53 protein-coding genes, 2 tRNA genes, 2 rRNA genes and 1 riboswitch (1 of these 58 cut by a window edge) are annotated in these 55,054 nt (G+C 68.2%); of the genes, 26 read left to right on the top strand and 31 right to left on the bottom strand.

The window, feature by feature from the left end:
• Together H531_RS0109375 and H531_RS0109370 are read right to left on the bottom strand one after the other, a co-directional pair.
• Window positions 1–557 carry the 5' portion of a carbohydrate ABC transporter permease gene (locus tag H531_RS0109375; protein ID WP_022799090.1) on the bottom strand. It extends 283 nt beyond the left edge of the window, so only the first 557 of its 840 coding nucleotides appear in the window; the start codon lies at window positions 555–557; the stop codon falls past the left edge of the window.
• 3 nt (window positions 558–560) lie between these two features.
• The gene (locus H531_RS0109370) at window positions 561–1,052 is read right to left on the bottom strand and encodes a hypothetical protein (RefSeq protein ID WP_022799089.1); all 492 of its coding nucleotides are present in this window, start codon (window positions 1,050–1,052) and stop codon (window positions 561–563) included.
• A 32-nt stretch (window positions 1,053–1,084) separates the two neighbouring features.
• Here H531_RS0109370 and H531_RS0109365 point away from each other — a divergent pair, with 32 nt between their 5' ends.
• Both H531_RS0109365 and H531_RS0109360 read left to right on the top strand, forming a co-directional pair.
• Window positions 1,085–1,804: a DEAD/DEAH box helicase family protein gene (locus H531_RS0109365; protein ID WP_022799088.1), complete on the top strand. Its 720-nt coding sequence runs from the start codon at window positions 1,085–1,087 to the stop codon at window positions 1,802–1,804.
• Window positions 1,805–1,809: 5 nt separating this feature from the next.
• On the top strand, window positions 1,810–2,895 hold the full coding sequence (locus H531_RS0109360) for an enolase C-terminal domain-like protein (RefSeq protein ID WP_022799087.1): 1,086 nt from the start codon (window positions 1,810–1,812) through the stop codon (window positions 2,893–2,895).
• On the opposite strand, the gene H531_RS0109355 is transcribed toward H531_RS0109360, so the two are convergent.
• Together H531_RS0109355 and H531_RS0109350 are read right to left on the bottom strand one after the other, a co-directional pair.
• Entirely contained in the window at window positions 2,881–3,507 is a 627-nt protein-coding gene (locus H531_RS0109355; RefSeq protein ID WP_022799086.1) for an HAD family hydrolase, read from the bottom strand. The two genes, H531_RS0109360 and H531_RS0109355, sit on opposite strands and share 15 nt — an antisense overlap.
• Entirely contained in the window at window positions 3,500–4,546 is a 1,047-nt protein-coding gene (locus H531_RS0109350; protein WP_022799085.1) for an MFS transporter, read from the bottom strand. Before H531_RS0109350 ends, H531_RS0109355 begins: the two co-directional genes overlap by 8 nt.
• Before the next feature lie 38 nt (window positions 4,547–4,584).
• Between H531_RS0109350 and H531_RS0109345 the strand changes: the two genes are divergently transcribed.
• The 15 genes from H531_RS0109345 to H531_RS0109275 all read left to right on the top strand — a co-directional run bounded on the left by H531_RS0109345 (window position 4,585) and on the right by H531_RS0109275 (window position 24,354).
• Entirely contained in the window at window positions 4,585–5,358 is a 774-nt protein-coding gene (locus tag H531_RS0109345; protein WP_028490776.1) for a YgfZ family protein, read from the top strand.
• Window positions 5,331–6,515: a CinA family nicotinamide mononucleotide deamidase-related protein gene (locus H531_RS0109340; protein ID WP_022799097.1), complete on the top strand. Its 1,185-nt coding sequence runs from the start codon at window positions 5,331–5,333 to the stop codon at window positions 6,513–6,515. Before H531_RS0109345 ends, H531_RS0109340 begins: the two co-directional genes overlap by 28 nt.
• Window positions 6,512–7,105: an RNA 2',3'-cyclic phosphodiesterase gene (thpR, locus tag H531_RS0109335; protein ID WP_022799084.1), complete on the top strand. Its 594-nt coding sequence runs from the start codon at window positions 6,512–6,514 to the stop codon at window positions 7,103–7,105. The genes H531_RS0109340 and thpR overlap by 4 nt, the downstream gene beginning before the upstream one ends.
• Entirely contained in the window at window positions 7,056–8,078 is a 1,023-nt protein-coding gene (gene recA, locus H531_RS0109330) for a recombinase RecA (RefSeq protein WP_022799083.1), read from the top strand. The genes thpR and recA overlap by 50 nt, the downstream gene beginning before the upstream one ends.
• The gene (gene rny / locus H531_RS0109325) at window positions 8,079–9,773 is read left to right on the top strand and encodes a ribonuclease Y (protein WP_022799082.1); all 1,695 of its coding nucleotides are present in this window, start codon (window positions 8,079–8,081) and stop codon (window positions 9,771–9,773) included.
• 53 nt (window positions 9,774–9,826) lie between these two features.
• Entirely contained in the window at window positions 9,827–10,858 is a 1,032-nt protein-coding gene (locus tag H531_RS0109320; RefSeq protein ID WP_022799081.1) for a rod shape-determining protein, read from the top strand.
• A gap of 5 nt (window positions 10,859–10,863) precedes the next feature.
• Window positions 10,864–11,289: a 3-hydroxyacyl-ACP dehydratase FabZ gene (gene fabZ, locus H531_RS0109315; protein WP_028490774.1), complete on the top strand. Its 426-nt coding sequence runs from the start codon at window positions 10,864–10,866 to the stop codon at window positions 11,287–11,289.
• Entirely contained in the window at window positions 11,289–11,927 is a 639-nt protein-coding gene (locus tag H531_RS0109310) for an RNA-binding protein (protein WP_022799079.1), read from the top strand. Before fabZ ends, H531_RS0109310 begins: the two co-directional genes overlap by 1 nt.
• A 175-nt stretch (window positions 11,928–12,102) precedes the next feature.
• Window positions 12,103–15,462, top strand: coding sequence for a DNA-directed RNA polymerase subunit beta (rpoB, locus tag H531_RS0109305; protein ID WP_022799078.1), 3,360 nt, complete (start codon window positions 12,103–12,105; stop codon window positions 15,460–15,462).
• A gap of 20 nt (window positions 15,463–15,482) precedes the next feature.
• Entirely contained in the window at window positions 15,483–20,054 is a 4,572-nt protein-coding gene (gene rpoC / locus H531_RS0109300) for a DNA-directed RNA polymerase subunit beta' (protein WP_022799077.1), read from the top strand.
• A 12-nt stretch (window positions 20,055–20,066) separates the two neighbouring features.
• The gene (locus tag H531_RS0109295; RefSeq protein ID WP_022799076.1) at window positions 20,067–20,672 is read left to right on the top strand and encodes a fuculose-1-phosphate aldolase; all 606 of its coding nucleotides are present in this window, start codon (window positions 20,067–20,069) and stop codon (window positions 20,670–20,672) included.
• A complete protein-coding gene (locus H531_RS0109290; protein WP_022799075.1) occupies window positions 20,669–20,908 on the top strand; it encodes a hypothetical protein in 240 nt (79 codons plus the stop codon). The genes H531_RS0109295 and H531_RS0109290 overlap by 4 nt, the downstream gene beginning before the upstream one ends.
• A complete protein-coding gene (locus tag H531_RS0109285; protein WP_022799074.1) occupies window positions 20,878–21,720 on the top strand; it encodes an alpha/beta fold hydrolase in 843 nt (280 codons plus the stop codon). Before H531_RS0109290 ends, H531_RS0109285 begins: the two co-directional genes overlap by 31 nt.
• A riboswitch (TPP riboswitch) is annotated at window positions 21,721–21,813 on the top strand.
• A gap of 21 nt (window positions 21,814–21,834) precedes the next feature.
• A complete protein-coding gene (locus tag H531_RS0109280) occupies window positions 21,835–22,869 on the top strand; it encodes a thiamine ABC transporter substrate-binding protein (protein ID WP_022799073.1) in 1,035 nt (344 codons plus the stop codon).
• A 3-nt stretch (window positions 22,870–22,872) separates the two neighbouring features.
• Window positions 22,873–24,354: an ABC transporter permease gene (locus H531_RS0109275; protein ID WP_022799072.1), complete on the top strand. Its 1,482-nt coding sequence runs from the start codon at window positions 22,873–22,875 to the stop codon at window positions 24,352–24,354.
• A gap of 117 nt (window positions 24,355–24,471) precedes the next feature.
• Here the strand turns inward: H531_RS0109275 and H531_RS0109270 are convergent, their stop codons facing one another.
• From H531_RS0109270 to H531_RS14815, 15 genes are all read right to left on the bottom strand, one after another.
• Window positions 24,472–25,266: a DNA-formamidopyrimidine glycosylase gene (locus H531_RS0109270; protein ID WP_022799071.1), complete on the bottom strand. Its 795-nt coding sequence runs from the start codon at window positions 25,264–25,266 to the stop codon at window positions 24,472–24,474.
• Window positions 25,259–25,570, bottom strand: coding sequence for a thiol-disulfide oxidoreductase DCC family protein (locus H531_RS0109265; RefSeq protein WP_022799070.1), 312 nt, complete (start codon window positions 25,568–25,570; stop codon window positions 25,259–25,261). Before H531_RS0109265 ends, H531_RS0109270 begins: the two co-directional genes overlap by 8 nt.
• Entirely contained in the window at window positions 25,554–25,931 is a 378-nt protein-coding gene (locus tag H531_RS0109260; RefSeq protein ID WP_022799069.1) for an acyl-CoA thioesterase, read from the bottom strand. The genes H531_RS0109265 and H531_RS0109260 overlap by 17 nt, the downstream gene beginning before the upstream one ends.
• Before the next feature lie 12 nt (window positions 25,932–25,943).
• A complete protein-coding gene (locus H531_RS0109255; RefSeq protein ID WP_022799068.1) occupies window positions 25,944–26,183 on the bottom strand; it encodes a 4a-hydroxytetrahydrobiopterin dehydratase in 240 nt (79 codons plus the stop codon).
• A 51-nt stretch (window positions 26,184–26,234) separates the two neighbouring features.
• Window positions 26,235–26,311, bottom strand: a tRNA-Met gene (locus H531_RS0109250).
• A gap of 9 nt (window positions 26,312–26,320) precedes the next feature.
• Window positions 26,321–27,697: an FAD-binding oxidoreductase gene (locus H531_RS0109245; RefSeq protein WP_022799067.1), complete on the bottom strand. Its 1,377-nt coding sequence runs from the start codon at window positions 27,695–27,697 to the stop codon at window positions 26,321–26,323.
• 328 nt (window positions 27,698–28,025) lie between these two features.
• Window positions 28,026–28,268 carry an AbrB/MazE/SpoVT family DNA-binding domain-containing protein gene (locus tag H531_RS0109240; protein ID WP_022799066.1) on the bottom strand — a complete coding sequence of 81 codons (243 nt, stop codon included), beginning with the start codon at window positions 28,266–28,268 and terminating at the stop codon, window positions 28,026–28,028.
• Between the two features lie 56 nt (window positions 28,269–28,324).
• The gene (locus H531_RS13010) at window positions 28,325–28,834 is read right to left on the bottom strand and encodes a hypothetical protein (RefSeq protein ID WP_051130697.1); all 510 of its coding nucleotides are present in this window, start codon (window positions 28,832–28,834) and stop codon (window positions 28,325–28,327) included.
• Between the two features lie 178 nt (window positions 28,835–29,012).
• Window positions 29,013–29,600 carry a GNAT family N-acetyltransferase gene (locus H531_RS0109230; protein WP_028490773.1) on the bottom strand — a complete coding sequence of 196 codons (588 nt, stop codon included), beginning with the start codon at window positions 29,598–29,600 and terminating at the stop codon, window positions 29,013–29,015.
• A 2-nt stretch (window positions 29,601–29,602) separates the two neighbouring features.
• Window positions 29,603–30,364, bottom strand: coding sequence for an ABC-2 family transporter protein (locus H531_RS0109225; RefSeq protein ID WP_051130696.1), 762 nt, complete (start codon window positions 30,362–30,364; stop codon window positions 29,603–29,605).
• Window positions 30,365–30,862, bottom strand: a complete 498-nt coding sequence (locus tag H531_RS0109220; protein WP_245540676.1) for an ABC transporter permease — start codon at window positions 30,860–30,862, stop codon at window positions 30,365–30,367.
• 218 nt (window positions 30,863–31,080) lie between these two features.
• Window positions 31,081–31,962, bottom strand: coding sequence for an ATP-binding cassette domain-containing protein (locus H531_RS0109215; RefSeq protein WP_022799062.1), 882 nt, complete (start codon window positions 31,960–31,962; stop codon window positions 31,081–31,083).
• 399 nt (window positions 31,963–32,361) lie between these two features.
• On the bottom strand, window positions 32,362–33,840 hold the full coding sequence (locus H531_RS0109205) for a hypothetical protein (RefSeq protein ID WP_022799061.1): 1,479 nt from the start codon (window positions 33,838–33,840) through the stop codon (window positions 32,362–32,364).
• Window positions 33,841–33,926: 86 nt separating this feature from the next.
• Window positions 33,927–34,616, bottom strand: coding sequence for an MFS transporter (locus H531_RS13495; protein ID WP_245540674.1), 690 nt, complete (start codon window positions 34,614–34,616; stop codon window positions 33,927–33,929).
• Window positions 34,617–34,626: 10 nt separating this feature from the next.
• Window positions 34,627–34,923: an MFS transporter gene (locus H531_RS14815; protein WP_245540673.1), complete on the bottom strand. Its 297-nt coding sequence runs from the start codon at window positions 34,921–34,923 to the stop codon at window positions 34,627–34,629.
• Between the two features lie 219 nt (window positions 34,924–35,142).
• On the opposite strand from H531_RS14815, the gene H531_RS14810 reads away from it, so the two are divergent.
• On the top strand, window positions 35,143–35,355 hold the full coding sequence (locus tag H531_RS14810) for a hypothetical protein (RefSeq protein WP_245540672.1): 213 nt from the start codon (window positions 35,143–35,145) through the stop codon (window positions 35,353–35,355).
• Here H531_RS14810 and H531_RS0109190 read toward each other — a convergent pair.
• Window positions 35,352–36,311: an aldo/keto reductase family protein gene (locus H531_RS0109190; RefSeq protein ID WP_028490770.1), complete on the bottom strand. Its 960-nt coding sequence runs from the start codon at window positions 36,309–36,311 to the stop codon at window positions 35,352–35,354. The two genes, H531_RS14810 and H531_RS0109190, sit on opposite strands and share 4 nt — an antisense overlap.
• Window positions 36,312–36,354: 43 nt before the next feature.
• On the bottom strand, window positions 36,355–36,564 hold the full coding sequence (locus H531_RS0109185; protein ID WP_022799059.1) for a CDGSH iron-sulfur domain-containing protein: 210 nt from the start codon (window positions 36,562–36,564) through the stop codon (window positions 36,355–36,357).
• 77 nt (window positions 36,565–36,641) lie between these two features.
• Between H531_RS0109185 and H531_RS0109180 the strand changes: the two genes are divergently transcribed.
• Complete coding sequence (locus H531_RS0109180; protein ID WP_022799058.1) at window positions 36,642–38,948, top strand: penicillin acylase family protein; 2,307 nt, start codon at window positions 36,642–36,644, stop codon at window positions 38,946–38,948.
• Here H531_RS0109180 and H531_RS0109175 read toward each other — a convergent pair.
• On the bottom strand, window positions 38,945–41,035 hold the full coding sequence (locus tag H531_RS0109175) for an AAA family ATPase (RefSeq protein WP_022799057.1): 2,091 nt from the start codon (window positions 41,033–41,035) through the stop codon (window positions 38,945–38,947). The two genes, H531_RS0109180 and H531_RS0109175, sit on opposite strands and share 4 nt — an antisense overlap.
• Before the next feature lie 69 nt (window positions 41,036–41,104).
• Here H531_RS0109175 and glgC point away from each other — a divergent pair, with 69 nt between their 5' ends.
• The 6 genes from glgC to H531_RS12995 all read left to right on the top strand — a co-directional run bounded on the left by glgC (window position 41,105) and on the right by H531_RS12995 (window position 46,166).
• Window positions 41,105–42,349, top strand: coding sequence for a glucose-1-phosphate adenylyltransferase (gene glgC / locus H531_RS0109170; protein ID WP_022799056.1), 1,245 nt, complete (start codon window positions 41,105–41,107; stop codon window positions 42,347–42,349).
• Window positions 42,350–42,351: 2 nt separating this feature from the next.
• Window positions 42,352–43,038, top strand: coding sequence for a nitroreductase family protein (locus H531_RS0109165; RefSeq protein WP_022799055.1), 687 nt, complete (start codon window positions 42,352–42,354; stop codon window positions 43,036–43,038).
• Between the two features lie 20 nt (window positions 43,039–43,058).
• Window positions 43,059–43,733, top strand: a complete 675-nt coding sequence (locus H531_RS0109160) for a response regulator transcription factor (RefSeq protein WP_022799054.1) — start codon at window positions 43,059–43,061, stop codon at window positions 43,731–43,733.
• Window positions 43,734–44,105 (top strand): gamma-glutamylcyclotransferase family protein, encoded by a 372-nt coding sequence (locus H531_RS0109155; RefSeq protein WP_022799053.1) that lies wholly within the window; start codon window positions 43,734–43,736, stop codon window positions 44,103–44,105.
• 38 nt (window positions 44,106–44,143) lie between these two features.
• A complete protein-coding gene (locus H531_RS0109150) occupies window positions 44,144–45,457 on the top strand; it encodes a glycogen synthase (protein ID WP_022799052.1) in 1,314 nt (437 codons plus the stop codon).
• A 118-nt stretch (window positions 45,458–45,575) separates the two neighbouring features.
• On the top strand, window positions 45,576–46,166 hold the full coding sequence (locus H531_RS12995; RefSeq protein WP_022799051.1) for a tetratricopeptide repeat protein: 591 nt from the start codon (window positions 45,576–45,578) through the stop codon (window positions 46,164–46,166).
• Here the strand turns inward: H531_RS12995 and dusA are convergent.
• Genes dusA through H531_RS0109120 form a run of 5 tightly spaced genes read right to left on the bottom strand, consistent with a single transcriptional unit; the run spans window position 46,062 to window position 49,878 of the window.
• Entirely contained in the window at window positions 46,062–47,090 is a 1,029-nt protein-coding gene (gene dusA / locus H531_RS0109140; RefSeq protein WP_022799050.1) for a tRNA dihydrouridine(20/20a) synthase DusA, read from the bottom strand. The two genes, H531_RS12995 and dusA, sit on opposite strands and share 105 nt — an antisense overlap.
• Window positions 47,083–48,096 (bottom strand): 4-hydroxy-3-methylbut-2-enyl diphosphate reductase, encoded by a 1,014-nt coding sequence (gene ispH / locus H531_RS0109135; protein WP_022799049.1) that lies wholly within the window; start codon window positions 48,094–48,096, stop codon window positions 47,083–47,085. The genes dusA and ispH overlap by 8 nt, the downstream gene beginning before the upstream one ends.
• Before the next feature lie 9 nt (window positions 48,097–48,105).
• The gene (locus H531_RS0109130; protein ID WP_022799048.1) at window positions 48,106–48,699 is read right to left on the bottom strand and encodes a hypothetical protein; all 594 of its coding nucleotides are present in this window, start codon (window positions 48,697–48,699) and stop codon (window positions 48,106–48,108) included.
• Complete coding sequence (locus tag H531_RS0109125) at window positions 48,687–48,878, bottom strand: hypothetical protein (RefSeq protein WP_022799047.1); 192 nt, start codon at window positions 48,876–48,878, stop codon at window positions 48,687–48,689. Before H531_RS0109125 ends, H531_RS0109130 begins: the two co-directional genes overlap by 13 nt.
• 7 nt (window positions 48,879–48,885) lie before the next feature.
• Complete coding sequence (locus H531_RS0109120; protein WP_022799046.1) at window positions 48,886–49,878, bottom strand: polyprenyl synthetase family protein; 993 nt, start codon at window positions 49,876–49,878, stop codon at window positions 48,886–48,888.
• Window positions 49,879–49,895: 17 nt separating this feature from the next.
• On the opposite strand from H531_RS0109120, the gene H531_RS0109115 reads away from it, so the two are divergent.
• Window positions 49,896–50,726 (top strand): DMT family transporter, encoded by an 831-nt coding sequence (locus tag H531_RS0109115; protein WP_022799045.1) that lies wholly within the window; start codon window positions 49,896–49,898, stop codon window positions 50,724–50,726.
• Here the strand turns inward: H531_RS0109115 and moaA are convergent.
• The 4 genes from moaA to H531_RS0109095 all read right to left on the bottom strand — a co-directional run bounded on the left by moaA (window position 50,704) and on the right by H531_RS0109095 (window position 54,940).
• Window positions 50,704–51,681, bottom strand: a complete 978-nt coding sequence (moaA, locus tag H531_RS0109110) for a GTP 3',8-cyclase MoaA (protein ID WP_022799044.1) — start codon at window positions 51,679–51,681, stop codon at window positions 50,704–50,706. The two genes, H531_RS0109115 and moaA, sit on opposite strands and share 23 nt — an antisense overlap.
• 95 nt (window positions 51,682–51,776) lie before the next feature.
• A tRNA-Gly gene (locus tag H531_RS0109105) sits at window positions 51,777–51,852 on the bottom strand.
• A 10-nt stretch (window positions 51,853–51,862) separates the two neighbouring features.
• Window positions 51,863–51,979 (bottom strand): 5S ribosomal RNA (rrf, locus tag H531_RS0109100).
• Between the two features lie 81 nt (window positions 51,980–52,060).
• Window positions 52,061–54,940, bottom strand: a 23S ribosomal RNA gene (locus H531_RS0109095).
• Window positions 54,941–55,054 lie beyond the last annotated feature (114 nt).

Genomic DNA, 55,054 nt, shown 5'->3' with positions numbered 1-55,054 from the left:
GGCCCCGCCCCGTCCACGTAGGCGGCCTCGAGGAGCGCCCTGGGGATGGCCTTGAGCCTTGCCGAGGCCACCAGGACCCCGTAGCCCAGGTGGCGCCAGAGGGTGAAGAGGACCACCATGGCCAGGGCCCAGAACCCCTCCCGGTCCCAGCGGGGGAGGGGGAGGAGCTGGGCTAAGGCCCCGTACTCCGGGGTGAAGAGGGTGTACCAGGAAAGCGTGGCCCCGCCCAGGGTGACGAGGCCCGGGAGGAAGAGGAGGCTCTTGGCGAGGCGCTCGTAGGGCATCCCCTCCAGGGCCACGGCCAAGGCCAAGGAGAGGCCGAGGAAGAGGGGCAGGGCCAGGAGCATGAACTTGAGGGTCACGAGGAGGCTTCCCCAGAAGGCGGGGTCCTGGAGGAGGTCCCGGTAGTTCTTGAGCCCCACGGGCCTAGGCTCAGAAAGCCCCGACCAGTCCCAGGTGGAGAAGCGGAGGACGTCCAGAAAGGGGTAGAGGACGAAGAGGAGGAGGGGGAGGAGGGCGGGAAGGGAGAAGAGGAGGAGGGGAAGCTTCTTCCCCACGGCCTACCAGAGGTAGAGGAGGGCGAGGAGGAAGGGATACCGGTCCGAGGCGGAGACCTCGAGGGCCAGGGGCTCCAGGTAGAGCCTAAACCCCGTCCCCCAGGCCAGGTGGAACCCCCCCTGGTAGCCCACGCCGAGGCCCAGGGAAAGGGCCCCGCCCGGCAGCTCCACGCTGGCCAGAGGGCCCAGGTGGGCCCCGAAGGGGTAGCGGAGGTCCAGGCCCAGGCCCACCGAGGTGTAGAGGTCCAAAAGGACCAGGCCTGGGAAGAGGTTGGCCTTGAGGAGGGCATAGGCCTCGGGGCTTGGGCCGAGGCGGACCTGGGCGTCCAGGCCGGTGTCCACCCCGAGGGGGCTGAAGGGCAGGAGGGCGCTCCCCTGGAGGTAGAGGCCCCGGTCGGGGCTAAAGCCTAAGCCCAGGGTGTTCTCCGGGTAGGCGGGGGCCTGGGCCAGGGCGAGGCCTAGGGCGAGGCCGAGGAGGGGGAAAAGCCGCTTCATAGCTCCCCCATCCTACCAGGTAGCATGGGGCCATGGAGGTGGCCTTTTCCTTGGAACCCGCTTCCGGCCTCGTCCCGGTGCGGGAGGTGCCCCTTTTGGTCCTCGTGGGCCTCACCGGGGTGGGGAAGAGCACCCTGGCCGAGGCCCTGGGCCTCCCCAGGCTCCCGGACCGGAGGGCGCTTGTGGACCGCTACGTCCTTCCCCGCTACGGGGCCACCCCCCCCATCCCCCGGGAGGAGCGCTTCCGCCTCACGGGCCGGTTCCGGGAGGAGTTCCCCGGGGGGGTGGCGGAGGTCCTCCTCCGGGGCTACGCCGAGCCCAGGCCCCTCCTCCTCTTTGACGGCCTCCGGGGGGAGGCCGAGGTGGCCTACGCCCTGGCGCACCTCCCCCAGGCCCTCTTCGCGCTCCTCCACGCCCGGGAGATCACGAGGCTCAAGCGCCTTCTCGCCCGCCAGGACGCCTTTGACCGCGCGCGCGTGGCCCCGGAGGAAGAGGCCCGCCTCAAGGCGCTCGCCCAAGGGGTCCTCACGGAGGAGGAGCTTCTGGAGGCCCTTTCCCTCGCCCCCCTCGAGGAGGTCCTCGCCAAGCTCAAGATCGTGGCTGAGGAGAAGAAGAACTACGACCCCGAGGGCCCCTTGCGCCTCCTTAGGGGGCACCCCCGGGCCCTGGTCTTGGACGCGGAGGGCCTCACCCCGGAGGCGGAGGCCCGGGCGGTGCGGGCCTTTCTCCGGGAGAGGGGCCTCGTAGAATGAGGCGCATGCCGGTCCTCAAGGAGATCCGCCTAAGGCCCTTCCGCATCCCCTTAAAGGCTCCCCTGCGCTGGGGGAAGGCCTCGGAGCTGGCCACCCTGGAGCACGCCCTTTTGGAGGTGGAGCTCTCCGACGGCTCCTTGGGCCGGGCCGAGGTGGCCATCCGGCCCACCATCTACGGGGAGACCCTGGGGAGCGTGCGGGCGGGCCTCGAGTACCTGAGGCCAAGGCTTTTGGGCCTCGAGGCCGACGACCAGGAGGGGATCCGGGCTGTCCTCGAGGCCTTCCCCTACAACTTTGGCCTCAAGGGCGCCCTGGACCTCGCCCTCTGGGAGGCCTGGGCGAGGAGCGAGGGGGAGGAGCTCTACCAGGTCCTAAGGCCCGCCAAGCACCGGGTGCGGGTGGCCTACCTCCTGGGCATGGCCTCGGAGGAGGAGATGCTGGAGGACGCCCGCAGGGCCTACGAGGCGGGGGTTAGGGTCTTCAAGGTGAAGGTGGGGCGGGACCTGGAGGGGGACCTCCGGAAGCTGGCCCGCCTCAAGGAGGCTTTTCCCGACGTGGGCTTCTACGCCGACGCCAACGAGACCCTCTCCCCCAAGGAGGCCGAGGGCTACCTCCAGGCCTGGAAGGAGGCAGACCTCCTTTACGTGGAGGAGCCCCTGCCCATAGAGGAGGTGGGGGCGAGGAGGGAGCTCAGGGAGAAGAAGATTCTCCCCCTCATCGCCGACGACTCGGCCATGACCCTGAAGGACCTCAGGCGCGAGCTAGAGCTGGACACCTTTGACGTCTTAAACCTCAAGCCCGCCCGCACCGGGGTCACCTGGACCCTGGAGATGCTGGCCCTCGCCCGGGAGCGGGGCAAAAAGGCCATGGTGGGAAGCCAAGCCCAAAGCTCCTTTGGGGCCTACCAGTCCGCCCTCCTCGCCTTCCAGCAGGGGGTAACGGAGCCTTGCGAGCTCGCCTTCCACCTGAAGGCCGAGGGGGGCTTCCTCCCCTTCCCCGCCCTCCGGGAGGGGTGGCTCTACTGGGAGGACCTGGTGGAGGCCCGCTTTGACGAGGAGGCCTTCGCCCGCTACGCCCTAAAGGAGGCCTAGGGCCTCCCGGAAGTCCCGGAGGACGCCCGCGGCCCCCGCCTGGAGGAGGGCCTCTGCCCCGTGTCCCGTGAGGAGGCCATAGGTGCGGATCCCCGCCCCCACGGCGCTCCTCACCCCCGAGGGGGAGTCCTCAAAGGCCAGGGCCTCCTCCGGGGCCAGCCCCAGGCGCTCCAGGGCCACCCGGTAGGGCAGGGGGTCGGGCTTCCCCCGGCCTACCTCCTCGGCGAGGACGAGGAGGGGAGGCTTTAGGCCCAGGGCCTTCAGCACGTGGCGGGCGTTCTCCTTGGGGGCGTTGGTCACCACTCCCCAGGTGAGCCCCTTCCGCTTGGCCCTTTCCAGAAGGTCAAGGAGGCCCGGGGTGGGCTTGAGCTCTTGGGCAAGCTCCCGGAAGCGGGCCTCCTTGGTCTCTATGAGCCGCCTCGCCTCCTCCCCCTCCAGGCCCAAGAGGTCCTGGACGATCTCGGGGTTGAGCCTGCCCGAGATGCGCTTCCCGTAGAACTCCCGGTCCACCTCGAGGCCGTAGGGCTTGAGCGCTTCCCGCCAGGCGAGGAGGTGCAGGGGGTCGGTGTCCGCCAGGGTGCCGTCCAGGTCAAAGAGCAGGGCCTTAAGCATAGGCCTTCGCCTCCAGACCCCGCACCAGCAGGAAGAGGGCCAGGGCGAGGCCCAAAAGCCCTAAAGGGATCCCCTCCGGGGGGAGGAGGGCGAAGAGGGCGGGAACGAGGGTGCTCCCCGCCGCCCCCGCGTAGAGGAGCTCCCCCAGGGCCCGGTGGCCGAAGCGGGCCTGGACCAAGGCGAAGAGGGTGGAGAAGAGAGGCCCGAGGAGAAAGCCCACGAGGGGAAAGAGGAGGGCCGTGGGGGGGAAGAGGTTGAAGAGGAGGAGGAAAAAAACCCCGAGGAGGAGGGCGCGGAGGGCGCTTAGGGGGTGCTTCGCCACCCGGTTGGCCAGAAGGAGCCTCCCCAGGGCCAGGAAGAGCCAGTAGAGGGAGAGGAGCACCCCGCCCACGCCCACGGCGTGGCCTAAGGCCTCGAGCCAGACCCGGTTCCAGGTGGCCAGGGCCCCTTCCAGGCCCGTGTACAGGGCCACGGTCAGAAGGAAGGGGAGAAGCCCCCGAGCCTTGCCCCGGGGAGGGCTTTGCACCGCGGGGGCCTTCCAGACCAGAAGGGCTGCCAGGAGGGCGAGGAGGCCGGCCAGGGCGAGGAAGAGGTCGTAGGGAAGGAGGGTGAGGGCCAAGGGGGTGAAGACCGCTCCTAGGCCGAAGCCCACGTTCACCCGGTTGACCGCCTCCACCCGCCGCTCGGGGAAGAGCTCCCCCACCAAGCTGTTGCCGTGCACGTTCAACACCCCTTCCCCAAGCCCCAGGAGGAAGGCCAGGGCCACCACCCCGGCGAAGGTGGGCATCCGGGCCATAAGGGGGAGGGCCAGGGCCAGGAGGAGGAGGGCCAAGGGGAAAAGGGGGTGGCGCCTCTCCCCCTGGCCCAGGTGGATGCCCAAGAGGAGGCCCAGGAGGGTGAGGGCGTAAAAGAGCCCCACCTCCCCCTCCGCCCCGTAGCGGGCCCGCCAGTGGGGGAGGGCCGCCCCGGGGAGGGCCACCACCACGCCCACCAGAAAGAGGGAGAGGAAGGCGCCCAGAAAAAAGCGCACGTGCGCCATTCTCCTCCTTCCCGACCCTTTGGTCAATAATGGGAGGCATGGACCCCCTTTTGGCCAAGGCCCTCTCGGGCGAGGGCTTTTTCGCCTTTCCCGGCCTTCTCCTCCTCAGGGGCCCCGACGCCTTCTCCTTCCTCCAGGGCCAGTGCACCCGCGACCTGAGGCGGCTTTCCGGGCCCGCGGGGGCCCTCTTCCTGAACCACAAGGGACAGATTGAGGAGGCGGCCACCCTCTTCCCCCACCCCGAGGGCTTCCTCCTCGCCCCCTGGGGGACGCTTGCGGGGCTAAGGAACCGGCTCAGGCGCTACCTCGTTTTTGACCAGGTGGAGCTTGTGGAGCTTCCCCTCTTCCGCCTCCTCCACACGGACGGCCGGGAGGAGGTGACGGAGGGGGCCGAAGGGGCCCTCCCTCCCGAGCTTTACCCCCTCTACGCCCTCCTCCGGGGCCAACCCCTGCTGGAGGACGTCCGGGGGGAGCTTCCCCAGAGCGTGGGCCTCCTCCACCTGGTGGACTACGGCAAGGGGTGCTACGTGGGCCAGGAGATCATGGCCAGGACCGAGGGGAAGGAGGTGCACTACCGCCTTGTGGGCCTCCGGGCCCTGGAGGGGGGGGCTTCCGGGGAGCTCTTCCTGGAGGGCAGGCGGGTGGGGGAGGCGAAGCGCCTCTTGGAGACCCCCTTCGGGGTCCTAGGCCTCGCCGTGGTGCGGAAGGAGGTGCCCTTCGGGGCCGTGGTGGAGGGGGGCGGGGGGCGGTATCGGGTGGAGTCCCTGCCTTTTCCGGAGGCAGCATGGAGCGGGCGGAGATCCTCGGCGTAGGCACCGAGCTCATCTACGGGGAGACCCTGGACACCAACACCCAGGAGATCGCGCGGAGCCTCGAGCCCTACGCCCTCAAGGTGGAGCGGACCCTAAGGGTGGTGGACGAGGTCTCCCCCCTGGCCCGGGAGGTGGGGGAGGCCTGGGAGAGGGCCCGGCTCCTCGTCCTCTCCGGGGGCCTCGGCCCCACCCCGGACGACGTAACCCGGGAGGCGGTGGCCCTGGCCCTGGGGGAGCCCTTGGAACTGGACGAGGCCGTGCTCTCCCAGATTGAGGCCTTCTTCCGCACCCGGGGTCGCCCCATGCCCGGGGCCAACCGGAAGCAGGCCCTCAAGATCCCCTCCGCCACCTGGCTTCCGAACCCCAGGGGCACCGCCCCCGGCTGGTGGGTGCGCAAGGACGGCAAGGACCTCGTCCTCCTGCCGGGGCCGCCCACCGAGTGGCGGCCCATGTGGCAAGAGGTGCTCCCGAAGCTCGCCCTGCCCCCAAGGGCCTACGCCAAGCGGGTCCTGAAGACCTGGGGCATAGGGGAGTCGGAGATCGTGGAGCGCCTGGGGGAGCTCTTCCTCCGGGGCGAGGAGGTGGAGGTGGGCACCTACGCCAAGCCCCACGGGGTAGAGGTGGTGGTGCGGGGCCGGGAGGACCGGGTGGCCGAGCTTTCGGAAAGGATCAAGAGGAAGCTCCTGAAGGAGGTGTGGGGCGAAGGGGAGATCACCCTCGCCGAGGCGGTGAAGCGGCGCCTGGAGCTGGAGGGGGCCACCCTTTCCACCATGGAGAGCCTCACCGGGGGGCTTTTGGGCGCAGAGATCACCCGCGTTCCCGGGGCGAGCCGCTTTTACCTGGGGGGCGTGGTATCCTATTCCCTAGGGGCCAAGGCCCGCTTCGGTGTGCCGGAGGAGCTCCTCGCCAAGACGGTCTCCGCGGAGACGGCTAGGGCCATGGCGGAGGCCGCCCGGGCGCTTTTCGGATCCACCTACGCCCTCTCCACCACGGGGGTGGCGGGGCCGGACCCCCTGGAAGGGGAGCCCGTGGGCACGGTGTACGTGGCCCTGGCGGGTCCCGGGGGCGTGGAGACCAGGCGGTACCGCTTCCCCGGGGACCGGGAGGCGGTAAGGCTCAGGAGCGTCTACGCCGCCTTGGCCCTCTTGCTGACATGAGGCTCTTCTACGCCATCTTTCTACCGGAAGACGTCCAGCGGGCCCTGGCGGCGGCCCAGGAAAGGGTTTCCCGCTACAGGGGCTGGAAAGAGGTGCCCCCCCACCAGCTCCACCTGACCCTCCTCTTCCTGGGGGAAAGGCCTGAAAAGGACCTGGAGGACCTCATCGCCCTGGGCCACCGCCTGGGGCGGCAGGTGCCCCCCTTCGCCGCCACCCTTAAGGGCACGGGGTACTTCCCCAACGAGGGCACCCCCAGGGTCTGGTTTGCCAAGGCCGAGGGCGAGGGCTTGGCCCTCCTGGCCGGGGCCTTGCGAAGCGGGGTGGTGGAGGCCTTAGGGGAGGAGGCGCTGAAGGCCGAGGGGGAGCGGGCCTTCAAGCCCCACATCACCCTGGCCCGGCGCAAGGCGCCGGCGCCCCGGGTCCCCCCCCTGGTCTTCGGCCTCACCTGGCCCGTGGAGGCCTTTGCCCTCGTGCGCTCGGAGCTGAGGCCCAGAGGGCCCGTCTACACCATTCTGGAGAGGTTTCCCTTGAGAGGTGAACATGGACGAGAACAAGAGGAAGGCCCTGGAGAACGCGCTCAAGACCATTGAGAAGGAGTTCGGCAAGGGCGCGGTGATGCGCCTGGGGGAGATGCCCAAGCTCCAGGTGGACGTGATCCCCACGGGTTCCCTGGGCCTGGATCTGGCCCTGGGCATCGGGGGGATTCCCCGGGGGCGGATCGTGGAGATCTACGGCCCCGAGTCGGGGGGGAAGACCACCCTCGCCCTCACCATCCTGGCCCAGGCCCAGAAGCAAGGCGGGGTGGCGGCCTTCGTGGACGCGGAGCACGCCCTGGACCCCATCTACGCCCAGAAGCTCGGGGTGAAGGTGGAGGACCTCCTGGTCTCCCAGCCGGACACCGGGGAGCAGGCCCTGGAGATCGTGGAGCTCCTTGCCCGCTCGGGGGCGGTGGACGTGATCGTGGTGGACTCCGTGGCCGCCCTGGTGCCCAAGGCCGAGATTGAGGGGGACATGGGGGACCAGCACGTGGGCCTCCAAGCCCGGCTCATGAGCCAGGCCCTGAGGAAGCTCACCGCCGTCCTCTTCAAGAGCAACACCGCCGCCATCTTCATCAACCAGGTGCGGGAGAAGGTGGGGGTCATGTACGGCAACCCCGAGACCACCCCGGGGGGGAGGGCCCTCAAGTTCTACTCCAGCGTGCGCCTGGACGTGCGCAAAAGCGGCCAGCCCATCAAGGTGGGCAACGAGGCCGTGGGCATCAAGGTCAAGGTAAAGGTGGTGAAGAACAAGCTGGCCCCGCCCTTCCGGGAGGCCGAGCTGGAGATCTACTTCGGCCGGGGCCTGGACCCGGTGATGGACCTGGTGAACGTGGCGGTGGCGGCGGGGGTCATTGAGAAGGCCGGCTCCTGGTTCTCCTACGGGGAACACCGGCTGGGCCAGGGCAAGGAGAAGGCGGCGGACTACCTCAAGGAGCGCCCCGAGCTCCTGGAGGAGATCCGCGCCCGGGTCCTGGAGCGGGCCGGGGAAGTGGTGCTCGTGGCGAGCGAGGAAGAGGGGGAGTAGATGGCCATAGACCTGGCGTTTGTCCTCGTGCTCCTGCTTTCCCTCCTCCTCGTCCTCCTGGGGGGTTTTCTCCTGAGGCGCAAGAGGGAGGACCGGGAGGCCAAGGAGGTCCTCGAGGCCGCCCGGGAGGAGGCCAGGGAGATCCTGGAGGCCGCCCGCAAGGAGGCCAGGGCCCTCCGGGAGGAGGCCGAGAACCGGGCCCACGCCCTTCGCCAGGAGCTGGAACGGGAGGTGCGTTCCCGCGCCGAGGCCCTGGAGGCCGAGGCCAGGAGGCGCCTTCAGGAGGCCGAGGAGCGGCTTAGGACCGAGCGGGAAGAGCTTAGAGCGGAGAGGGAGCGGCTCAAGACCCTCCAGGAGGAGCTTAGATCGGAGCGGGAGCGCCTCAAGGAGGAGCGGGAGGAGCTTCGCAAAGAGGCGGAAAGGCTTTCCAAAAGGGGGGAGGCCCTGGACGCCCGGGCCCTCAAGCTGGACGCCCTGGAGGAGGCCTTGGCCCGGCGGGAGGAGGGGCTGAAGGCCCGGGAGGCCGAGCTCGCCGAACGGGAGAAGGAGGTAGAGCGGCGGCTTTACCAGGTGGCGGGCCTCTCCCCCGAGGAGGCCAGGAGGCTCATCCTGGAGAGGCTGGACCGGGAGCTGGAGGAGGAGAAGGCCCAGCGGGTGCGGGCCGCCCTGGAACGGGTGCGCCTGGAGGCCAAAAGGGAGGCCCAGAAGATCCTGGCCCAGGCCATGCAGCGCCAGGCCTCCGAGACCGCAGCCCAGCTCGCCGTCTCCGTGGTGCCCCTGCCCACGGACGCCATGAAGGGGCGGATCATCGGCCGGGAAGGGCGGAACATCCGCACCTTTGAGGCCTTGACGGGGGTGGACCTCATCATTGACGACACCCCGGAGGCCGTCCTCCTTTCCTCCTTCAACCCCATCCGCCGGGAGATCGCCCGCATGGCCCTAGAGGAGCTACTGAAGGACGGACGCATCCACCCGAGCCGCATTGAGGAGGTGGTGGAGAAGGCCAAGCAGGAGATGAAGACCTTCATCTACGAAAGAGGGGAGGAGGCGGCCCTCGAGGCCGGGGTGGTGGGCCTGAAGCCCGGCCTCATCCAGCTTTTGGGCCGGCTCCACTTCCGCTCCAGCTACGGCCAGAACGTCCTGAAGCACTCCGTTCAGGTGGCCCACCTTACGGGGATCATGGCGGCGGAGCTGGGCCTGGACGCGGGGCTTGCCCGCAGGGCAGGCCTCCTCCACGACATCGGCAAGAGCGTGGACCGGGAGGTGGAGGGCAGCCACGTGGAGATCGGCATCGCCCTGGCCCGGCGCTTTGGGGAGCCCCAGGAGGTGGTGGACGCCATCGCCCACCACCACGACCCCGAGAACGCCGAGACCGTCTACGCGGTGTTGGTGGCCGCGGCCGACGCCCTCTCGGCGGCGAGGCCCGGGGCGAGGCGGGAGAGCCTGGAGGAGTACCTCCAGCGCTTGGAGGCCCTGGAGCGCATCGCCCTTTCCTTCCCCGGGGTGGAGACGGCCTTCGCCGTGCAGGCGGGCCGGGAGGTCCGGGTCATCGTCAGGCCGGAGAGGATCACCGATGCCCAGGCCACCCTCCTCGCCCGGGAGATCGCGGGCCGCATAGAGCGGGAGATGAACTACCCCGGCCAGGTGCAGGTGACCGTGGTGCGGGAGACCCGGGCGGTGGAGTACGCCCGTTAAGGGCCCCGTTCGGGGTCTTAGGGCGGGCGCAGGGAAGGGTAGAATGGGGCGATATGCTTAGGGGCGAGGACATCGGGATTGACCTGGGGACGGCCAGCGTCCTCATCTACGTGCGGGGTAAGGGGATCGTCCTGCGGGAACCCTCCGTGATCGCGGTGGTGCAGGGCAAAAGGGAGGTGAAGGCGGTGGGGGCGGAGGCCTACCGCATGCTGGGCCGCACCCCGGGGAACATCGTGGCCGTGCGGCCCCTCAAGGACGGGGTCATCGCTGACTACGCCCTTACCGAGCGCATGCTCCTCCTCTTTCTCCAGAAGGTGCTCTCCCCCATGAGCCGCTTCTTCAAGCCCCGGGTCATGGTGGGGGTGCCCTCTGGGGTCACGGACGTGGAGCGGCGGGCGGTGGTGCAGGCGGTCTCCGCCCTGGCCCAGAAGGTCTACCTCATTGAGGAGCCCCTGGCGGCGGCCATCGGGGCGGGCATTCACGTGGCCGAGCCCACGGGGAGCATGGTGGTGGACATCGGGGGCGGCTCCACGGACATCGCCGTCATCTCCTTAGGGGGCATCGTCCGCTCGGAAAGCCTAAGGATCGCCGGCAACGAGATGGACCAGGCCATCATCCGCTACGTGCGGCAGAAGTACAACCTCCTCATCGGCGAGCGCACCGCCGAGGAGCTCAAGATCCAGCTTGGCCGGGCCAAGGTCCTCCCTGGGGAGGAGAAGGAGGTGGCCGAGGTGCGGGGCCGGGACCTCCTCACCGGCCTCCCCCGCACCGCAGAGATCCCGGCGGAGGACGTGGCCGAGGCCCTGAAAGAGCCCCTGGACAAGATCTTCCAGGGGGTAAAGGGGGTGCTGGAGACCACTCCCCCGGAGCTGGCCGCGGACATCTACGAACGGGGCATCCTCCTTACCGGGGGTGGGGCGCTCCTCAAGAACCTGGACCTCGCCCTGCAGGAGGCCACCGGGGTCCCGGTGGTGGTGGCGGAGAACCCCATTGAGGCCGTGGCCCTGGGCACGGGCAAGGCCCTGGAGATGCTCCACGTCCTGGAGGACACCATCCTGTCCTCGGACGATGTCCTGAAGAGGTGAGGCCCTTGGAGATCGGGGAGATCCTCAAGTTCCTTCCCCACCGCTACCCCTTCCTCCTGGTGGACCGGGTCTTGGAGGCGGACGCCAAGCGCTTCCGGGCCCTGAAAAACGTCACCTTCAACGAGCCCCACTTCCAGGGGCACTTTCCCGGCTACCCCATCATGCCGGGGGTCCTGATCCTCGAGGCCATGGCCCAAGCGGCGGTGGGCACCCTGGCCCAGCAGCCCGGGCTCACCCCGGGGAGGCTGGTCTTCCTGGTGGGGGTGGAGGAGGCCCGCTTCAAAAAGCCGGTGGTTCCCGGGGACACCCTGATCCTCGAGGGGGAGCTCCTCTTCTTCCGCAGGGGATTGGGCAAGGTGGCGGCGCGGGCCCTGGTGGGGGAGGAGGAACGGGCGAGCGCCACCTTGAGCTTCGCCGTGCAGGGGGGGTGATGGCGGACCTTTGGGGCTACCTCAAGCGGGCGCGGGGGGGGAGGGTGGTCCAGACGGGCTTTCTGGACCCCGAGGACCAGGCGCTCCTGGAGGCCAAGGCCCGGGAGGAGGGCCTGAAGGTGGCCTTCTTCGGGGGGTTTCCCTTGGCGGAGCGCAAGGTGGCGGTCCTCCACCCCCCCGAGGTGCCGGGCGTGCAGGACCCCGTGGGGGTCTACCTCCTGGAGAAGGAGCCCCCGGACCTCGGCGAGGCCATGGGGGACGTGGAGGCCTGGGAAGGGGGGTACCTGGTGGCCCTCCTTCCCCAGGGTAGGAAGGCCCTGGAGGAGGCGGGGTTCGCCCTCCTTCCTCCCCCGGAAGGGGCCCTGCGCCAGGCCAGGGAGCGGGTGCGCACCCTGGTGGTCCCCTCCTTGCGGGTGGACGCGGTGGGGGCCAGGGGCTTCGGGGTTTCCCGGAGCTACTTCGCCCAAGGGGTCAAGGCGGGGAAGGTGCGCCTTCGGGGCAAGGTGGCCTCCCCCAAGGAGGAGATGGCCCCTGGGGACCTGCTCCTCGCCGAGGGGCTTGGGGCCTTGAGGCTCCTCGAGGTCCTTGGCAAAACGGTGCGGGGCAACTATAAAATCAGGGTGGAGGTGGAACGCTAAGGGGTCGCTGGTTGCCAGGCTTGACGGGATGAGGGTAGGCCGGTTAGGCTAGGGTTTGTGCTCTTTGGTCGGGCCAAGGGAGCACGGTAAGAGCCAGCCGCCGCAAGGGGGCACCCCTTGCGGAAGAACCCTGTTAGCTTACCTCGGGCGGCCCGCTCTCCCACAGAGGTGACGCATGGAGATCCGGCGGTTCGGTCGCATCCGAGAGGTTATTCCCCTGCCCCCCCTTACGGAAATCCAGGTAGAGTCCTACAGGAAGGCGCTCCAAGCGGATGTTCCCCCCGAGAGCCGGGAGAACGTGGGCATCCAGGCGGCCTTCCGCGAAACCTTCCCCATTGAGGAGGGGGATAAGGGCAAGGGCGGCCTGGTCCTGGACTTCCTGGAGTACCGCATCGGCGAGCCCCCCTTCTCCCAGGACGAGTGCCGGGAGAAGGACCTCACCTACCAGGCGCCCCTTTACGCCCGGCTTCAGCTCATCCACAAGGACACGGGCCTTATCAAGGAGGACGAGGTCTTCCTGGGGTACATCCCCCTCATGACCGAGGACGGCTCCTTCATCGTGAACGGGGCCGACCGGGTCATCGTCTCCCAGATCCACCGCTCCCCCGGCGTCTACTTCACCCCCGACCCCGCCCGTCCGGGCCGCTACATCGCCAGCATCATCCCCCTGCCCAAGCGGGGGCCCTGGATTGACCTCGAGGTGGAGCCCAACGGGGTCGTGACCATGAAGGTCAACAAGCGCAAGTTCCCCCTGGTCCTCCTCCTCCGCGTCCTGGGTTACGACCAGGAGGCCCTCTTGCGCGAGCTTTCGGCCTACGGGGAATGGGTGCAGGGCCTTCTGGACGAGTCCGTGCTCGCCATGCGTCCGGAGGAGGCCATGGTGCGCCTCTTCACCCTCCTGCGCCCCGGGGACCCCCCCAAGAAGGACAAGGCCCTGGCCTACCTCTTCGGCCTCCTGGCCGACCCCAAGCGCTACGACCTGGGGGAGGCGGGGCGCTACAAGGCGGAGGAGAAGCTGGGCATCGGCCTTTCCGGCCGCACCCTGATCCGCTTTGAGGACGGGGAGTTCAAGGACGAGATCTTCCTGCCCACCCTGCGCTACCTCTTCGCCCTCACCGCCGGGGCGCCCGGGTACGAGGCGGACGACATTGACCACCTGGGCAACCGCCGCATCCGCACCGTGGGCGAGCTCATGGCCGACCAGTTCCGGGTGGGGCTAAGCCGCCTCGCCCGCGGGGTGCGGGAGCGCATGGTCATGGGCTCCCCCGACACCCTGACCCCGGCCAAGCTGGTGAATAGCCGCCCCTTGGAGGCCGCCCTCCGGGAGTTCTTCGGCCGGAGCCAGCTTTCCCAGTTCAAGGACGAGACCAACCCCCTCTCCTCCCTGCGCCACAAGCGGCGCATCTCCGCTCTGGGCCCCGGGGGCCTCACCCGGGAGCGGGCGGGTTTTGACGTGCGCGACGTGCACCGCACCCATTACGGGCGCATCTGCCCCGTGGAGACCCCGGAGGGCGCCAACATCGGCCTCATCACCTCCTTGGCCGCCTACGCCCGGGTGGACGAGCTGGGCTTCATCCGCACTCCCTACCGCCGGGTGAGGGGAGGGGTGGTCACCGACGAGGTGGTCTACATGACGGCCACGGAGGAGGACCGGTACACCATCGCCCAGGCCAACACCCCCCTCGAGGGCGACCGCATCGCCACCGACCGGGTGGTGGCCAGGCGCAAGGGGGAGCCCGTGATCGTCTCCCCGGAGGAGGTGGAGTTCATGGACGTTTCCCCCAAGCAGGTCTTCTCCGTGAACACCAACCTCATCCCCTTCCTGGAGCACGACGACGCCAACCGGGCCCTCATGGGCTCCAACATGCAGACCCAGGCCGTGCCCCTCATCCGGGCCCAGGCCCCGGTGGTCATGACGGGCCTCGAGGAGCGGGTGGTGCGGGACTCCCTGGCCGCCCTCTACGCCGAGGAGGACGGGGAGGTGGTGAAGGTGGACGGCGCCCGCATCGCCGTCCGCTATGAGGGGGGCCGCCTGGTGGAGTACCCCTTGCGCCGCTTTGTCCGCTCCAACCAGGGCACCGCCCTGGACCAACGCCCCCGGGTGCAGGTGGGCCAGCGGGTGCGCAAAGGGGACCTCCTGGCGGACGGCCCGGCCTCCGAGGGGGGCTTTTTGGCCCTGGGGCAGAACGTCCTGGTGGCCATCATGCCCTTTGACGGGTACAACTTTGAGGACGCCATCGTCATCAGCGAGGAGCTCCTAAAGCGGGACTTCTACACCTCCATCCATATTGAGCGCTACGAGATTGAGGCCCGGGACACCAAGCTGGGCCCCGAGCGCATCACCCGGGACATCCCCCACCTCTCCGAGGCCGCCCTGCGCGACCTGGACGAGGAGGGCATCGTGCGCCTCGGGGCCGAGGTGAAGGCCGGGGACATCCTGGTGGGCCGCACCAGCTTCAAGGGGGAGCAGGAGCCCTCCCCCGAGGAGCGCCTCCTCCGCTCCATCTTCGGGGAGAAGGCCAAGGACGTGAAGGACACCTCCCTGCGCGTCCCCCCGGGGGAGGGGGGGATCGTGGTGGGCCGCCTGCGCCTCCGGCGGGGCGACCCGGGGGTGGAGCTCAAGCCCGGGGTGCGGGAGGTGGTGCGGGTCTTCGTGGCCCAGAAGCGCAAGCTCCAGGTGGGGGATAAGCTGGCCAACCGCCACGGGAACAAAGGGGTGGTGGCCAAGATCCTCCCCGTGGAGGACATGCCCCACCTGCCCGACGGCACCCCCGTGGACGTGATCCTGAACCCCTTGGGCGTGCCGAGCCGCATGAACCTGGGCCAGATCCTGGAAACCCACCTGGGCCTGGCGGGGTACTTCCTTGCCCAGCGCTACGTCTCCCCCGTCTTTGACGGGGCCACGGAGCCCGAGGTCAAGGCCCTCCTGGCCGAGGCCTTTGACCTCTACTTCCACCGGCGCCTGAGCGAGGGCTTCGGCGTGGACAAGCGGGAGAAGGAGGTGCTGGCGCGGGCGGAGAAGCTCGGCCTCGTCACCCCGGGCAAGCCCCCCGAGGAGCAGCTTCGGGAGCTCTTCGTCCAGGGCAAGGTGGTCCTCTACGACGGGCGCTCGGGCGAGCCCATAGAGGGGCCCATCGTGGTGGGGCAGATGTTCATCATGAAGCTCTACCACATGGTGGAGGACAAGATGCACGCCCGCTCCACGGGCCCCTACTCCCTCATCACCCAGCAGCCCCTGGGAGGCAAGGCCCAGTTCGGGGGCCAGCGGTTTGGGGAGATGGAGGTCTGGGCCCTCGAGGCCTACGGGGCGGCCCACACCCTGCAGGAGATGCTCACCCTCAAGTCCGACGACATTGAGGGCAGAAACGCCGCCTACGAGGCCATCATCAAGGGCGAGGACGTGCCCGAGCCCAGCGTGCCCGAGTCCTTCCGCGTCTTGGTGAAAGAGCTTCAGGCCCTGGCCCTGGACGTCCAGACCCTGGACGAGAAGGACAGCCCCGTGGACATCTTTGAGGGCTTGGCCTCCAAGAGGTAAGCCCCGGCTTCGGAGGAAAGATGAGGAAGGAAGTCCGCAAGGTTCGTATCGCCCTGGCCTCCCCGGAGAGGATCCGCTCCTGGAGCTACGGGGAGGTGGAGAAGCCCGAGACCATCAACTACCGCACCCTGAAGCCCGAACGGGACGGCCTCTTTGACGAGCGCATCTTCGGCCCCATCAAGGACTTTGAGTGCGCCTGCGGCAAGTACAAGCGCCAGCGCTTTGAGGGCAAGGTGTGCGAGCGGTGCGGGGTGGAGGTGACCAAGAGCATTGTCCGCCGCTACCGCATGGGCCACATTGAGCTCGCCACCCCCGCGGCCCACATCTGGTTCGTCAAGGACGTCCCCTCCAAGATCGGCACCCTCCTGGACCTCTCCGCCACGGAGCTGGAGCAGGTGCTCTACTTCAACAAGTACATCGTCTTAGACCCTAAGGGGGCGGTCTTGAACGGCGTCCCCGTGGAGAAGCGCCAGCTCCTCACCGATGAGGAGTACCGGGAGCTCCGCTACGGCAAGCAGGAGACCTACCCCCTGCCCCCCGGGGTGGACGCCCTGGTGAAGGACGGGGAGGAGGTGGCGAAGGGCCAGGAGCTCGCCCCCGGGCTGGTGAGCCGCATGGACGGGGTGGCTCTCTACCGCTTTCCCCGCCGGGTGCGGGTGGACTACCTGAGGCGGGAGCGGGCCGCCTTGCGCCTCCCCCTCGAGGCCTGGGTGGAGAAGGAGGGCTACAGGCCCGGCGAGGTGCTGGCCGAGCTTCCCGAGCCCTACCTCTTCCGCGCGGAGGAGGGCGGGGTGGTGGAGCTGAAGGAGCTTCCCGAGGGCCATCTCCTCTACCTGCGCCAGGAGGAGGCGGTGGTGGCCCGCTACTTCCTCCCCGTGGGCCTGACGCCTTTGGTGGTCCAGGGGGAGATCGTGGAGAGGGGCCAGCCCCTGGCGGAGGGCAAGGGGCTCCTGCGCCTGCCCCGGAACATGGCCGCCAAGGAGGTGGAGGCGGAGGAGGAAGGGGAGACGGTCCACCTCACCCTCTTCCTGGAGTGGACCGAGCCCAAGGACTACCGGGTGGCCCCCCACATGAACGTCATCGTGCCCGAGGGGGGCAGGGTCCAGGCGGGGGACAAGATCGTGGCCGCCATAGACCCCGAGGAGGAGGTGGTGGCCGAGGCCGAAGGGGTGGTTCACCTGCACGAGCCCGCCAGCATCCTGGTGGTCAAGGCCCGGGTCTACCCCTTTGAGGACGACGTGGAGGTCTCCACCGGGGACCGGGTGGCCCCTGGGGATGCGCTGGCGGACGGCGGCAGGGTCAAGAGCGAGATCTACGGCCGGGTGGAGGTGGACCTCATCCGCAACGTGGTGCGGGTGGTGGAGTCCTACGACATAGATGCCCGCATGGGGGCCGAGGCCATCCAGCAGCTCCTACGGGAGCTGGACCTGGAGAAGCTGGAGAGGGAGCTTTTGGAGGAGATGAAGCACCCCTCCCGGGCCCGGCGGGCCAAGGCCAGGAAGCGCCTCGAGGTGGTGCGGGCCTTCCTGGACTCCGGCAACCGCCCGGAGTGGATGGTCCTGGAGGCCGTCCCCGTCCTGCCCCCGGACCTCCGCCCCATGGTCCAGGTGGACGGGGGGCGCTTCGCCACGAGCGACCTCAACGACCTCTACCGCCGCCTCATCAACCGCAACAACCGCCTGAAGAAGCTGCTGGCCCAGGGGGCCCCGGAGATCATCATCCGCAACGAGAAGCGCATGCTCCAGGAGGCGGTGGACGCGGTGATTGACAACGGCCGCCGGGGAAGCCCCGTGACCAACCCCGGCTCCGAGCGCCCCTTGCGTAGCCTCACCGACATCCTCTCCGGCAAGCAGGGCCGCTTCCGCCAGAACCTCCTGGGCAAGCGGGTGGACTACTCGGGCCGAAGCGTGATCGTGGTGGGGCCCCAGCTCAAGCTCCACCAGTGCGGCCTGCCCAAGCGCATGGCCCTGGAGCTCTTCAAGCCCTTCCTCATCAAGCGGATGGAGGAGAAGGGCATCGCCCCCAACGTCAAGGCGGCCAGGCGCATGCTGGAGCGCCAGCGGGACATCAAGGACGAGGTGTGGGACGCCCTCGAGGAGGTGATCCACGGCAAGGTGGTCCTCCTAAACCGCGCCCCCACCCTGCACCGCCTGGGCATCCAGGCCTTCCAGCCCGTTTTGGTGGAGGGGCAGTCCATCCAGCTCCACCCCCTGGTCTGCGAGGCCTTCAACGCCGACTTTGACGGGGACCAGATGGCCGTCCACGTGCCCCTCTCCTCCTTCGCCCAGGCGGAGGCCCGCATCCAGATGCTCTCCGCCCACAACCTCCTCTCCCCCGCCTCGGGCGAGCCCCTGGCCAAGCCCAGCCGGGACATCATCCTGGGGCTTTACTACATCACCCAGGTGCGGCGGGAGAAGAAGGGGGCGGGCCGGGAGTTCGCCTCCCCCGAGGAGGCCCTCGAGGCCTACGGGCGGGGCGAGGTGGCCCTGAACGCCCCCATCCGGGTGGCCGGCCGGGAGACCAGCGTGGGCCGCCTGAAGTTCGTCTTCGCCAACCCCGACGAGGCCCTCCTGGCGGTGGCCCACGGGCTTTTGGACCTCCAGGACGTGGTCACCGTGCGCTACCTGGGTAGGCGCCTGGAGACGAGCCCGGGCCGCATCCTCTTCGCCCGCATCGTGGGCGAGGCCGTGGGGGACGAGAAGGTGGCCCAGGAGCTCATCCAGATGGACGTGCCCCAGGAGAAGAACTCCCTCAAGGACCTCGTCTACCACGCCTTCCTCCGCCTGGGGGTGGAGAAGACCGCCCGCCTTCTGGACGCCCTCAAGTACTACGGCTTTGCCCTCTCCACCACCAGCGGCATCACCATCGGCATTGACGACGCGGTCATCCCCCCCGAGAAGCAGAGGTACCTGGAGGAGGCCGACCGGAAGCTCCGGCAGATTGAGCAGGCCTACGAGATGGGCTTCCTCACCGACCGCGAGCGGTACGACCAGGTGATCCAGCTTTGGACGGAGACCACGGAGAAGGTTACCCAGGCGGTCTTCCGGAACTTTGAGGAGAACTACCCCTTCAACCCCCTCTACGTCATGGCCCAGTCCGGGGCCCGGGGCAACCCGCAGCAGATCCGCCAGCTCTGCGGCATGCGGGGCCTGATGCAGAAACCCTCCGGCGAGACCTTTGAGGTGCCCGTGCGCTCCTCCTTCCGCGAGGGGCTTACCGTCTTGGAGTACTTCATCAGTAGCCACGGGGCCCGTAAGGGCGGAGCGGACACGGCGCTCCGCACCGCCGACTCCGGCTACCTTACCCGGAAGCTGGTGGACGTGGCCCACGAGATCGTGGTGCGGGAGGCGGACTGCGGCACCACCAACTACATCTCCATCCCCCTCTTCCAGCCCGACGAGGTGACCCGTACACAGCGCCTCAGGAAGCGCTCGGACATTGAATCTGGCCTCTACGGGCGGGTGCTGGCCCGGGAGGTGGGGGTCCTGGGGCGGAGGCTGGAGGAGGGCCGCTACCTCACCATGGAGGACGTCGCCCTCCTCCTCAAGGCCGCCGAGGCGGGGGAGATCCAAGAGGTGCCCGTGCGGAGCCCCCTCACCTGCCAGACCCGCTACGGGGTGTGCCAGAAGTGCTACGGCTACGACCTCTCCATGGCCCGGCCCGTCTCCATCGGGGAGGCGGTGGGGATCATCGCCGCCCAGTCCATCGGGGAGCCCGGGACCCAGCTCACCATGCGCACCTTCCACACCGGGGGGGTGGCGGGGGCGGCGGACATCACCCAGGGTCTCCCCCGGGTGATTGAGCTCTTTGAGGCCCGCCGTCCCAAGGCCAAGGCGGTCATCTCCGAGATCGACGGGGTGGTGCGCCTCGAGGAGGGCGAGGACCGGCTCTCCCTCTTCGTGGAGTCCGAGGGCTTCTCCAAGGAGTACAAGCTCCCCAAGGATGCCCGCCTTCTCGTGAAGGACGGGGACTACGTGGAGGCGGGCCAGCCCCTGACCCGCGGGGCCGTGGACCCCCACCAGCTCCTGGAGGCCAAGGGCCCCGAGGCGGTGGAGCGTTACCTCGTGGACGAGATCCAAAAGGTCTACCGGGCCCAGGGCGTGAAGCTCCACGACAAGCACATTGAGATCGTGGTCCGGCAGATGCTCAAGTACGTGGAGGTCACCGACCCTGGGGACAGCCGCCTCCTCGAGGGCCAGGTCCTGGAGAAGTGGGACGTGGAGGCCCTGAACGAGCGCCTCCTCGCCGAGGGCAAGGTGCCCGTGGCCTGGAAGCCTCTCCTCATGGGGGTCACCAAGAGCGCCCTCTCCACCAAGAGCTGGCTCTCCGCCGCCAGCTTCCAGAACACCACCCACGTCCTCACCGAGGCGGCCATCGCCGGGAAGAAGGACGAGCTCATCGGCCTCAAGGAGAACGTCATCCTGGGCCGCCTCATCCCGGCGGGTACCGGCTCGGACTTCGTCCGCTTCACCCAGGTGGTGGACCAGAAGACCTTACGGGCCATTGAGGAGGCGCGGAAGGAGGCGGTGGAGGCCAAGGAGGCCCCCGCCCGCCGCCCCGCGCGCCGGGAGCAGCCGGGGAAGGGGGTCTAGCGCCCCTCCGCCATGCTCGCCAGGGTGTACGGCGCCTTTCGCCAGGTGGGGGAGGACCTCTTCCGCCAGGGCCTCATCTCCGCCACCGCGGGGAACTTCTCCGTGCGGACCAAGGAGGGCTTCCTCATCACCAAAAGCGGGGTGCAGAAGGCCCACCTCACCCCGGAGGACCTCCTGGAGGTGCCCCTTTTCGGGCCCATCCCTCAAGGGGCCAGCGTGGAGAGCGTGGTCCACCGGGAGGTCTACCGCAGCACGGAGGCCCGGGCCCTGGTCCACGCCCATCCCCGGGTGGCCGTGGCCCTCAGCCTTTCCCTGGAGCGCCTCCTTCCCCTGGACCTCGAGGGCCAGCTCTACCTGAAGGAGGTGCCCGTCCTCTCCCCAAAGACGCGTTCTGCCACGGAGGAGGCGGCCTTGAGCGTGGCCGAGGCCCTGAAGCACCACCGGGCCTGCCTCATAAGGGGGCATGGGGCCTTCGCCACAGGCCTCAAGGAGAAGCCTGAGGAGGCCCTTCTGGAGGCCTTTAGCCTCCTCACCACCCTGGAGGAAAGCGCCCAGATCCTCCTCTATCACCGTCTCTGGCAAGGGGCCGGGGAGCGCGGCTCGGGAGGCGCGGGATGAGGGTGCTTTTTGTGGAAGGCAAGGACCGGGAGGCCCTGGAGGCTTTGGCCCGGGGCCTGCCCCACCCCTACTGGCTTCTGGAGGGGGAGGGGGTTAGCCTCCTCCAGGTCTTCGGGGCCTCGGCGGAGGCGGAGGCCCAGGCCCGGGAAGTGCCGGGGGTTCGGGTCTGGACCTTCCGGCTCCAGGATGGGGTAGTGTATAGGGGATGCGGGAGGAAATCGGCTACATCCCCGTAGGGGAGGCGGAACTCTACGTGGAGGACGTGGGGGATATCCATGCCCCCGTCCTCCTCGTCCTCCACGGGGGGCCTGGGGGGAACGCCTATGCCCTTCGGGAAGGCCTCCAGGAGTACCTCGAGGGCTTCCGGGTGGTCTACTTTGACCAGCGGGGCTCCGGGCGGAGCCTCGAGCTTCCCGAGGACCCCAGGCTCTTCACCGTGGACGCCCTGGCCGAGGACACCCTGCGCCTGGCCGAGGCCCTGGGGATAGACCGCTTCGCCCTGCTCGCCCACGGCTTTGGGGCGGTGGTCGCCCTGGAGGTCCTGCGCCGCTACCCCGGGGCGGAAGGGGCGCTCCTCCTCGCCCCCTGGGTCAACTTTCCCTGGCTGGCCGCCCGCCTGGCCGAGGCCGCAGGGCTATGCCCCCTGGGGGACCCCGAGGCCGACCTCAGGGCCGCCCTGGAGAAGGCGGACCCCAAGGCCCTCTTTGACCGCCTCATGTTTCCGAGCCCAAGGAGCCGCCTGGAGTACGAGTGGGTGGTGGAGGGCTCGGGGGTGGTGGGGCCGGAGGCCCCGGCTCGGGCCTTCCTGCGAAACGGCCTCTGGCACCTGGACTACACCCCCTACCTCTCCCCGGGCCGGAAGCCCCTGGCGGTGGTGGTGGGGGAGAGGGACGGCACCAGCTACCCCCACGCCGAGGAGGTGGCCGAGCGCCTCCGGGCCCCCATCCACGTGGTTCCCGGGGCCGGGCACTTCCCTTGGTGGGACCAGCCCGAGGCCTTTGAAAGGGCCTTCCGCGAGGCCCTGGGGGTGCTCCGCGTGCTACACTAGAGGCGTCACCGGGGGTGCCCCAAAGGGGCTGAGAGATACCCTTGGAACCTGATCCGGGTAATGCCGGCGTAGGGAAGGTGACCGAGGCCCCTCCCGGTGACAAGGAGGGGTTTTATGGTTAGAGCGCTGGCGCTCCTCGTCTTTTTGGCCCTGGCCTGGGGCCAGGAGGTCACGGTCCTCACCCACGAGAGCTTTTCCCTGGACAAGGGGCTCATCGCCCGGTTTGAACGGGAAACGGGCCTCAAGCTCCGCTTCCTGAAGGCGGGGGACGCGGGGGAGACCCTGAACCGGGCCATCCTCACCAAAGGGGCCCCCATCGCCGACGTGCTCTACGGCTTTGACAACACCTTCCTCTCCCGGGCCCTGGAGGCGGACATCCTCCTCCCCTACCGCAGCCCGGAGGTCCGGAACCTCAAGGCCACCCTGCTCCTGGACCCCACCTTCCGGGCCCTTCCCGTGGACTACGGCTGGGTAAGCCTGAACTACGACCGGGCCTACTTCAAGGACCGCCCCCTGCCCAAGGCGCCCCTGGACCTCGCCCGCCCGGAGTACGCGCGGCTTCTGGTGGTGGAGAACCCCGCCACCAGCTCCCCGGGCCTCGCCTTCCTCATGGCCACGGTGGCCCACTTTGGCGAGGACGGGTACCTGGACTTCTGGGCAAGGCTTCGGGACGGGGGGGTGCGGGTGGCCAAGGGCTGGAGCGAGGCCTACTACACCCACTTCAGCCTCTACAAGGGGGATAGGCCCCTGGTGGTTTCCTACACCACCTCCCCCGCGGCCGAGGTCTACTACTCCGAGGGCAAGTACAAGGAACCCCCCACGGGCAACCTCTTCCCCGAGCTCGCCTTCTTCCAAGTGGAGTTCGTGGGGATCCTGAAGGGCACCAGAAACCTCGAGGGGGCTAAGAAGGTGGTGGACTGGCTCCTCTCCCGGCCCGTGCAGGAGAACATCCCCACGGAGATGTGGGTCTACCCCGCAAGGAAGGACGCCAAGCTCCCCGAGGTCTTCCGCTTCGCCCCCGAGCCCTTGGGAAGCGTGCGCCTGGACCCCAAGGTGGTGGCCCAAAACCGGGAGCGCTGGATTGAGGAGTGGACCAAGGTGGTCCTCCAGGGCCAAAGCCCGGAGGCGGTGCGGCGGGCGAGGCGTTAGGGGGTGGTCCGCCTCGCCCAGGGCTTCCTCCTCCTCTTCCTGGGCTTCGCCCTCTTCTATCCCCTCTTCCGCATCCTGGCCCTGGGGACGGGGTTTGCCCAGGCCCTGGAGAACCCCTACTACCTGGGCCGCTACCTCTTTAGCCTTCGCTACGGCCTCCTCTCCGCCCTCCTCACCCTCGCCTTGGCCCTGCCCTTGGCTTTTTTGTTCCGGCGGCGCTTTCCCTTTAGGGAGGTCCTCCTGGCCCTCAGCACCCTGCCCTTTGTCCTCCCCACCCCGGTGGTGGCCCTGGGCTTTCTGGCCCTCCTCGGTCCCAGGGGGCTTCTCGGGGTGGACCTCTACGGCACGGAGGCCCTCCTCCTGCTGGCGGCGGTTTTCTACAACCTGGGCCTTGCGCTCCGCATCCTCCTCCCCGTGGCCCTCCGCCTCGAGGGGCCCCTGGGGGCGGCCAGGGTGCTGGGGGCCACGCCCGTTCGCGCCCTCCTCCGGGTGGGGCTTCCCCTCCTCCTGCCCGCCTTGGGTTCGGCGGGGCTTCTCGTCTTCCTCTACGCCTTCTCCGCCTTCGGGGTGCCCCTTCTCCTCGGGGGCGGGCGGTACGCCACCCTGGAGGTGGAGGTCTACACCCTCCTGGCCTACCGCCTTGCCTTCCCCGAGGCCAGCGCCCTCATGCTCCTCCAGGTCCTCACCCTGGGCCTGGCCGCCTTCCTCTACCTCCGGATCCCCACCTACCCCCTCGCCCCCGGGGGGCTCCTCCCCAGCCGGAGGCCCTGGCTCCTCGCCCTGGGCTTAGGCCTCCTCTTCCTCTGCCTCTTCGCTCCCCTCCTCGCCCTCTTCCTGGAGGTAAGCCCCCGGGCCCTCGTCCAGGCCTGGGCCTCCCAGGACTTCACCCCCCTCCCCCTGGCCCTGGGGAACAGCCTCCGCTTCACGCTTCTCGCCTTCCTCCTGGCCCTGCCCCTGGGGGTGGCCTACGGGGTGGCCGCGCGGCGTGGGGGGGCTTGGGACCTCCTCGGGCTTTTCCCCCTCATGGTAAGCCCGGTGGCCCTGGGCCTGGGCTACCTCCTGGCCTACCCCTCCTGGAGAGGGTCCTTGGGCCTCCTCCTTTTGGCCTACGCTCTTTTGGCCTACCCCCTCCTGGCCCGGGCCCTCCTGCCCGCCCTGCGGAGCCTCCCCTCAAGCCTCCTCGAGGCGGCGAGGGTCTTGGGGGCGGGCCCCTACCGGGCCTTCCTGAGGGTGGAGCTTCCCCTCCTCCTCCCCGCCCTCCGCTCGGGGTCCGCCCTGGCCCTGGCGGCCATCCTGGGGGAGTTTGGGGCCAGCCTCGTCCTCTGGCGGCCGGAGTGGACCACCCTCCCCCTCGCCGTCTACGAGCGCCTGGGGCGGCCCGGGGAGGGGCCTTACCGCGAGGCCGTGGCCCTGGCCGCCGTCTTGGCCCTGCTTTCTGCCCTCCTCTTCTACCTCCTGGACCGGGGACGGGGGCGGGTGGGCTGATGGCGTTTTGCTTTGGATTTCTGCGCTCCTAAGCTCCAAAAACCTCGTAGGGACTTTCTACCGGGGCCCCCATGCGGGTGGCCTTGCTCCGGGAGGGCCCTTCAATAGAAAGGGGCATCAGGCCTGGCAGTGGGGGCAGAAGTGCGTCCCCCGGCCCGCCACCACCCGCCTGGCGATGGGGGCGCCGCAGGTGGGGCAGGGGAGGCCCGCCCGGCCGTAGACGGCGTGGCGCTCCTGGAAGCTTCCGGGAAGGCCGTCGGGCTGCTGGTAGGTGCGGTCGGAAAGGGTGCTCCCCCCCAGGGCCACCGCTTCGGCGAGGACCTCCCGGATGGCCTGGAAGAGCCTCTGGGCCTCCGCCTCCCCCAGGCTCCTGGCCGGGCGTAAGGGGTTCAGGCGGGCCCGGAAGAGGGCCTCGTCGGCGTAGATGTTCCCCACCCCGGCCACCAGGGTCTGGTCCAGGAGAAGGGCCTTGAGGGGCCGGGCGCTCTGCCTCAGGCCCTGGAGGAAGCCGGGGAAGGTGAAGGCCTCGGAAAGGGGCTCGGGGCCAAGCCTCCTCAGGAGGGGGAGCTCCTCGTAGCGCCCTGCCTCCACCACCAGGATGCGCCCGAAGCGCCGGGGGTCGTGGAAGTAGAGCACCCCCCTTTCCAGGAGGAACTCCGCCCGGGTGTGGGGGGTCTTTTCCAGACGGAAGCCCCCGGTCATCCCCAGGTGGACCACGGCCTCGAGGCCCCCGGAGAGGGAGAGGAGGAGAAACTTGCCCCGCCGTTCTACGCCCTCCACCCGCCTGCCGGCCGCCCGCTCCGTGTGGCGGTAGCGAAGGGGGTCCTGGTGGCGGATCCCTCGGAGACGCTGGCCCAGGAGGAGGGGGAGGAGCCTCCTCCTCGTGGTCTCCACCTCGGGAAGCTCAGGCACGGGGCCTCCTTTGGGCCAGGAAGCGGTAGAGCCCCTCGCCAAGCCCAAAGGGGACGAGGAGAAGAAGAAAGGGGTAAAGGGGCCAAAGGAGAGGGAGCCTCCGGCTTAGGGCCACGAGGGCAGCGTAGCCCCGGTGGGTCCTCCCCCCTTCCAAGACGTGAAGGGCTTTCAGGAGTTCCGCCTGGGGGAGGTCCTGGGCCTCCTGGAGAGGCTCCACCCGGAGGGTCTTCCCCAGATCCAGGGCCTCCAGGGCCCGCCCCAAGGCCCGGCAGTAGGGACAGCCGGCGTCAATCAGCACCCGCATGGGCCTCCACCGGCACCGGCTCGCCCTTTTCGTTCACGGCCACGTAGGTGAGCACTCCCTTGGTGGCCAGCACCCGGCCGTCCTCCTCCCCAAAGCGCTCCTTGTAGACCTCCACCTCCACCGTGAGGGAGGTTCTCCCTACCCGCACCACCCGGGCCACCACCTCCAGGAGGTCCCCGGTGCGGATGGGTACCTTGAACTCCACGCCCGACACCGCCACGGTGACTACGGGCTTCTTGGCCTGGCGGGCCGCGGCGTAGGAGCCCACCTTGTCCATGAGGCTCAGGACGAAGCCGCCGAAGGCCGCCCCCATGGGGTTGGTGTGTTCCGGAAAGACGAGCTCCAGGGTCCGCGCCTCCATATCCCTTTCAGGCTACCCCAGGAGGGCGTCCGTTAGGCGGGCCATCTCCCGGTCCCTTTCCGTGATCCCCCCCGCCGAATGGGTCCACCACTCCACGGTGACCCGCCCCCACTCCACGGTGAGGCGCGGGTGGTGGTTCTCCCTTTCCGCCAGCTCCCCCACCCGGTTGGCGAAGGCCAAGGCCTCCCGGAAGTCCTTGAAGCGGAAGGTTTTGGCGAGGCGCTTGGGGTTTTCCAGGGTCTCCCAGTCCATACCCTCAGGTTAGGGCAAGACCCCCGGGCCGAAGGTGCCCGGGGGAGGGTTTGGTTGCGGGGGCGGGATTTGAACCCGCGACCTTCGGGTTATGAGCCCGACGAGCTACCAGGCTGCTCCACCCCGCGTCGCCATCCCTAAATATAGCGGGGAGAAGGGGATATGTCAAGCACCTTCCCGGGGTTCAGGAGGCCCTCGGGGTCCAGGAGAGTCTTTAGCTTTCGCATCCATTCCAGGGAGTCCCCGTGCTCCTTGGGGAGGAACTTCTTTTTGCGGAGGCCTACCCCGTGCTCCCCGGTGCAGGTGCCCCCGAGGGCCAAAGCCCTCTCCACGAGCCTCTCGGCGTAGGCCTCCGCCTTCGGGTAGTCCTCGGGAAGGATCGGGACCAAGGTGTGGAAGTTCCCGTCCCCCACATGGCCCACCATGCTTCCCTCAAGCCCCATCTCCTGGAGAAGGCCTTGGGCGTACCGCACCATTTCGGCTAGCCGGGAGAGGGGGACGGCGGTGTCGATGATCATGAAGCGGTGGCCGGGGAAGAGGTGGACGAGGGCCCAGTAGGCCTGGTGCCGCGCCTCCCACTGTCTGCGCCGCTCCTCCTCGGTCTTGGCCGCCTCCACCGTAAGCGCCCCTACCTCCTCTACCAGCTCCAAGGCCAAGGCGCTTTCGGCCTCCAGGGCCTCCCGGGTGGAGGCGTGGAACTCTAGGAACAAGGCAGGCTTTTCCGGGAAGTCCGTGGAGAGGTAGCGGTTCAGCGCCTTCAGAGCGAGTTCGTCCAAAAGCTCCAGCCTCGCCACGGGCAGCCCCGTGGCCATGACCCTGTAGCTCGCCTCCGCCGCCTCCTCCACTCCGGGGAAGAAGGCCCTTAGGGTGTGGACGTGCTCAGGGAGGGGGTGGAGCCTTAGGGTGAGGCGGGTGATGACCCCCAGGGTGCCCTCGCTGCCGATGAAAAGGTCCTTGAGGTCGTAGCCCGAGGAGGTCTTGCGCACGCCACGGCCGAGCTCCAGCACCTCGCCGCTTGCCAGGACCACCTGGAGGGCGAGGACGTTGTGCCGCATCCCCCCGTAGCGCACCGTGGTGGTGCCGCTGGCGTTGGTGGCGGCCATCCCGCCCAAGGTGGCGTCCGCCCCCGGGTCCACGGGGAAGAAGAGGCCTGTTCCCTTCAGGGCCTCGTTCAGGGCCTTGCGGGTGAGGCCGGGCTCCACCACGCAGAGGAAATCCTGGGGCTGGACCCTTAGGACCCGGTTCATCCGGCTTAGGTCCAGGCTGATGGCCTCCCGCACCGGGTAGAGGTGGCCCTCGAGGCTCGTCCCCGCCCCGAAGGGGATCACCGCCACGCCCCACTCCCGGGCCCATTGGAGGGCCTTCTGCACGTCTTCCACGCTTTCCGGGTAGACCACGGCCAAGACGGGCTTGGCCTCTGGGTAGCCCTCGTCCTTCCCGTGGCGCAGGCGCTCGCTTTCCGAGAGGTCCACCTGCCCGGGGAAGAGGCGCCTTAGGGCCTCGAGCTTTTCCATGCTCCTGAGTTTACGCCGCCCTTAAAGATGCGCACTTGCGGCCAGAATCCATTCTGGCTGTGCCCCAGTGGCTTCTTGGCTTGCACTTCCTTGAGCATCTCCCTTTTATCCCCTTTACGGGCTAGCCCCAGGGTAGCAGGGGGGAGGTTACGCAGGGTTGCGTGGAAGGGGTTCCGCTTTGGCCTGCTGGGACCCCAACTGCGTCTCCCCGGCCGGCGGGGCCTCGCCACCCGGGCCCGGGCGCTGGGGAGGCGGGGGTGGGCGGCAAGCTCCGGAGGGTCCCCGGTCAGGAGGCGGAGCCTCAGGGAGGTGTCCAGGTAGTAGGGCTTCAAGCCCCTTCCCTCCACGCCTCCTCCCGCGCCCGCCTCTCCGCCTCTTCGCCGGGGAACCCCCGCTTGCCCTTCAGGCGCCCGAGCAGGGCTTCTAGGGGAACCCGGCGCCGGGGGTGGAGGAAGGCCCCTCCTTCCCGGAGCTCAAAGACCACTTCCTCTCCCGGGCGGAGCCCAAGGGCCTCCCGGACCGCCTTGGGAAGGGTGATTTGCCCTTTACTGCTCACCCTGAACTTTACCATTCCCTTTTCACTTTACCACGGCCCCCATTCAGGCGCCAAAAAGCCGCCTTTGCTGGCTAGGCCCCCGCCGAGGGGGGCTTGCCCCTCACCGCCACCCCCTTCCCACCCAAAGGGCGAGGGCGAGGAGGAGCCCTCCGGCCAGGAGGAAGGGGAGGGGGAGGGCCACCCCTGCCCAGGAGGGGGCCTAAGGGGGCGAGCAGGCCCGAAATAAAGGCCACCCCTTCCATGCCCCGGCCCACAAGTTCCTTCGGCACCAGGCTTCTCAGGTAAAGCCCTGCGCCCAGGGCGCGGAAGCGGTCTAGGAGCTCAAAGAGCAGGAGGAGGACGAGGAGGTAGAGAAGGGGCAGGCCCGGGGCGGGGAGAAGGGCGAGGGCCAGGGCGGCCTGGCCGAGGGTGGAAAGGGCCAAAACCCGTTTTCGGTCCAGAAGGGCACCCACCCACAGGCTCGCGAACCCCAAGGCGTAGAGGAGGGTCTGGGGAAGCGTGGCTTCTAAGGGGGTCCTGGCCTTCTCCGCGGCCAAGAGGTACACGGGGAGGTAAAAGAACCCCGCCGCGAAAAGGCGCATGCCTTCCGCAGGGAGCAGAATGGAAAAGGGCGTAAAGTTCCTACACAATGACGCCGCGAACCCCCCAGATTACGCCGTTGATGGGTGAGCAGAGGGCGAGCGCAGGTTCCAGGCGAAGGGCCTCACGTGGACCCGCCGCGTCCGGCCGCCGACCCTGACCTCTTGCACTTGCTTGCATCTACGTTACTCCCTCATGGTTGACCCTTAATTTAGGCCCTTCAAAGCCACTTTCCTGGCTTTCGTACCATTCTCTGGCCGTTATCCCGTAGATTTCCATGTCTTCCCATTGTCCGGATTTCCAAACGGCGGCCCTCCGCTTTCCCTCCCACGTAAACCCGACCCGCTTTAGCAGGCGGATAGAGGCTTCATTAGAACTGAGCACGTTGGCTTCCACGCGGTTTAAATTTAGCCCCTCAAAGGCGTACCGAAGCGCCAGGCGCGCGGCCTCGGTTCCCAAACCTTCACCCCGCCTAGACTCTTCGCCCAGGATTATGGCAAAGAAGGTGGAGCGGTTTCGCCAGTCTATCGGTTGAAGGGCGACCTCGCCCACGATCTCCTCTGTTTCGCGGTAGACCACGGCAAGGACCCTGGCGTGGGGGTTGCTTCGCAATTGCTGGAGCCAGGCCTCCATCTCTTCTAGCGATCTGGGTAAGGGGTCACCGAAGAAGGCGCGTGCGATAACCTCTTCCTTGTACATCCACGCGATGATTTTTGGTAGATGGGCCCGCTGTACCGGATCTAAACGGACTCTTTCCCCCACGAACATTCCTATCCTCCCGGAGCGATGTAGCGGCGCAGGCCTAGCCAAAAGGCTAGGCTTCCCAGGGTGAGGAATCCAAGACCAAATCCCCAAAGCGTGGCGAGACCAGAACCTTCAACAACGGCCCTTGCCGGTAGCGGTCCCAACCAGAAAGCCGGGATCAGGCTGAGAAGGAGCGCCTTGATGGTGGGTTTGTACACACTGGGCGGCCAGGTGGCAAACTGGACGAGCCCAGCGTAGGCCACCGGGAGCAGGTTCTGGACCCTGAGGCCCCAAAGGGACGTGGAGGCCAGGGCGAGGAAGAAGCCCAGAGCCACGAGAGAAGCGCCCACCAAGGCACATAGGGCGTAGAACCAGTTCACGCCGAGTAAGGCCAGAACGCTCAGGGACCAAAGGAGGTCGCCTAGGCCTGTGGGCTGCAGGCGAAGGGAAAGGAGGTAGGGCAAGAGAGGAACGGGAAGCGGAAGGTGGACTTCCAGCTCTCCCGTTTCTGCCAAACGAGCCAGACCCAATACCCCGCCCCAAAGCGCCTGTAGAAGCCCAAAAGCACCAAAGGCCATCGCCCAGGTGAGCACCAGGTCCTCAAAGCGGAATCCCCGGACCTCCGGGAAGCGCAGGAAGAAGAGGTAAAAGACCAAAAGCCAGAGGCTGTTGTTGATCACCCTGGCCAAAACGCTTGCCCAGAAGCCCAGGGGGTCCTGCCATGCTTCTAGAAAACGGCTCCGTAGCAAAAGGGGCCAAGCTCTAAACCACCGGGACCAAGCCTCCATTTACACCTCCCCCCTTTCCGACAAAGCGGCCAGGGCTCGAGGGAAAAGGTAGGCCAGAAGCCCTAGGAAGACCAGGATCCAAACGAGGGTACCCAGAAGCCAAGCCGGTTCGCCCCCGGCGGCCACCCGGGCCGGCAAGTAGAAGGTCGCGGCTAGGGGCTGGAGTAGGAGGAGCGCTCCACTCCCGGGCCAAAACTCCAAGGGCAGCACCACGGCTCCCCCTAGGAGCCGTAACATCTCCAGAAGAACTCCAAGGGCCATGGGGGAGATAGACCGAAAGGTCAGCAAGGCAAAGGTGAGTTCCAATAGGAAGTTTAGGATGAGGCCCAAGGTTAGGGCCGGAAGGCTCCAAAGGCTTAGAGAGGCGGGTAGTCCCAGAGCCCAAATGACCGCACCGCCCACGGCGACCACCCAGGGGACCTGGAGGAGGGCGGTGGCCAGGTAGCGCTGAAAGCGAAGGAGGACAAAGGGGTACGGAAGGGCCAAGCGTAGGGCCAACTCTCCCATCCTGGCTTCCTGGTGAAGCTGGCTCCAAAACCTGGGTACCCCCATGTAGAGGGCCTCTGCTGCCCAGAGGTACCCTAGGACCCAGGGTGGCGCTTCCAGGCTTCCCCAAAGGGAAAAAAGCACCACGTAAACGATTAGGGTGTAGCCAAGGTATAACGCCATCCCCGGCCAACCCCTCCAAGCCTCCTTGAGGTGGAATTCCAGGACGGCTAGGTGCGAAGCCAAACCTCCATCACCTCCTCCAGGCTGGGTTCCTGGACGGAGACTTCCCGCACGCTCCCGAGGGCCAGCATCCCGGACAGGAAGCCCGGGATTTCCTCTGGGGAAACCTTGGCCTCCAGAACATATCCTCCTTCGGAAACGGTAGCCCATGGGGGGGGATTTCCCCGGAAAGGTTCGTGGAAGAGCACCTTGACGTGGCGGAAGTCCAGACCCGTTCGGAGGGCAGTGAGATCTCCCAAGAAAGCTACCTCTCCCCGCCGCAAGACCAGGGCTCGCTCCAGGACCCCTTCTACGCCCGAGAGTTCGTGGGACGCCATGATGAGGGCGACACCCCGGTGGACCTTGAGGGTTTCTAGGAGATTTAAAACAGATTTACGCCCTAGTGTGTCTAGGCCGACAAAGGGCTCGTCCAAAAGGAGGAGTTCCGGTTCGGGCAGGAGGGCCAGGGCCAGTTCCGCACGGTTCCGTTGTCCCAGGGAAAGACGGGAAGCGGCAACCCCGAGGATGGGGGTGAGATCTAGGGCCTCTGCCACCTCCTGGATCCTGCGCTTGGCGTGTGCCCCGGCAAGCCCGTAGAGCGCTCCCCAAAGCCTGAGGTTTTCCTCCACGGAAAGCAGGGGGGAAAGACGAGACCGCCCACCTAGAACAAGCCCATAGCGTTGGGCCAGCCGGGTGCGAAAACGCCAGGGGTCCAGCCCCCAAAGCCGAGCCTCGCCTTCCTGGGGCAGGAGGATTCCGGCCAGAACCCGGATCAGGGTGGACTTGCCGGCCCCGTTGCCTCCAAGAAGGGCCAGGCCCTCCCCGGGATCAAGGCTAAATGTGACCCCCCGGAGGGCTCGCACTTCCTCCTTTGCCCTTCGGAAGGTCACCCCTAGGCCGCGAGCTTCTACGACGGGTTTGATCTCGTCGTGAATCACCGGACTAGGGCTTTGGCGTCTACAAGAGCGAAGGCTTCTTCACGGGCAAGGAAAGGGCCGCTGAGCATCACCAGCCTTTTCATGCCTCATCCCTCCTTTAACCCGGAGGAAGCCTCCTCTTCCGGGTTAGCCCCAGGGTAGCAGGGGGGAGGTTACGCGAGGTTACGTGGAAGGGGTTCCGCGGCTCACATCTCGCGTAACCCTTGACCGCCCGTGTAACCTTCCTTGTGGCACCCTGGGGGCATGAGGGGCAAGGCCCTTTGGCTTTGGCTTTTGGTCTGGCTTCTCCTCCTGGCCCGGCCTTCCGGGCCCGCTTTGGCCTGCTGGGACCCCAACTGCGTCCCTCCGGCCTCACACGCCGTACTCCCGGCGGAGCCTCGCCACCCGGGCCCGGGCGATGGGAAGGCGGGGGTCTTCGGGGGGTAGCCTCTCCAGGAGGGCCTCCCAGATCTCCAGGTCCTCCCCCAGGCGCTCGGCCAGGAGGAAGAGGTTTTCCACCTCGCCCTGGGCCAGCACTGCTTGCCTCAGGGCCTCCTCCAGCTCCAGGCGAAGTTCCTCCACCCCGGGGGCCTGGCTCCAGGGGAGGAGGGGGCCCCGGTAGAGGGCCAGGGCCTCCTCCAGGTCTCCCCGGGAGAGGGCCCGGAGGAAGGCCGAAAGGTCCGAGGGGGGAGGGGTTTCCAGGCGGTAAGGAGCGCAGGAGACCCGGAGGCCCTTTTCCCGCAGGCGGTGGAGGAGAGCCTTTAGGGCCCCCAGGTTGGGCTCCCCGTAGAGGGCCTCCGCCAGGGCCTCCCCCGGTAGGCCCTCCTCGCGGGCGAGGAGGAGGGCCAGGGCCTCGGTGCCCCTGGGGCCCAGGGAGGGAAGGGGGCCTCCCCCGAGGAAGCGAAGGAGGGGCGCCTCGGCCGGGCCCAGGAAGAAGGCCCGGGCCTCCGGGCGGAGGCCGGGGGCAAGCCCCGGGGCCAGGGGGGCTTCCACCTCCACCCCGAGCGCCTTTAGGCGGGCCTCGGCCAGGAGGGCGTAGGGGGCCCCGTCTTCCCGCAAAAGGCCGTGGGCGGCGAGGAGGCAGGCCTCATCCCCCTCCTGAAGCCCCCGGGCGAGGAGGTAAAACCCCCAGGGCCAGCCCTCCCGGGGGAGGAAGGCCTGGGCCCCTTCTAGGAGGAGCCGGACCTCGGGGGGGTCCAGGGCCAAGGCCCCGAGGACCAGGAGGCTCGCGAGGCTTGGCGGCTCCAGGAGAGGGAGGAGGCCCCGGAGGAGGTTCCTTGCCCGCCTCGGGCTTCCCCGGAGGAGGTGGGCCAGGGCCAGGGTGTGCCCCGCGAGAAGGCGCACCCCGGGGAAGGGGTGGGGCAGGAAGGGCTCCGCCTCCTCCAGGACCTCGGGAAGGGGCGTGGTGCCGAAGAAGAGCTCCAGGCGCAGGTGGTGGAGGATGGTCCAGGGGGAGGGGTCCTTCAGGCGGGCGAGGGCGGCGTGGCCCAGGGCCTCGGGCCGGCCCAGGCGCTCCAGGGCCACGGCCAGGGCCAGGTGGAGCCGGGCCTCCCCTTTGGCGTCCCCCCGGAAGCGGCGCAGGGCCTCCTCCAGGGCCAGGACGCCCGCCCTTGGGGGGAGGGCGAGGCCCAGGTGGTAGAGGGTGAGGGGGGTCTGGGCCCTTCGGGCGGCCTTTAGGGCCAGGGCGCGGTAGGCCCGAAGGTTCCCCTTGCGGGCCTCCACGAAGCCTAAAAGGGCCAGGCGCTCGGCCTCCGGGAGGTCTTCTTGGGGGCTTTGGAGGAGGGCCAGGGCCTCCCCGTCCTTCCCCTCCTCGAGGAGGCGGAGGGCCGGGGCGAGGAGAGGCTCGCCCATAGGGGAAGCCTACAGGCCCCCTCTTTCCTTGGGAGGGAAGGAGGCCACATTGGAGGGACGCCCCTTGGCCTTGCGTCTGGGCGCGATCACGTCGGGGGCGCCTGGTTCTCCTTGGCGTCGGGGAGGAGGCTTTCCGCTTCCCGCACCCGGGGGAGGAGGTAGCCGGAAAGCCCCCAACGCACCCCCAGGCTCCCGAAGAGGAGGGGCATGAGGGCGATGCCTTCCCCCTGCCCGTACCGGGGACCGAAGACCCGGTCGGCCAGGGGCCCCGCGAGGAGCATGGCCAGGGGATTGGCGCACCAGGCGATCATGCGCCTTGCGGCGAAGACCTTGCCCTGCACGGCAAGGGGCACCTTGGCCTGCCAGATGGCCTGGTTAGAGCCGTTGAGCACCGGGATAAAGAGGCTTTCCAGGAAGGCCAGGACCGCCCACGCGGAAGGCCCTTCCACCGCCCCCATGAAGGCCAGGGCCAGGAAGACCCCGTGAACCCGTTTTCTGGGTCCGCCCCACAGGGAGAGGAGAAGCCCCCCTGCCACCCCGCCAAGCCCCGCGGCGGAGCGCACTAAAGCAAGGGCGGCTTCCGAAAACCCCGTCTTGGCCAGGACCATGGCCGGGAGGACCGTGGACCCCAGGGTGGCGAGGAGGTGGATCCCGAAGAACATGAGCTGGAGGCCGAGGAGGGGAGGCCTTTCCAGGATGAAGCGGAACCCGAAGAGGGCTTCCCCTATCCAGGAGGTCTTCTCTCGGGCCTCGAGCCTCGGGTTGGGGATGGGCACCAGAAGGAGGCTAAAGACGGCAGCCCCTGCCCCCAGGAGGTCCAGGGCGAAAATTCCCCCGAGGCCCAGGGGCTTCCAGGATGGGGGCCCCTACCCCGGCCAGGGACGCCGCCAGGCTCATCATGCCGCTCGCCCGGGCGTAGTCCCTCTTCTCCAGCATGGCGGAGAGGGCGGGCCAGTGGAGGCTAGAGAGGGCCCCCGTGAGGGCGGAGACCAGGTAGAGGGGCCAAACCTCGAGGCGGCCCAGGAGGTAGAGCAAAAGGAGGAAGCCCGTGGCCAGCCCCCCGCCCAGGTCTGCGGCCAGCATGGCCCACTTCCTCCTGCAAAGGGCCCACTACCGGGTGGGGCTTTTCCTGAAGGCGGGGCTTCTGGAGGAAGTGGGACGTCTTTCCCGCCGGGGGAGACCCATCCGGCTCTACCGTGCGGTGGACACCGACTTCCGCATCCCCACGCGCCTGGTTCCTCCCCGCTTCCTGGGGAGGCCCTCGAGGCCGCCCAAAGCTGGCAGGAGGAGTGGCAAAAGGCCTTGGAAGCGCACGATCCCGGCTACGGGGCGGTCTTGCGGGTCTTCCTCAACCCGGAGGGGCTTTGGGAGTTCGGCGCCGAGGACTTCCCGCCCCTTTTGAACCTCTGGAGCGCTGGGCTCTACCTTCCCGGGAGGAGGCCAAGGCTGCTTTACCATAGGTACGCCGCCCTCTCCCCGGTCCGCCAGGAAGAGGGCCAGGCCCCTGCGCCTTAGGCCTCGCCCCGGAGGATGGCCTCAATCCTCGCCAGGGCCTCCTGGGGCAGGTCTACCCCTGCCGCCCCCAGGCTCTCCCGGATCTGCTCGGGGCGGGTGGCCCCGGTGATGGCGCTACTGATCCCGGGAAGCCTCAGGACCCAGGCCAGGGCGAGCTGGGTGCGGGTGAGGCCGAGCTCGTCCGCCACCTCCTTGAGCTTGAGCACCCTTCTCCGGTTCTCCTCGGTGAGGAAGCGCTCGGCGAACTGGGGGTAGCGGGCGAAGCGGCTCTCCTGGGGGATGCCCCCATCGTACCGCCCCGTGAGCATGCCCATGGCCAGGGGGCTCCAGACCACGAGGCCCATCCCGAAGCGCTCCGCCTCGGGAAGGATCTCCCCTTCCACCCGTTCCCGGTAGAGCATGGAGTACTGGGGCTGCTCCACCACGGGGGGGTGGAGACCGTTCGCCTTGGCGAAGGCCACGGCCTCGGCGATCCTTGCCGCGGGCCACTCCGAGGTGCCCCAGTAGAGGGCGTACCCCTTTTCCACGAGGGTGTGCATGGCGTAGACGATTTCCTCCATGGGGACCTCGGGGTCGTAGCGGTGGGCGAAGAAGAGGTCCACGTAGTCGGTCTTGAGCCGCTTGAGGCTTTTCGTGATGCTTTCCAGGAGATGCTTGCGGCTCAGGCCCCGGTCGTTCGGGTCCTCGGACATGGGCCAGTAGGCCTTGGTGGAGAGGACCAGGGTGTGCCGGGGGAACTCCCGGAGGATTTCCCCCATGATCTCCTCCGCCAGACCCTTGGCGTAGACGTCGGCGTTGTCAAAGAAGTTCACGCCCCCTTCATAGGCGATCTTGACGATCTCCCGGACCGTCTCCTTGTCCTTTACCGCATCCCCAAAGGTGACCCAGGCGCCCAGGGAGATCTCGGAGACCTTAAGGCCCCACTTGCCGAGCTTCCGGTAGCGCATCGCGCCCATAGCCTCCGGAGTCTACCCCCTTGGGCCGGGATTGACCAGCGGGTCAGTCGCCTTCCACCTCCAAGGTCCCGCCCGGGGCCTGGAAGCCGATCCTCTTGTGGGTGCCGTCGCAAAAGGGCTTGTTGGCCGAACCCCCGCAGCGGCAGAGGAAGACCCGCGGGCGCTCTAAGACCTCCTCCTTATCCCCCACGCGCACCCCAAAGCGCTTGCCCTCCACCCGGATGGGGCCGTTTTCCAGAAACTCCAGCCGCATGCCTTTACTCTACCTGAGAAGCCGGGCGAGGAGGGCCACAGCGGGTCCATAGGGCTATGGTATGCTTCCTGCTAACCATGAAGCGCTTCTTGCGGGCGATGGCTTGGCTTTTGGGCTTAGGGCTTCTCCTCGTCCTTCTCCTGGCCCTTTCGGGGTACCTCTACCTGAGGGCCTCCCTGCCCCAAGAGGAGGGCCGTATCGCCCTGAAGGGGCTTTCCGCTCCGGTGGAGGTGGTGCGGGACGCCCACGGGGTGGTGCGGATCCGGGCGGCCACGCTTAAGGACCTCTTCTTCGCCCAGGGCTTCGCCCACGCCCAGGAGCGGCTCTGGCAGATGGAGTTCCAGCGCCGGGTGGGCCAGGGGCGCTTGAGCGAGGTCCTGGGGGAGGCCACGCTTCCCCAGGACCGGTTCCTCCGCACCTGGGGCTTCTACCGTGCGGCCAAGGCGGCTTACGAAAGGCTTTACCCTGAGGAGAAGGAGGCGGTGGACGCCTACGCCGCTGGGGTGAACGCCTTCCTGGCGGGCGGGGCGCCTTTGCCGCCGGAGTTCACCCTCCTCGGCTTCCGCCCCGAGCCCTGGACCGGCCCCGACGTCCTGGTCTGGGCCAAGATGATGAGTTTTGACCTCTCCGGGAACTGGGAGGAGGAGCTAAAGCGCCACCGCCTCCTCGCCCGGGGGATAACCCCGGAAAGGCTTTCGGAGCTCCTGCCCCCCTACCCCGAGGACGCCCCCACCGTCTTGCGCGCGGAGGACCTCAGGCTTCCCCTCAAGCGGGAGGAGGCACCCTCCGCCCTCCTGCAAATGGCCCCGCCCCGCTTTATGGAGGCCAGCAACAACTGGGTGGTGGCGGGAAGCCGCACCGCCACGGGCAAGCCCTTTCTCGCCAACGACCCCCACCTCGCCCTCCAGGCCCCGAGCCTCTGGTTCCTCATGGCCCTCGAGGCCCCGGGGTTCAAGGCCATCGGGGCCACCCTGCCCGGCCTTCCCGGCATCGTCATCGGGCGGAACGACCGCATCGCCTGGGGGGTGACCAATGTGGGGGCGGACGTGGAGGACCTTTACCTCCTGGAGGACGTGGAAGGACGGGGCTACCGGTACCAGGGGAGGGTCGTCCCCTACGGGGTGCGGGAGGAGGTGATCCGGGTGAAGGGGGGGAAGGAGGAGGTGTTGAAGGTGCGGGAAGCGGTCTATGGCCCCGTGATCACCGACGCCCTGAAGGACCCTCCCCAAACCCCCATGGCCCTCCGCTGGGTAAGCCTGGACCCGGAGGACCACATCCTCATGGCCTTCCTGGGGGTGAACCGGGCCAGGAACTGGGACGAGTTTCAAAAGGCCTTGGAGCCCTACTCCGCTCCCAGCCAGAACTTCGTCTACGCCGACGTGGAGGGCAACATCGGCTACATCGCCCCCGGGAAGTTTCCCGTCCGGAAGGAGGGGCACACGGGGATGGTGCCGGTGCCGGGGAACGGGGAGTGGGACTGGCTGGGCTACCGGAGGCCCGAGGAGTGGCCCAGGGCCTTCAATCCCCCTCGGGGCTACCTGGTCACCGCCAACCACAAGGTGACCCCTAAGGGCTTCCCCTACGCCCTCACCTACGACTGGGCCGAGCCCTACCGGGCCATGCGGATAGAGGAGCTCCTCCTCGCCAAGGAGAAGCTCAGCCTCGAGGACATGCGGGCCATCCAGCAGGACCAGAAGAGCCTCCTCTACCGGGACTTCCGCCCCGTTTTGGAGCTCCTTGCCCCCCTTTCCGAGAGGAGCCGGGCCTGGAGGGAGAGGCTTCTCGCCTGGGACGGGACCATGGCGGCCTCGTCCGAGGAGGCTCTGGTCTTCGCCCTCTGGTACACCGAGCTCACCCGGCTTCCCGAGCGGGAGGTGGGGGAGGCCTACTGGGACGAGCCCCGCTACCTGCTGAAGGCCTTGAAGGCCGGGGACAAAAACTGCGACCGGCCCGAGACGGACTACAAGGAGACCTGCCTGGACTATGCCGCCCTCGCCCTAGAAAGGGCCCTGGACCGGAAGGAGGCCCTAGGGGCCAGGGCCTGGGGGGAGGTCCACCGGGCGCGCTTTTCCCACGCCGTCCTCACCCACACGCCCTTAAAGCGCCTCTCCGACCGGGAGGTGGCCTTCGGCGGCGACCGGTACACGGTGAACGTGGGCCCCTTTGACCCGAAGGCCCTCACCATGGGGCACGGGCCGAGCTACCGCCAGATCGTGGACCTTTCGGACATGGAAAATTCCCTCTTCGTCCACCCCATGGGCCAGTCCGGCCACTTCCTCTCGGCCCGCTACGCTGACCTCCTCGCCCTCTGGGCTCGAGGGGAGTACCTGCCCATGCGCATGGCCGGGCAGGGGAGGACCCTGCTTCTGGAGCCGGCGCGCTAGGCCTTTTCCTCGCCGTTCTCCAACTTATGGAAATGCTCCAGGGCCTCCCGCACCTTCTCGTGCACCCAGTAGGCCTTGCGGCCGAAGAGGAGCTCCAGGGCCTCGTCCACCTCTGCCACGGCGAAGAGGTGGAAGGCCCCCTCCTCCACTGCCCGCACCACCTCCTCCCGGAGGGTGAGGTGGGGAAGGTTGGCCCTGGGCAGCACCACCCCCTGGGTACCGGTCAGGCCCAGGGTCTGGCAGACGCGGTAGAAGCCCTCCACCTTCTCCGCCACCCGGCCCACGGCGAGGACCTTCCCCGTCTGGTCCACGGCCCCGGTGACCGCCAGGTCCTGCCTTAGGGGAAGCCCCGAAATGGCCGAGAGGACGGCGAGGAGCTCGGCGAGCCCCGCCGAGTCCCCCTCAATCCCCCCGTAGCTCTGCTCAAAGACCAGGCTTACCGTGGCGGAGAGGGCCCCCACCTGGGCGTAGGTGCCCCGTAGGTACCCGGTGAGGGTGAGGACCGCCTTGTGGAAGACCTGCCCCCCCAGGCCCACCTCCCGGTCAATGGAGAGCACCCCTTCCCGCCCCGGGCCCGCCTGGGCGGTGATGCGCACGGGACGGCCCCGGGGGAGGGGACCCTCCACCACCACCAGGCCGTTCACCTCTCCCACCCGCTCCCCCTGGACCTCCAGGGCCACCACCCCTTCCCTTAGGTCCTTTAGGTAGAGCTCCTCCTCGAGGCCGAAGCGCTCCTCCCGGGCGCGCACCGCCTCGGCCACCGCCGCCCGGTCCAGGGGGCTTCGCAGGGCCGAGGCCTCCCGGGCGAGGTCCAGGAGCCAGTAAAGCCTGGCGTCCAGCCGCTCCTGGTGCCCGGCCTGGCGCCGGGACTCGTCCGCCAGCGCCGCCAGGCCCTCCGGGTCCAGGGCCACCCCCTCCCCCTCCAGGAAGCCGCCAATATAGGCCACGTTCTCCTCGGTGTAGGGGATCTCCGGGCTGAATTCCACGCGGAAGGGGAAAAGCTCCAAAAACTCCTCGTCCTCCTCCAGGAAGGCCATCACCTCGGGCGGCCCCACCAGGAAGACCTGGGCCTTCAGGGGGGCGGGCTTGAGCCGCGGGCCCTTCACCTCCGGGCGGGGAGCGAGGGGTTCCACCTCCCCCGTGGCCAGGGCCCGCTTGAGGAGGGGGTAGCTTCCCAGTTCCAGGACCCGGTGGGCCTCCAGGGCCACTACCCCTCCCGTGGCCCGCAGGAGGGCCCCGGGGCGGAGGAGGCCCAGGTGGGTGGAGAGGACCCCGTCCCGGGCCTCGTACTCCAGGTGGCCAAAAAGCCTCTCCGGGGTGGGGTTGGCCTCGTAGACCACCCGCTCCCCCCCCTCCACCAGGAGCCGGGGGAGGAGGTGTTCTAGGGGAAGCTCCTCCTCCAAAGCGGCGGCCCGGAGCAGGGTCTCCAGGATCCGGTCCAGGTAGCGCCCCGCTTGGGGAAAGCGGGCCTTCAGGGCCTCGGCCTTGGGCAGGAGGAAGCGCTCGGCGAAGCCCCGCCTCAGGGCCGCCACCTCCGCCTGGGCCCGCTGCCGCACGTCTAGGTAGGCCAGAACCGTCTCCTCCAGCTTGGCGGAGAGCTCGGGGGGCAAGGGGCCCTTGCCGGAGAGCCGGAGCCCTTCCTCGCCTTCCAAAAGGGTGAAGCCGAGGCCCTCCGCCTCCTCCGCCAAGGCCTTCAGCATCGCCTCGGCCTCGCGCTCGTGGCGGGCCTCCACCAGGCTCTTGGCGTAGAGGAACCCCTTTTCCCGGAAGAGGGCCGGGGTGAACTCGGAGAGGAGGGCCTCCACCCCTTCCACCAGGGCCTTTCCCTCCCCCTCGGGAAGGAGCAGGGGGAGGGCCTCCTCCCCGAGGGGGAGGTAGACCAGCTCCTCCTTGGCAAAGGCCCGGTCCGCCAGGTAGGCCAGGAGGCGCTTGCGCTTGCCCAGGCCGCTCGGCCCCACCAGGTAGCCGTGGCCCCGGTGGAGGAAGGCGGCCTCGAGGGCCCTTAGCGCCCGCTCCTGGCCGAAGAAGGGCGGGGCGGGCCTGGGGCGGATGGGGGGGGTGAACCAGCGCAAGTCGCGAACCCGCATCGCGCCCACTATACCCCGGACGCAGCCCCCCCGGGCCTTTAGGGTAAACTACGCGGAAAGGAGGATTTCATGGTCAAGGTAGAGGTTCTGGGCATGATCCTGGCGGGAGGGCAGGGCAGCCGCCTCTACCCCCTCACCGCCAAGCGGGCCAAGCCCGCGGTGCCCTTCGGAGCCAAGTACCGGATCATTGACTTCGTCCTCAACAACTTCGTGAACTCCGGCATCTACGCCATCTACGTCCTAACCCAGTACAAGGCCCAGTCCCTCACGGAGCACATCCAGCGCTACTGGCGCTTCGGGGCCTTTCTGGAGGATCACTTCATCCTCCTGGTGCCTGCCCAGATGTACCGCTACGAGGAGCTCGGGCCCGTGTGGTACCGGGGCACGGCGGACGCCATCTACCAGAACCTCCACCTGGTGCAAAACCACGCCCCCAGGGCGGTGGCCGTCTTCGGAGGGGACCACATCTTCAAGATGAACATCCGCCACATGGTGGAGTACCACTACGAAAGGCGGGCGGACATCACCCTGGCCGCCTACCCGGTGCCCTTGGCCGAGGCCTCCCGCTTTGGCGTCCTCCAGGTGGACGGGGAGTGGCGGATCACGGAGTTCCAGGAAAAGCCCAAGGCCCCAAGGCCCATCCCCGGAAAGCCCGAGCTGGCCCTGGCCTCCATGGGCAACTACATCTTCCGCACCGAGGCCCTTTTTGAGCTTTTGGAGGCGGACGCCAAGGACGAGTCCAGCAGCCACGATTTCGGCAAGGACGTGATCCCCCGGGCCCTTAAGGAGGGGTATAGGGTCTACGCCTACGATTTCCACCGCAACCCCATCCCCGGCCAGGAGGGCCCCAACCTGTACTGGCGAGACGTGGGTACCCTGGACGCCTATTACGAGGCCAGCATGGACCTGGTCAAGGTCATCCCCGAGTTTGACCTCTTCAACCCCGAGTGGCCTCTTCGCACCGCTAACCTCTTCAGCCCCCCGGCCAAGTTCGTCCACGAGACCGGGGAGCGGGTGGGCCGGGCCTTAAACAGCCTCCTCGCCGGAGGGGTCATCGTGAGCGGGGGAACGGTGAGGGAGTCCGTCCTCTTCCGCAGGGTGCGGGTGAACTCCTACAGCCTCGTGGAGCGCTCGGTGCTCTTTGACGACGTGGAGGTGGGGCGCTACTGCCGCATCAGGAACGCCATCATTGACAAGAACGTGCGGATTCCGCCCCACACCGAGATCGGCTACGACCTGGAGCTGGACCGGGCCCGGGGCTTCACCGTGACCCCCGAGGGCGTGGTGGTGGTGCCCAAGAGCTACCGCTTCTAGCCATGGAGAAGCATCCGGGCAAGCTCTTCTACCGCCTCTCCCGCCTAGGCCCTGGGGACGAGCTCCCCCTCAAGCGCAAGCCCCGGGCCAAGGTCTACGCCAACCCCCTGGAGACCCAGGCCCTGCCCCCCTTCCGCCAGGACGGGGGCCCTCCCCTCTTCCGGTCCCTGGCCCACCTGAAGCCCCTCCTCCCCCAGGTGGGTTCGGCCCTCACCCTCAAGGACCTCTCCCAGGTCCTCTACCCCTTGGCGGAACGGGAGGGAGGGCGGGGCTTTCCCTCGGCGGGGGAGGCCTATCCCCTCGAGGCCTACCTCGTGGCCCTCCGGGTAGAGGGGGTCTTTCCCGGGGTCTACCACTACTTCCCTAAGGAGCACCAGCTCTTCCAGCTTTCGGGAAAGGTGGAGCCCGCTTCTTGGTCCGAGGCCCTGCTGGGCCTTTCTCTGGAGAAGGCAGCGGCCCTGCTCGCCCTCACCCTGGTCCCCGAGCGCAGCGAGGCCCTGTTCGGCCTCCGGGGCTACCGGTATGCCCTTCTGGAGGCAGGCTACGCCGCGGGGCTTGCCCTGCTGGCCGCGGTGGGCCAAGGGCTTGCGGCCTATCCGGCGGAGACCTTTTACGATGAGGCCGTGGCCCGGCTCCTTGGATTGCCCGAGGGGGAACACCCCGGGGTGGTGTTGGTTCTCGGACGTTGAAGGGGGTATTCGGAAAAAGTATGGCGCGCATTCTCTTGGTAGAGGACGATTTCCAGGTGGGGGAGTTGGTGAGGCGCTTTTTGGAAAAGGAGGGGCTGGAGGTCCTCTGGGCGCGCTCGGGCCAGGAGGCCTTGCGGCGGTTCTGGGAGGGCTCGAGGCCTGACCTGGTGGTCCTGGACCGGGGCCTGCCCGACCTCGAGGGCCTGGAGGTGTTGCGGGAACTCCGCGCCCTTGACCCCCTCCTCCCCGCCCTCCTCCTCACGGGCCGGTCGGACGAGGACAGCCGGGTGGAGGGGCTTCTGGAGGGGGCGGACGACTACCTGGGCAAGCCCTTTTCCCTTAGAGAGCTCCTCGCCCGCATCCGGGCGCTTCTAAGGCGGGCGGGGAAGGAGGGGAGGCGGCGCTTCGGGCCCTTAGAGCTGGACCTCGAGGCCCAGAAGGCCTTCCTGGAGGGCGAGCCCCTGAGGCTTTCCCCCACGGAGATGCGGCTGCTCTTCACCCTGGCCCAGGCCCCGGGGCGGGTCTACACCCGGGAGGAGCTTCTGGACAGGGTCTGGGGCCCGGAGTTTACTGGGAGCGAGCGGGTGGTGGACGCCTATGTCCGCCTCCTCCGGAAGAAGCTCAAGGACGACCCCGACGCCCCCCGCTTCATTGAGACGGTGGTGGGCCTGGGTTACCGCTTCCTGGGAGAGTAGGTGGAACGGGTCTTCGTTTACGGCACCCTCAAGCGGGGCCAGAGGAACCACCCCCTGGTGGTTCCTTACCTGCACCGGGTTCTCCCGGGGAGCGTGGCGGGCTTTCGCCTCTACCACCTTGGGGCCGGGGAGCGCCGGCCCTACGCCTACCCGGCCATGGTGCCGGGAGAGGGGCGGGTCTACGGGGAGGTGCTTTTCCTAAGTCCCCAGGCCCTTCCCCTGTTGGACGCCCTGGAGGAGGAGGGGGTGGAGTACCGGAGGGTGAGGGTTTGGGTGGAGACCCCCGAGGGGCGGCTTTCCGCCTGGACCTACCTCTACCTCGCGGAGCTGGAGGGGGCCCGGCCCCTTCCCGAAGGGGTTTGGGAGGGGTAATCCCCTTTGGGCCCCATGGGGTGGTATAACCTGAGCCCATGCGCGTGCTCCACGTGGCCCCCGAGGCCTACCCCTTGGTGAAGGTGGGGGGGCTCGCCGACGTGGTGGGCGCCCTGCCCAGGGCCCTGAGGCGGCTAGGGGTGGAGGCCGAGGTGCTCCTTCCCTGGCACGGGGGGCTAGAGGCCAGGCGGGTGGGGGAGGTGGCCTTCCCCTTTGCCGGGCGCGAGGAAAGGGCCTTTCTGGGGGAGCGGGAGGAAGGGGGGGTGCGCTTTTTCCTCCTCGAGGTGGAAGGCTTTGGGCGGGAGCGGGTCTACGGCTACCCCGACGATGCCGAGCGCTACCTGCGCTTTGCCCTGGCGGCAAGCCGGGTGGCCCGGGGCTACGACCTGGTCCACGCCCACGACTGGACCGCGGCCCTCCTCGCCCTCTACGCTCCCACCGTCTACACCATCCACAACCTGGCCCACCAGGGGCTTTTGGACCCCGGCCTCTTCTTTCCCTGGACGGGTTTGCCCTGGACGCTTTTCCACCCAGAGGCCCTGGAGTTCTACGGGCGGGTGAACCTGATGAAGGGGGGGATCGTCTTCGCCCGCCGGGTCACCACGGTGAGCCCCACCTACGCGGAGGAGATCAAGACCCCGGAGTTCGGTATGGGCCTGGATGGGGTCCTGCGCCAGCACGCCGGAAAGCTTAAGGGCATCCTGAACGGCCTGGACACGGAGGTGTACGACCCGGCCAAGGACCCCCACCTCCCAGCCCCCTACAGCCGGGAGGACCCCTCAGGCAAGGCCCGGGCCAAGGAGGCCTTCCGGGAGGGGACGGGGCTAAGGCCCCCTGTCCTCGCCTACGTGGGCCGCCTGGACCCCCAGAAGGGCCTGGACCTCCTCCTCAAGGCCCTTCCCAGCCTTTTGGAGCTGGGCTTCAGCCTCTACGTCCAAGGGGTGGGGGAGGAGGGGCTGGCCCGGGCCCTGAGGGCGGCGGAGGAAGGGCATTCCGGCAGGGTGCGCTTCCTCGAGGCCTACCACGAGCCCATGGCCCGCCTGGCCTATGCGGGGGCGGAGGCCATCCTGGTGCCGAGCCGCTTTGAGCCCTGCGGCCTGGTGCAGATGCTCGCCCAGCGCTACGGCACGGCCCCTGTGGCCCGGGCCGTGGGAGGGCTCAAGGACACCATAGAGGACGGTAGGACCGGGGTTCTCTTCCAGACCTACCACCCGGAGGGCCTCCTCTACGGCGTGCTCCGCCTCTTCCGCCTGGGGGCGGAGGAGATGGGCCTAAGGGGCATGGAAAAGGACTTCTCCTGGGCGGGCCCGGCCAAGGCCTACCTGGAGGTCTACCGGGAGGCCCTGGGCTAAGTACCCCACCGCAGCAGCCCCAAAAGGGCCTCCTTACAGCCCCAGTTTGGCCATCCCATGTTGCGAAACCCACGTTCGGCCACTTAGCTTTGGCCGGAGCGGGGGCTAAGATGGAGGGGTGGTGGCGGACGAGGCCCTCGCACGCTTCCTTGCCCTTCTCCGACGCAAGGACTACGCAGGGGCGCGGACCTACGCGGAGGGCTTTCCCGGGGAGGAAAGGGAGCGGCTTCTCAGGAGCCTTTCCCTTCTGGAGGAGGACCCCGAGGCCCTGGACGACCCCCTCTTCGCCGCCGAGAAGGAGGTGGTCCTAGGGGTGAGGGCGGCGCGGGAGGGAAGGTGGGAGGAGGCGCTGGAACGCTTCCAAAAGGCTTTGGAGCTTGACCCGTTGCACCACCGGGCCCTCGTCAACCTGGGCACCCTGCACTTGGAGAGGGGAGAGGTGGAGGCGGCCCTGGCCCTCTACCAGAAGGCCCTGAAGCTCTTCCCCGACGACCCCCTCCTCCACGAGAACCTGGCCGCCCTCTACAAGCGCAAGGGGGACCTCAGCCGGATGGTGGCCCACATGAAGCGGGCGACCCGCTTGAAGATGGCCCCGCCCCCTACCCTAGACCCCCTCACGGGTAAGCCCGAGCGCCGCCTCCGGTTCCCCGCGTGGGCCTGGCTTCTCGCCCTCGCCCTCCTGGCCTACCTCCTCCTCCATAAGCCTTAAGGCCCGGTCCAGGGCCCCAAGCGTGCGGCCTTCCGAGAGGAGCCTGCGCCAAAGCCTTCCCCGGGGCCTTCCCCGGAAGAGGTGGAGCATGTGCCTTAGGACCGCCCAGGGGGGTGTGCCCCGGAGAAGCTCTTCCTCCAGGTAGGCCCGCATCCTCCGGGCCACCTCCAGGCGGCTTGCCCGATGGGGAAGGCCATAGACCCTCTGGTCCGCCTCCTCCAGGACGAAGGGGTCTTCGTAAACCGCCCGGCCCATCATGACCCCGTCCACCCGCCGGAGGTGGAGGAGGGCCTCCTCCAGGCTCCGTATCCCCCCGTTGGTGACGAAGGTGAGGTGGGGGAAGTCCCTTTTGAGCCGGTGGACCCATTCGTGCCGGAGGGGAGGGACCTCCCGGTTCGCCCTCGTGGAGAGGGCGAGGAGGGCGCTCCTCGCATGGACGATAAAGACCGAAACCCCCGCCTCCGCCATGGCCTCCACGGCGCGGGCCAGGTCCGGGTAGGTCTCCTTCCCCTCGAGGCCCAGGCGCATCTTCACCGTCACGGGGACGCGCACCGCCTCCTGCATGGCCCGGAGGATCTCCTTTACCCGGGGGAGGTCTAAGAGGAGACAGGCCCCGTACCCGCCCTCCTGGGCCTTCTGTGAGGGACAGCCCAGGTTCAGGTTGACCTCGTCGTAGCCCCACGCCTCCGCGACTTGGGCGGCCTGGGCCAGGGTCTCGGGGTCCTTGCCCGCAAGCTGGAGGGCGAGGGGGCGCTCCTCGGGGCGAAAGGCGAGGAGGCGTTCCCGGTTTCCCCTTAGGACCGCCTGGTCCACGGTCATCTCCGTGTAAAGCCTGACCCTTAGGCTCACCTGCCGCACCAGGAACCGGAAGTGCCGGTCCGTGCGGTCCACCATGGGGGCTACGGCCAGGCGAAAGTCAGGCACCCTTAAGGACCTCCTCGGGGGAGAGGGGCCTGGGCTCCCGGAATTGGATGGCCTCCCACTCCCCTTCCTCCACCACCTGAAGGCCCGGGCTTAGGGCCTTGAGCCTTTCCAAGAGGCCTTGCACCAAGTCCTCGGGGGTGCTGGCGGCGGAGGTCACCCCCACGCTCTCTACCCCATAAAGCCACTCCGGGCGGAGCTCCTCGGGCCCCTCGAGGCGGTAGGCCCGCCCGGTGAGGCTCTGGGCCAGCTCAAAGAGCCGCATCCCATTGGAGGAGTGGGGGCTCGTGAGGACCAAAAAGGCCTCCACCTTAGGGGCAAGGCGCTTCACCGCCTCCTGGCGGTTCTGGGTGGCGTAGCAGAGGTCCTTCCGGGAGGGGACTACGAGCTTGGGGAAGCGTTTTTTTAGAATCTCTATGGTGGCCAGGGTGTCGTCCACGCTCAAGGTGGTCTGGGTGAGGACCACCACGCGCTCCGGGTCCGGCACCTCCACGGTGCGGGGATCGGCGAGGCGGGGGTCCTTGCCCACGTGGGTGTGGACCGCCACCAGGAGGGTCCTTTCCGGGGCCTCCCCGTAGGTGCCCTTGATCTCTTGGTGGTCGGCGGAGTCCCCCACGAGGAGGATCCAGTACCCCTCCTTGGCGTAGCGCCTCGCCTCGGTGTGCACCTTGGTCACCAGGGGGCAGGTGGCGTCCAGAACCGTAAGGCCCATCTCCGCCGCCTTTTTGCGGACGGCGGGCGGGTGGCCGTGGGCCGAGAAGACCAGGGTGTCCGCAAGCCGCCTTTCCCGGCGGAGGCGCTCCACCTCGGAAAGGTCCTCCACGAAGTGGACCCCCTTGGCCTTGAGGCGCTCCACCACCACCCGGTTGTGGACGATCTCGTGGTAGACCACGAGCTCTCCCTCTTCCTTCAGGGCCTCCGCCCAGCGCTCCACCGCCTCTATGGCCATGACCACCCCGGCGCAGAAGCCCCGGGGCCGGGCCAGGTAGACCCGCTTGAGCCCCGACATGCCCCCATTCTAGGGGCCCGGGGGGCTCGGGGGTGTGGCCGGGGAGAGGATCCTTTCCGCCATCTCCCGGGCGAAGGGGGTCTGGGCCCGCCCCAGGGCCTTCTTGGCGGTCTCCTTCCCCTTTCCTCCAGGCCGGAACCCCTCCTGGGCCTGGGCGAGGAGGGCGAGGGCGGCGGCGGGGAAGGGGAGACCCTCCTCCTCCAGAAGGCCCAGGGCCTCCCCAAAGCGGTGCAGGGCCTCCCGGTGGGCCCCCCGAAGGAGGGCGAGGCTTCCCTCTTGGAAGAGGCGGGCCACCCTAAGGAGGCCCTCCCCTTCCACCGGGGCCTCCCCGGCCTCGGCGGAGCGGAAAGCGGCCTCCACAAGCCTCTCCAGGGCCAGGAGGCGCTCGGGGTCCCCGAGGTAGGGGTAGTGGGCGGCGAGGAGGGGGCCGAACCAGGAGAGGCGGAGGGGCCTGGTAAGTCGGAAGGTCTCCCCTAAAGCCTCCACCTCCTCCCCCAAGGCCTTGAGGAGGGGCACGAGCCGGGGAAAGTGCGCCCGCACCTCCTCCCTCCCGGCCTCCCCCTTGAGGGCGAGGAAGAGGCGGAGGGCCTCTACTCCTTCCACGCCTCTACTTCCTTGTACTGCACGAGGGCGGCGAAGAGGGGAGAGGGCCCGTCGCTCACGGAGAACTTCACCTCCACCAGGACCACGTTTTCCGGCAAGCCCTCCACGAAGCGGTTGAGCCTTTCCTGGAATATATCCGGATCATTTCCGATGATCACCTTGAAGCGGACTCCCTGCATGGCCCCATTATGCCCGGCGCTCCACCAAGGCGGCGAGGAGGTCCTTGAGGACCTCGGCGGCCTCCCGGTTGGGGAGGGCCTCCAGGGCGGGGAGGAGGTCTTTTAGCCCCTCCTCCTTGAGCCTTCCCGCCACCCCTTTGGCCCAGGCCAGGGCCCTCGAGGCGAGGAGCCTTTCCAGAAGCCAGGCCACCTCCCCGTGGGGCTTGGCCTCCCGGGGGAGGCGGAGGAGGGCCAGGGTCCGGGCCTTCTCCTCCGGGGAGGCCTCCTCCAGGAAGCGGAGGAGGATCAGGGTCCGCTTCCCCTCGTAGAGGTCCCCCCCCCGCTCCTTGCCGTAGGCCTCCCCTCCCTCGAGGTTCAAGACATCGTCCACGATCTGGAAGGCGATGCCGAGCTTGAGCCCCGCCTCCTCGTAGAGAGGGGGTGGGTCCTCCCCCGAAAGGAGGGCCCCTAGGCGCAGGGGGGCCACGGCGGTGTAGTAGGCCGCCTTGTGGGCCACCATGCGGAAGTAGTCCTCCGCGCGCAGGTCAAACCTCCCCTCGAGGGTCCAGAGGAGGTCCAGGTGCTGGCCGTAGGCGGTGCGCCGCACCACCTGGTGGAACTCCACTAGGACCTGGGCTCCGAAGAGCCCGTGGGAGAGGCCTTCGGCGAGGAGCCCCCACATCTCGGCGTGCAGGGCGTCCCCGGCGTTCAGGGCCAGGGGCATGGGGTGGAGGCGGTGGAGGGTAGGGCGCCCGCGGCGTTCCTCGGAGCCGTCCTCTATGTCGTCGTGGATGAGGACCCAGTTCTGGAAAAGCTCCAGCCCCTCCGCCACAAGCAGGGCCCCTTCCTCCCGGGCCCCGTGGGCCAGGGCGCTGTAGTAGGTGAGGAGCCCCCGGAGCATCTTCCCCCCGCGCCGGGGGTAGTCCTGCAGAAGTTCCTGGTAAAGGGGGTCGGGGTGGCGGAGTCGGTTCTGGAGCCTTTCGCTTAGGGCCTTACGGACTTCCTGCGGTGCGGGCGCCATGCTATACACTTTAGGCCATGCGCGGCTACGCCCTGGGCCTCCTTGCCCTAAACCTCCTCACCCTGATCTGGGGCACCACCTTCGTGGTGGTGAAGGGAGCGGTGGCGGAGGTGCCCCCGGGTCTCCTCGTGTTCTGGCGCTTTCTGGTGGCGAGCGCCTTCTTCCTTCCCCTGCTCCTACGCCTTCCCCCGGGGGCCTGGGGACCGGGGCTGGAGCTGGCCTTTTGGCTTTTCCTGGGCTACGCCACCCAGGCGGTGGGGCTTGAGCACACCTCCGCCAGCCGCAGCGCCTTTATCACCGCCCTCAACGTGGTGCTGGTGCCTCTCCTCCTTTCCCTGGCGGGGAGGTGGGTGGGAGGGGTTTGGCTTTCCGCCCTGCTCGCCCTCCTGGGGGTGGCCTTCCTTTCCTACGATCCCAGGCAGCCCCCCTTGAACGCGGGGGACCTTTGGACCCTCCTCACCGCCCTCACCTACGCCCTCTACATCGTGCGCCTCGAGGTCCACGCCAAGGCGGTTCCCTCCCTCCCCCTCACCGCCATTCAGGTTCTGGGCACGGCCCTTTTCGCCCTTCCTTGGGCCCTGGCCCAGGGGGTGCGGCTGGAGGGGGTGCCCTGGGGGGCGGTCCTCTACCTGGGGGTGGCGGCCACCGCCCTCACCACCTGGCTCCAGACCTGGGGACAGGGGCACGTGCCCGCGCCCCAGGCGGCCATCCTCTATACCCTGGAGCCCGTCTGGGCTACCCTGTTTGCCTTCCTGGTGCTGGGGGAGCGCCTGGGCCCCTCGGGCCTTTTGGGGGCCGCCTTGGTCCTCCTCGCCACTTTCCAGGCTATCCGCCGATCCCCAGCATGACGCGCTTGCGCAGGGTGGGGAGGGTGTTGCCGAAGGCAGGCTTGCGCTGGGTGGCGATGAGGATGGCATCCACCAGGGCTTCCACGGGCTCAGGGGCGGCGAAGGCCCAGGCGATGTCCATCTCCAGGTCTGTGAGGAGGCAGGGCCTGAGCTTCTTGTCCGAGGTGAGGCGGAGGCGGGAGCAGTGGGAACAGAAGGGCTCGGTGACCGGGTTGATGAAGCCCACCGTGCCCTGGGCCCCGGGGACCTTGAAGACCCGGGCCGGGGAGGTGGGGTCGTGGGGCACGGGCTCCAGGGGGCCGTAGACCCCCTCTATCCGGGCCCTGGTTTCCTTCCCGGGGACGAAAAGGCGGCGGTAGGCCTCGGGGTCGGAGTTGTCCAGGTGCATGTACTCAATGAAGCGCACGTGGAGGGGGCGGTCCAGGGAGAGGCCCGCCAGGGGCACCACCTCCTCCTCGTTCATGCCCCGGATGACCACCGCGTTGAGCTTCACCGGGTGGAGGCCGAGCTCCAGGGCGGTCTCTATGGCCTCGAGGACCCGCTCCACCTTGCCCCCCCGGGTGATGCGGGCGAAGACCTCGGGGGTAAGGGCGTCCAGGGAGAGGTTCACCCGGGTGAGGCCCGCCTCCACAAGCTCCCTGGCCCGTTTGGGGAAGAGGAGGCCGTTGGTGGTGATGGCCACATCCTCTATGCCTTCCTTCTCCCGGGCCTGGGCGATCATCTGGGGAAGCTCCTTGCGCACCAGGGGCTCCCCGCCCGTGAAGCGCACTGCGGAAAGGCCCAGGAGGGCGGCCGCCTCGAGGAAGCGGTCCACCTCCTCCACGGTGAGGGTGCCTGGGGGCTCCTGGATTTGGAAACCCAGGGGATGGCAGTAAAGGCAGTGCAGGTTGCACCTGGGCGTCACCGAGATGCGGACGTCTTTGATCACCCTCCCGTGGGTGTCCAGTAAGCGCATGTCTCCCCCTGGAGGCCAGGATACCTCAGAGCGCCCTTCAGGATACCCCGGCGGTTACAAAAGCCTAACCCCCCTCCTGGGGAGGGGGGTTGAGTTGGAGCGGGAGACGGGACTTGAACCCGCGACCCCGACCTTGGCAAGGTCGTGCTCTACCGACTGAGCTACTCCCGCAAGGGAAAATCCCCCGCACCGACCTACTCTCCCAGGACCCTGCGGTCCCAGTACCATCGGCGCTGGCGCGTTTCACTTCCGTGTTCGGAATGGGAACGGGTGGGTCCACGCCGCTATGGGCACGGGGGATTCTTGTGTTTTGCTTTTCAAAGGTCCCGCACCGCCTCGGGGGGCGGGGGATCCTGCTGGGGTGGGGATCAGTGCGGAGAGGGTCAAGACCTCGGACGATTGGGACCGGTCGGCTCAACGCCTCGCGGCGCTTACACCCCCGGCCCATCCACCGGGTCGTCTTCCCGGGTCCTTACCGGCTTTACACCGTGGGAGGCCTCATCTTGGGGCGGGTTTCCCGCTTAGATGCTTTCAGCGGTTATCCCTTCCGCACATGGCTACCCAGCGTATGCCCCTGGAGGGACAGCTGGGAAACCAGAGGTGCGTCCCTTCCGGTCCTCTCGTACTAGGAAGAGCTCCCCTCAAGCCTCCTGCGCCCGTGGCGGATAGAGACCGAACTGTCTCACGACGTTCTGAACCCAGCTCGCGTGCCGCTTTAATGGGCGAACAGCCCAACCCTTGGGACCTTCTTCAGCCCCAGGATGCGACGAGCCGACATCGAGGTGCCAAACCTCCCCGCCGCTGTGGACGCTCGGGGGAGATCAGCCTGTTATCCCCGGGGTAACTTTTATCCGTTGATCGATGGCCCTTCCACACGGGACCACCGGTTCACTAGGCCCGGCTTTCGCCCCTGCTCGGCTTGCAGGCCTCACAGTCAGGCCCCCTTCTACCCTTGCGCTCTCCGGCGGATTTCCGTCCCGCCTGAGGGGACCTTTGGGCGCCTCCGTTACCCTTTAGGAGGCGACCACCCCAGTCAAACTGCCCGCCAAGCGCTGTCCCCAATCCCTTGGGTTAGGCCCCCAGCCGCGCCAGGGTGGTATTTCACCGGCGCCTCCACCGCCCCCGAAAGGGCGGCTTCACAGGCTCCCACCTATCCTACGCAGGCGCGACCAAAGGCCAACACCAGGCTGCAGTAAAGCTCCACGGGGTCTTTTCGTCCTGCCACGGGTAGGCCGCATCTTCACGGCCAGTTCAATTTCACCGGGTCCCTCGCCGAGACAGCGCTCCGGTCGTTACGCTTTTCGTGCAGGTCGGAACTTACCCGACAAGGAATTTCGCTACCTTAGGACCGTTATAGTTACGGCCGCCGTTCACCGGGGCTTCGGTTCAGGGCTTGCACCCCTCCCCTTGACCTTCCGGCACCGGGCAAGCGTCGCTCCCTATACCTCCCCTTACGGGTTCGCAGAGAGCTGTGTTTTTGGTAAACAGTCGCCAGAGCCTGTTCACTGCGGCTCCCCTCGCGGGGAGCACCCCTTCTCCCGAAGTTACGGGGCCAACTTGCAGAGTTCCTTGGCGAGGGTTCTCCCGCGCGCCTTGGTGCACTTGCACCCGCCCACCTGTGTCGGTTTGCGGTACGGGTTCCCGCAGGTTGTGCTTAGAGGCTTTTCTCGGCTCCCTGGCTTCGGGGGGTTGTCACCCTCACGGGCTTCCCCACCACGCAGAGCTTTTGGGGGGCGGATTTGCCTACCCCCCACCCTGCGCTTCTGGCCGGGCACGTCCATGGCTCCGGTCCCCCTAGCCTAGAGCGTCCCCCCATCGCACCTGCGGGAAGGGCCGGAATATTAACCGGCTGTCCTTCGGCTACGCCTTTCGGCCTCACCTTAGGTCCCGCCTAACCCTACGCTGACGACCATGGCGTAGGAACCCTTGGGCTTACGGCGACAGGGATTCTCACCCTGTTTATCGTTACTCATGCCGGCATTCGCACTTCCCTTGCCTCCAGCCGCCCTCGCGGACGACCTTCGTCGGCATGGGGAACGCTCCCCTACCGCCTGGGGGTTGCCCCCCAGACCCGCAGCTTCGGCGCTGGGCTTGAGCCCCGATCATTTTCGGCGCAGCGCCACTCGACCAGTGAGCTATTACGCACTCTTTAAAGGATGGCTGCTTCTAAGCCAACCTCCTGGCTGTCTTCGCGGCACCACATCCTTTCCCACTTAGCCCAGACTTGGGGGCCTTAGCTGGCGGTCTCGGTTGTTCCCGCGCTCGGACGCGGACGTTATCGCTCGCGCCCTCACTCCCAGGCTCCACCTGGGGCCCTTCGGAGTTTGACAGGGTTTGGTAGGCTGGTGGGCCCCCTAGCCCTATCAGTGCTCTACAGGCCCCAGTCAGCACCTGAGGCTGACCCTAAAGTCATTTCGGGGAGAACCAGCTATCTCCGGGCTCGGTTAGCTTTTCACTCCTAACCCCAGCTCATCCGAGGGGTTTGCATTCCCCACCGGTTCGGGCCTCCACTGGGTTTCACCCCAGCTTCACCCTGGCCAGGGCTAGCTCGCCCGGTTTCGGGTCCACGGCCGCGGACTAGACGCCCTGTTCGGACTTGGTTTCCCTACGCCTCCGCCTAAACGGCTTAAGCTCGCCCACGACCGTGAGTCGCCGGCTCATGCTTCAATAGGCACGCCGCAACCCCACAAAGGGGCCGCGACTGCTTGTAAGCCCACGGTTTCAGGCTCTGTTTCACTCCCCTCCCGGGGTTCTTTTCACCTTTCCCTCACGGTACTGGTGCACTATCGGTCACCCGGAGTACTTAGCCTTGGGCGGTGGTCCGCCCAGATTCCCCCAGGGCTCCACGAACCCCAGGGTACTCGGGTACCCTCGCCTATCCCTCCACCTTTCGCCTACGGGGCTTTCACCCTCTCTGGCGCTGCTTCCCAACAGCTTCGGCTAGGCTTGGGATTCGGCATTTGAGGGCCCCACAACCCCGCCCGGACAAGCCAGGCGGTTTGGGCTCGTCCCCTTTCGCTCGCCGCTACTCAGGGAGTCGATGTCTCTTTCCTCTCCTCTGGGTACTGAGATGTTTCAGTTCCCCAGGTTCCCCCCGCCCCAAAGGGCGGTGACCCGTGTTCCCACGGGCCGGGTTCCCCCATTCGGACATCCAGGGATCCACGCCCGCTACCGGCTCCCCCTGGCTTATCGCAGGTAGCCACGTCCTTCCTCGGCTCGGGTGCCTAGGCATCCACCGTGGGCCCTTAGCATCTTGACCCTCAAAAGACCACGTCCCACGTGGCCTTCCATCTCCACCCCAGCTTTCAAGATCCCCCGCCGCCCACCAGGCAGCGCAAAGAAAAATCTACCAGACCCACACAAACGTGTCAAG

The sequence above is a fragment of the Thermus islandicus DSM 21543 genome, assembly GCF_000421625.1.
Lineage (GTDB): Bacteria > Deinococcota > Deinococci > Deinococcales > Thermaceae > Thermus > Thermus islandicus.
The sequence above is the reverse complement of the archived record's forward strand: the minus strand, read 5'-3'. Positions and strand labels throughout refer to the sequence as shown.

Bases quoted from the DNA above. Each gene is read 5' to 3' on its own strand.
- H531_RS0109225 (WP_051130696.1), bottom strand. From the start codon at position 30,364: ATGGAGGCTTGGTCCCGGTGGTTTAGAGCTTGGCCCCTTTTGCTACGG.
- rpoB (WP_022799078.1), top strand. From the start codon at position 12,103: ATGGAGATCCGGCGGTTCGGTCGCATCCGAGAGGTTATTCCCCTGCCC.
- H531_RS0109160 (WP_022799054.1), top strand. From the start codon at position 43,059: ATGGCGCGCATTCTCTTGGTAGAGGACGATTTCCAGGTGGGGGAGTTG.
- moaA (WP_022799044.1), bottom strand. From the start codon at position 51,681: ATGCGCTTACTGGACACCCACGGGAGGGTGATCAAAGACGTCCGCATC.
- H531_RS13010 (WP_051130697.1), bottom strand. From the start codon at position 28,834: ATGCGCCTTTTCGCGGCGGGGTTCTTTTACCTCCCCGTGTACCTCTTG.
- rny (WP_022799082.1), top strand. From the start codon at position 8,079: ATGGCCATAGACCTGGCGTTTGTCCTCGTGCTCCTGCTTTCCCTCCTC.
- H531_RS0109295 (WP_022799076.1), top strand. From the start codon at position 20,067: ATGCTCGCCAGGGTGTACGGCGCCTTTCGCCAGGTGGGGGAGGACCTC.
- H531_RS0109360 (WP_022799087.1), top strand. From the start codon at position 1,810: ATGCCGGTCCTCAAGGAGATCCGCCTAAGGCCCTTCCGCATCCCCTTA.
- H531_RS0109125 (WP_022799047.1), bottom strand. From the start codon at position 48,878: ATGCAGGGAGTCCGCTTCAAGGTGATCATCGGAAATGATCCGGATATA.
- glgC (WP_022799056.1), top strand. From the start codon at position 41,105: ATGGTCAAGGTAGAGGTTCTGGGCATGATCCTGGCGGGAGGGCAGGGC.
- H531_RS0109150 (WP_022799052.1), top strand. From the start codon at position 44,144: ATGCGCGTGCTCCACGTGGCCCCCGAGGCCTACCCCTTGGTGAAGGTG.
- rpoC (WP_022799077.1), top strand. From the start codon at position 15,483: ATGAGGAAGGAAGTCCGCAAGGTTCGTATCGCCCTGGCCTCCCCGGAG.
- H531_RS14815 (WP_245540673.1), bottom strand. From the start codon at position 34,923: ATGCTGGCCGCAGACCTGGGCGGGGGGCTGGCCACGGGCTTCCTCCTT.
- H531_RS0109370 (WP_022799089.1), bottom strand. From the start codon at position 1,052: ATGAAGCGGCTTTTCCCCCTCCTCGGCCTCGCCCTAGGCCTCGCCCTG.
- H531_RS0109310 (WP_022799079.1), top strand. From the start codon at position 11,289: ATGGCGGACCTTTGGGGCTACCTCAAGCGGGCGCGGGGGGGGAGGGTG.
- H531_RS0109180 (WP_022799058.1), top strand. From the start codon at position 36,642: ATGAAGCGCTTCTTGCGGGCGATGGCTTGGCTTTTGGGCTTAGGGCTT.
- H531_RS0109285 (WP_022799074.1), top strand. From the start codon at position 20,878: ATGCGGGAGGAAATCGGCTACATCCCCGTAGGGGAGGCGGAACTCTAC.
- H531_RS0109120 (WP_022799046.1), bottom strand. From the start codon at position 49,878: ATGGCGCCCGCACCGCAGGAAGTCCGTAAGGCCCTAAGCGAAAGGCTC.
- H531_RS0109190 (WP_028490770.1), bottom strand. From the start codon at position 36,311: ATGGGCGCGATGCGCTACCGGAAGCTCGGCAAGTGGGGCCTTAAGGTC.
- H531_RS0109255 (WP_022799068.1), bottom strand. From the start codon at position 26,183: ATGGACTGGGAGACCCTGGAAAACCCCAAGCGCCTCGCCAAAACCTTC.
- H531_RS0109175 (WP_022799057.1), bottom strand. From the start codon at position 41,035: ATGCGGGTTCGCGACTTGCGCTGGTTCACCCCCCCCATCCGCCCCAGG.
- H531_RS0109230 (WP_028490773.1), bottom strand. From the start codon at position 29,600: ATGTTCGTGGGGGAAAGAGTCCGTTTAGATCCGGTACAGCGGGCCCAT.
- H531_RS0109365 (WP_022799088.1), top strand. From the start codon at position 1,085: ATGGAGGTGGCCTTTTCCTTGGAACCCGCTTCCGGCCTCGTCCCGGTG.
- H531_RS0109205 (WP_022799061.1), bottom strand. From the start codon at position 33,840: ATGGGCGAGCCTCTCCTCGCCCCGGCCCTCCGCCTCCTCGAGGAGGGG.
- H531_RS0109345 (WP_028490776.1), top strand. From the start codon at position 4,585: ATGGACCCCCTTTTGGCCAAGGCCCTCTCGGGCGAGGGCTTTTTCGCC.
- H531_RS0109320 (WP_022799081.1), top strand. From the start codon at position 9,827: ATGCTTAGGGGCGAGGACATCGGGATTGACCTGGGGACGGCCAGCGTC.
- H531_RS0109350 (WP_022799085.1), bottom strand. From the start codon at position 4,546: ATGGCGCACGTGCGCTTTTTTCTGGGCGCCTTCCTCTCCCTCTTTCTG.
- H531_RS0109245 (WP_022799067.1), bottom strand. From the start codon at position 27,697: ATGGAAAAGCTCGAGGCCCTAAGGCGCCTCTTCCCCGGGCAGGTGGAC.
- H531_RS0109355 (WP_022799086.1), bottom strand. From the start codon at position 3,507: ATGCTTAAGGCCCTGCTCTTTGACCTGGACGGCACCCTGGCGGACACC.
- H531_RS0109240 (WP_022799066.1), bottom strand. From the start codon at position 28,268: ATGGTAAAGTTCAGGGTGAGCAGTAAAGGGCAAATCACCCTTCCCAAG.
- H531_RS0109265 (WP_022799070.1), bottom strand. From the start codon at position 25,570: ATGCGGGTGCTGATTGACGCCGGCTGTCCCTACTGCCGGGCCTTGGGG.
- ispH (WP_022799049.1), bottom strand. From the start codon at position 48,096: ATGTCGGGGCTCAAGCGGGTCTACCTGGCCCGGCCCCGGGGCTTCTGC.
- H531_RS0109165 (WP_022799055.1), top strand. From the start codon at position 42,352: ATGGAGAAGCATCCGGGCAAGCTCTTCTACCGCCTCTCCCGCCTAGGC.
- H531_RS0109115 (WP_022799045.1), top strand. From the start codon at position 49,896: ATGCGCGGCTACGCCCTGGGCCTCCTTGCCCTAAACCTCCTCACCCTG.
- H531_RS0109340 (WP_022799097.1), top strand. From the start codon at position 5,331: ATGGAGCGGGCGGAGATCCTCGGCGTAGGCACCGAGCTCATCTACGGG.
- H531_RS0109185 (WP_022799059.1), bottom strand. From the start codon at position 36,564: ATGCGGCTGGAGTTTCTGGAAAACGGCCCCATCCGGGTGGAGGGCAAG.
- H531_RS0109260 (WP_022799069.1), bottom strand. From the start codon at position 25,931: ATGGAGGCGCGGACCCTGGAGCTCGTCTTTCCGGAACACACCAACCCC.
- recA (WP_022799083.1), top strand. From the start codon at position 7,056: ATGGACGAGAACAAGAGGAAGGCCCTGGAGAACGCGCTCAAGACCATT.
- H531_RS0109290 (WP_022799075.1), top strand. From the start codon at position 20,669: ATGAGGGTGCTTTTTGTGGAAGGCAAGGACCGGGAGGCCCTGGAGGCT.
- thpR (WP_022799084.1), top strand. From the start codon at position 6,512: ATGAGGCTCTTCTACGCCATCTTTCTACCGGAAGACGTCCAGCGGGCC.
- H531_RS0109280 (WP_022799073.1), top strand. From the start codon at position 21,835: ATGGTTAGAGCGCTGGCGCTCCTCGTCTTTTTGGCCCTGGCCTGGGGC.